This is a genomic window from Aeromonas sp. 2HA2 (genome assembly GCF_029237345.1).
GTDB lineage: Bacteria > Pseudomonadota > Gammaproteobacteria > Enterobacterales > Aeromonadaceae > Aeromonas > Aeromonas salmonicida.
In genome coordinates, this window is record NZ_JAACGB010000019.1 from 1 (window position 1) to 56,768 (window position 56,768).

The 56,768-nt window shown below is 59.2% G+C and carries 51 protein-coding genes, 1 tRNA gene and 1 pseudogene (1 of these 53 running past the window's edge); 28 read left to right on the top strand and 25 right to left on the bottom strand.

Translation table 11 applies throughout. The features are described 5' to 3' along the window. The 6 genes and pseudogenes from GWQ29_RS19310 to gloA all read left to right on the top strand — a co-directional run. Positions 1-524: pseudogene (locus GWQ29_RS19310) on the top strand (electron transport complex subunit RsxC); the annotation flags it as partial. A 3-nt stretch (positions 525-527) separates the two neighbouring features. Then, positions 528-1,580, top strand: coding sequence for an electron transport complex subunit RsxD (rsxD, locus tag GWQ29_RS19315; RefSeq protein WP_265462832.1), 1,053 nt, complete (start codon positions 528-530; stop codon positions 1,578-1,580). Positions 1,581-1,614: 34 nt separating this feature from the next. Then, positions 1,615-2,247, top strand: coding sequence for an electron transport complex subunit RsxG (rsxG, locus tag GWQ29_RS19320; protein WP_275920109.1), 633 nt, complete (start codon positions 1,615-1,617; stop codon positions 2,245-2,247). Positions 2,248-2,320: 73 nt separating this feature from the next. Then, entirely contained in the window at positions 2,321-3,079 is a 759-nt protein-coding gene (locus GWQ29_RS19325) for an electron transport complex subunit E (protein ID WP_275920110.1), read from the top strand. An 18-nt stretch (positions 3,080-3,097) separates the two neighbouring features. Beyond that, complete coding sequence (gene nth / locus GWQ29_RS19330; protein WP_265422275.1) at positions 3,098-3,739, top strand: endonuclease III; 642 nt, start codon at positions 3,098-3,100, stop codon at positions 3,737-3,739. A 102-nt stretch (positions 3,740-3,841) separates the two neighbouring features. After that, the gene (gene gloA, locus GWQ29_RS19335; RefSeq protein WP_005310643.1) at positions 3,842-4,255 is read left to right on the top strand and encodes a lactoylglutathione lyase; all 414 of its coding nucleotides are present in this window, start codon (positions 3,842-3,844) and stop codon (positions 4,253-4,255) included. Between the two features lie 72 nt (positions 4,256-4,327). Here gloA and GWQ29_RS19340 read toward each other — a convergent pair whose 3' ends face one another. Beyond that, a complete protein-coding gene (locus GWQ29_RS19340; RefSeq protein ID WP_011898827.1) occupies positions 4,328-5,203 on the bottom strand; it encodes an OmpA family protein in 876 nt (291 codons plus the stop codon). Between the two features lie 68 nt (positions 5,204-5,271). After that, on the bottom strand, positions 5,272-7,245 hold the full coding sequence (locus GWQ29_RS19345; RefSeq protein ID WP_275920111.1) for a methyl-accepting chemotaxis protein: 1,974 nt from the start codon (positions 7,243-7,245) through the stop codon (positions 5,272-5,274). 148 nt (positions 7,246-7,393) lie between these two features. On the opposite strand from GWQ29_RS19345, the gene rnt reads away from it, so the two are divergent. Together rnt and GWQ29_RS19355 are read left to right on the top strand one after the other, a co-directional pair. Beyond that, entirely contained in the window at positions 7,394-8,065 is a 672-nt protein-coding gene (rnt, locus tag GWQ29_RS19350) for a ribonuclease T (protein WP_265422272.1), read from the top strand. Positions 8,066-8,316: 251 nt separating this feature from the next. Continuing rightward, positions 8,317-9,639: a Na+/H+ antiporter family protein gene (locus GWQ29_RS19355; RefSeq protein ID WP_111588678.1), complete on the top strand. Its 1,323-nt coding sequence runs from the start codon at positions 8,317-8,319 to the stop codon at positions 9,637-9,639. A 123-nt stretch (positions 9,640-9,762) separates the two neighbouring features. On the opposite strand, the gene GWQ29_RS19360 is transcribed toward GWQ29_RS19355, so the two are convergent. From GWQ29_RS19360 to GWQ29_RS19385, 6 genes are all read right to left on the bottom strand, one after another. After that, positions 9,763-11,688, bottom strand: a complete 1,926-nt coding sequence (locus GWQ29_RS19360; RefSeq protein WP_275920112.1) for a bifunctional diguanylate cyclase/phosphodiesterase — start codon at positions 11,686-11,688, stop codon at positions 9,763-9,765. Position 11,689: 1 nt separating this feature from the next. Next, a complete protein-coding gene (locus GWQ29_RS19365; protein WP_236091731.1) occupies positions 11,690-12,118 on the bottom strand; it encodes a molybdopterin-binding oxidoreductase in 429 nt (142 codons plus the stop codon). 388 nt (positions 12,119-12,506) lie between these two features. Then, positions 12,507-14,384, bottom strand: coding sequence for a DEAD/DEAH box helicase (locus GWQ29_RS19370; protein WP_265462827.1), 1,878 nt, complete (start codon positions 14,382-14,384; stop codon positions 12,507-12,509). A 181-nt stretch (positions 14,385-14,565) separates the two neighbouring features. Next, positions 14,566-15,027: a hotdog fold thioesterase gene (locus GWQ29_RS19375; RefSeq protein WP_059112204.1), complete on the bottom strand. Its 462-nt coding sequence runs from the start codon at positions 15,025-15,027 to the stop codon at positions 14,566-14,568. Positions 15,028-15,131: 104 nt separating this feature from the next. After that, the gene (locus GWQ29_RS19380; protein ID WP_096118314.1) at positions 15,132-15,620 is read right to left on the bottom strand and encodes a hypothetical protein; all 489 of its coding nucleotides are present in this window, start codon (positions 15,618-15,620) and stop codon (positions 15,132-15,134) included. Next, the gene (locus GWQ29_RS19385) at positions 15,620-18,697 is read right to left on the bottom strand and encodes an FAD-binding and (Fe-S)-binding domain-containing protein (protein ID WP_275920113.1); all 3,078 of its coding nucleotides are present in this window, start codon (positions 18,695-18,697) and stop codon (positions 15,620-15,622) included. The genes GWQ29_RS19380 and GWQ29_RS19385 overlap by 1 nt, the downstream gene beginning before the upstream one ends. 169 nt (positions 18,698-18,866) lie before the next feature. Here GWQ29_RS19385 and GWQ29_RS19390 point away from each other — a divergent pair, with 169 nt between their 5' ends. The 3 genes from GWQ29_RS19390 (at position 18,867) to GWQ29_RS19400 (ending at position 22,913) form a co-directional block, all read left to right on the top strand. Beyond that, positions 18,867-19,793: a cation diffusion facilitator family transporter gene (locus tag GWQ29_RS19390; protein WP_275920114.1), complete on the top strand. Its 927-nt coding sequence runs from the start codon at positions 18,867-18,869 to the stop codon at positions 19,791-19,793. Positions 19,794-20,079: 286 nt separating this feature from the next. After that, positions 20,080-21,615, top strand: coding sequence for a TerC family protein (locus GWQ29_RS19395; RefSeq protein WP_212539937.1), 1,536 nt, complete (start codon positions 20,080-20,082; stop codon positions 21,613-21,615). A 176-nt stretch (positions 21,616-21,791) separates the two neighbouring features. Beyond that, positions 21,792-22,913 carry an alkene reductase gene (locus GWQ29_RS19400; protein WP_275920115.1) on the top strand — a complete coding sequence of 374 codons (1,122 nt, stop codon included), beginning with the start codon at positions 21,792-21,794 and terminating at the stop codon, positions 22,911-22,913. Positions 22,914-23,014: 101 nt separating this feature from the next. Here the strand turns inward: GWQ29_RS19400 and GWQ29_RS19405 are convergent, their stop codons facing one another. Next, positions 23,015-24,034: an adenosine deaminase gene (locus GWQ29_RS19405; protein WP_275920116.1), complete on the bottom strand. Its 1,020-nt coding sequence runs from the start codon at positions 24,032-24,034 to the stop codon at positions 23,015-23,017. Positions 24,035-24,253: 219 nt separating this feature from the next. Between GWQ29_RS19405 and GWQ29_RS19410 the strand changes: the two genes are divergently transcribed. The 6 genes from GWQ29_RS19410 to GWQ29_RS19435 all read left to right on the top strand — a co-directional run bounded on the left by GWQ29_RS19410 (position 24,254) and on the right by GWQ29_RS19435 (position 30,361). Continuing rightward, positions 24,254-25,003: an HAD-IIA family hydrolase gene (locus tag GWQ29_RS19410; RefSeq protein WP_058395458.1), complete on the top strand. Its 750-nt coding sequence runs from the start codon at positions 24,254-24,256 to the stop codon at positions 25,001-25,003. A gap of 20 nt (positions 25,004-25,023) precedes the next feature. Continuing rightward, entirely contained in the window at positions 25,024-26,643 is a 1,620-nt protein-coding gene (locus GWQ29_RS19415) for a cation:proton antiporter family protein (RefSeq protein WP_275920117.1), read from the top strand. Between the two features lie 89 nt (positions 26,644-26,732). Further along, positions 26,733-27,101 carry a cupin domain-containing protein gene (locus GWQ29_RS19420; protein ID WP_219598793.1) on the top strand — a complete coding sequence of 123 codons (369 nt, stop codon included), beginning with the start codon at positions 26,733-26,735 and terminating at the stop codon, positions 27,099-27,101. A 193-nt stretch (positions 27,102-27,294) separates the two neighbouring features. Beyond that, entirely contained in the window at positions 27,295-28,959 is a 1,665-nt protein-coding gene (gene asnB, locus GWQ29_RS19425) for an asparagine synthase B (protein WP_111587688.1), read from the top strand. Positions 28,960-29,175: 216 nt separating this feature from the next. Beyond that, a complete protein-coding gene (locus tag GWQ29_RS19430; RefSeq protein WP_275920118.1) occupies positions 29,176-29,676 on the top strand; it encodes a thioredoxin family protein in 501 nt (166 codons plus the stop codon). 61 nt (positions 29,677-29,737) lie between these two features. Continuing rightward, the gene (locus GWQ29_RS19435) at positions 29,738-30,361 is read left to right on the top strand and encodes a glutathione S-transferase (RefSeq protein WP_005310593.1); all 624 of its coding nucleotides are present in this window, start codon (positions 29,738-29,740) and stop codon (positions 30,359-30,361) included. Positions 30,362-30,444: 83 nt separating this feature from the next. On the opposite strand, the gene maiA is transcribed toward GWQ29_RS19435, so the two are convergent. From maiA to GWQ29_RS19465, 6 genes are all read right to left on the bottom strand, one after another. Next, positions 30,445-31,083 (bottom strand): maleylacetoacetate isomerase, encoded by a 639-nt coding sequence (maiA, locus tag GWQ29_RS19440; RefSeq protein WP_275920119.1) that lies wholly within the window; start codon positions 31,081-31,083, stop codon positions 30,445-30,447. A 73-nt stretch (positions 31,084-31,156) separates the two neighbouring features. Further along, complete coding sequence (locus GWQ29_RS19445; RefSeq protein WP_275920120.1) at positions 31,157-32,155, bottom strand: fumarylacetoacetate hydrolase family protein; 999 nt, start codon at positions 32,153-32,155, stop codon at positions 31,157-31,159. Between the two features lie 8 nt (positions 32,156-32,163). After that, positions 32,164-33,321, bottom strand: a complete 1,158-nt coding sequence (locus GWQ29_RS19450) for a homogentisate 1,2-dioxygenase (RefSeq protein WP_265432281.1) — start codon at positions 33,319-33,321, stop codon at positions 32,164-32,166. Next, positions 33,314-34,426 carry a 4-hydroxyphenylpyruvate dioxygenase gene (hppD, locus tag GWQ29_RS19455; protein WP_059169667.1) on the bottom strand — a complete coding sequence of 371 codons (1,113 nt, stop codon included), beginning with the start codon at positions 34,424-34,426 and terminating at the stop codon, positions 33,314-33,316. The genes GWQ29_RS19450 and hppD overlap by 8 nt, the downstream gene beginning before the upstream one ends. A gap of 258 nt (positions 34,427-34,684) precedes the next feature. Next, entirely contained in the window at positions 34,685-35,317 is a 633-nt protein-coding gene (locus tag GWQ29_RS19460; RefSeq protein WP_125600527.1) for an HAD family hydrolase, read from the bottom strand. A gap of 17 nt (positions 35,318-35,334) precedes the next feature. Continuing rightward, positions 35,335-35,994 (bottom strand): TIGR01621 family pseudouridine synthase, encoded by a 660-nt coding sequence (locus tag GWQ29_RS19465; protein WP_265432284.1) that lies wholly within the window; start codon positions 35,992-35,994, stop codon positions 35,335-35,337. Positions 35,995-36,084: 90 nt separating this feature from the next. Here GWQ29_RS19465 and GWQ29_RS19470 point away from each other — a divergent pair, with 90 nt between their 5' ends. Beyond that, positions 36,085-37,668, top strand: a complete 1,584-nt coding sequence (locus tag GWQ29_RS19470; RefSeq protein ID WP_219593729.1) for a GGDEF domain-containing protein — start codon at positions 36,085-36,087, stop codon at positions 37,666-37,668. Between the two features lie 134 nt (positions 37,669-37,802). Here the strand turns inward: GWQ29_RS19470 and GWQ29_RS19475 are convergent, their stop codons facing one another. Beyond that, the gene (locus GWQ29_RS19475; protein WP_275920121.1) at positions 37,803-39,365 is read right to left on the bottom strand and encodes a PAS domain-containing methyl-accepting chemotaxis protein; all 1,563 of its coding nucleotides are present in this window, start codon (positions 39,363-39,365) and stop codon (positions 37,803-37,805) included. 77 nt (positions 39,366-39,442) lie between these two features. Between GWQ29_RS19475 and GWQ29_RS19480 the strand changes: the two genes are divergently transcribed. After that, positions 39,443-39,580, top strand: coding sequence for a hypothetical protein (locus tag GWQ29_RS19480; protein WP_265462812.1), 138 nt, complete (start codon positions 39,443-39,445; stop codon positions 39,578-39,580). A 3-nt stretch (positions 39,581-39,583) separates the two neighbouring features. Here the strand turns inward: GWQ29_RS19480 and GWQ29_RS19485 are convergent. Then, positions 39,584-39,671 (bottom strand) — tRNA-Ser (locus GWQ29_RS19485). Positions 39,672-39,856: 185 nt separating this feature from the next. Here GWQ29_RS19485 and GWQ29_RS19490 point away from each other — a divergent pair. The 3 genes from GWQ29_RS19490 to GWQ29_RS19500 all read left to right on the top strand — a co-directional run bounded on the left by GWQ29_RS19490 (position 39,857) and on the right by GWQ29_RS19500 (position 43,199). Then, positions 39,857-40,513, top strand: coding sequence for a Bax inhibitor-1/YccA family protein (locus tag GWQ29_RS19490; RefSeq protein WP_159166169.1), 657 nt, complete (start codon positions 39,857-39,859; stop codon positions 40,511-40,513). A 164-nt stretch (positions 40,514-40,677) separates the two neighbouring features. After that, positions 40,678-42,831, top strand: a complete 2,154-nt coding sequence (yccS, locus tag GWQ29_RS19495) for a YccS family putative transporter (protein WP_275920122.1) — start codon at positions 40,678-40,680, stop codon at positions 42,829-42,831. Positions 42,832-42,857: 26 nt separating this feature from the next. After that, positions 42,858-43,199, top strand: coding sequence for a TusE/DsrC/DsvC family sulfur relay protein (locus GWQ29_RS19500; protein ID WP_005310577.1), 342 nt, complete (start codon positions 42,858-42,860; stop codon positions 43,197-43,199). Between the two features lie 57 nt (positions 43,200-43,256). Here the strand turns inward: GWQ29_RS19500 and dedD are convergent, their stop codons facing one another. The 7 genes from dedD to GWQ29_RS19535 all read right to left on the bottom strand — a co-directional run bounded on the left by dedD (position 43,257) and on the right by GWQ29_RS19535 (position 52,159). After that, positions 43,257-44,009, bottom strand: a complete 753-nt coding sequence (gene dedD / locus GWQ29_RS19505; RefSeq protein WP_275920123.1) for a cell division protein DedD — start codon at positions 44,007-44,009, stop codon at positions 43,257-43,259. Between the two features lie 200 nt (positions 44,010-44,209). Further along, entirely contained in the window at positions 44,210-45,469 is a 1,260-nt protein-coding gene (folC, locus tag GWQ29_RS19510; RefSeq protein ID WP_275920124.1) for a bifunctional tetrahydrofolate synthase/dihydrofolate synthase, read from the bottom strand. A gap of 2 nt (positions 45,470-45,471) precedes the next feature. Next, complete coding sequence (gene accD / locus GWQ29_RS19515; RefSeq protein WP_005310570.1) at positions 45,472-46,335, bottom strand: acetyl-CoA carboxylase, carboxyltransferase subunit beta; 864 nt, start codon at positions 46,333-46,335, stop codon at positions 45,472-45,474. A 119-nt stretch (positions 46,336-46,454) separates the two neighbouring features. Further along, positions 46,455-47,264: a tRNA pseudouridine(38-40) synthase TruA gene (gene truA, locus GWQ29_RS19520; protein ID WP_234577135.1), complete on the bottom strand. Its 810-nt coding sequence runs from the start codon at positions 47,262-47,264 to the stop codon at positions 46,455-46,457. 166 nt (positions 47,265-47,430) lie between these two features. Next, positions 47,431-49,572: a FimV/HubP family polar landmark protein gene (locus GWQ29_RS19525; RefSeq protein WP_275920125.1), complete on the bottom strand. Its 2,142-nt coding sequence runs from the start codon at positions 49,570-49,572 to the stop codon at positions 47,431-47,433. A gap of 278 nt (positions 49,573-49,850) precedes the next feature. Further along, positions 49,851-50,867, bottom strand: a complete 1,017-nt coding sequence (locus tag GWQ29_RS19530; RefSeq protein WP_275908113.1) for an aspartate-semialdehyde dehydrogenase — start codon at positions 50,865-50,867, stop codon at positions 49,851-49,853. A 167-nt stretch (positions 50,868-51,034) separates the two neighbouring features. Further along, positions 51,035-52,159: a 4-phosphoerythronate dehydrogenase gene (locus tag GWQ29_RS19535; protein ID WP_275920126.1), complete on the bottom strand. Its 1,125-nt coding sequence runs from the start codon at positions 52,157-52,159 to the stop codon at positions 51,035-51,037. A gap of 370 nt (positions 52,160-52,529) precedes the next feature. On the opposite strand from GWQ29_RS19535, the gene GWQ29_RS19540 reads away from it, so the two are divergent. Further along, positions 52,530-53,252, top strand: coding sequence for a phosphatase PAP2 family protein (locus GWQ29_RS19540; RefSeq protein WP_111587669.1), 723 nt, complete (start codon positions 52,530-52,532; stop codon positions 53,250-53,252). An 84-nt stretch (positions 53,253-53,336) separates the two neighbouring features. Here GWQ29_RS19540 and GWQ29_RS19545 read toward each other — a convergent pair whose 3' ends face one another. After that, positions 53,337-54,167, bottom strand: coding sequence for a MetQ/NlpA family ABC transporter substrate-binding protein (locus tag GWQ29_RS19545; RefSeq protein WP_275920127.1), 831 nt, complete (start codon positions 54,165-54,167; stop codon positions 53,337-53,339). A gap of 445 nt (positions 54,168-54,612) precedes the next feature. Between GWQ29_RS19545 and GWQ29_RS19550 the strand changes: the two genes are divergently transcribed. The 5 genes from GWQ29_RS19550 to GWQ29_RS19570 form a co-directional block, all read left to right on the top strand. Beyond that, complete coding sequence (locus GWQ29_RS19550) at positions 54,613-54,975, top strand: VOC family protein (RefSeq protein WP_271774708.1); 363 nt, start codon at positions 54,613-54,615, stop codon at positions 54,973-54,975. 75 nt (positions 54,976-55,050) lie between these two features. Further along, positions 55,051-55,374, top strand: coding sequence for a HEPN domain-containing protein (locus tag GWQ29_RS19555; RefSeq protein WP_275920128.1), 324 nt, complete (start codon positions 55,051-55,053; stop codon positions 55,372-55,374). Then, the gene (locus GWQ29_RS19560; protein ID WP_275920129.1) at positions 55,350-55,640 is read left to right on the top strand and encodes a HEPN domain-containing protein; all 291 of its coding nucleotides are present in this window, start codon (positions 55,350-55,352) and stop codon (positions 55,638-55,640) included. The genes GWQ29_RS19555 and GWQ29_RS19560 overlap by 25 nt, the downstream gene beginning before the upstream one ends. 487 nt (positions 55,641-56,127) lie before the next feature. Beyond that, positions 56,128-56,496 (top strand): hypothetical protein, encoded by a 369-nt coding sequence (locus GWQ29_RS19565; protein WP_275920130.1) that lies wholly within the window; start codon positions 56,128-56,130, stop codon positions 56,494-56,496. A 19-nt stretch (positions 56,497-56,515) separates the two neighbouring features. Further along, positions 56,516-56,768, top strand: partial view of a hydrolase gene (locus GWQ29_RS19570; protein WP_275920131.1) — the beginning only. It continues 287 nt past the right edge of the window; only the first 253 of its 540 coding nucleotides appear in the window; it begins with the start codon at positions 56,516-56,518; its stop codon lies beyond the right edge, outside the window.

The window sequence follows — 56,768 nt, forward strand, 5'->3', positions numbered from 1 at the left end:
CGCAAGCGGCGGATGAAAACGTCGCCCAGCCTGAGGCTATGGCTAACGAGGCCCAGCCGGTAAACGAACCCACACAGGCGACTGCCGAGGTCGACCCCAAGAAGGCAGCCATTGCCGCCGCCATCGCTCGGGCCAAGGCAAAAAAAGCCGCGCAAGCGGCGGATGAAAACATCGCCAAACCCGAGGCAACGGCTACCGAGGCCCAGCCGGTCGGTGAACCCGCACCGGCGACTGCCGAGGTCGACCCCAAGAAAGCAGCCATTGCCGCCGCCATCGCTCGGGCCAAGGCAAAAAAAGCCGCGCAAGCGGCGGATGAAAACGTCGCCCAGCCTGAGGCTATGGCTAACGAGGCCCAGCCGGTAAACGAACCCACACAGGCGACTGCCGAGGTCGACCCCAAGAAGGCAGCCATTGCCGCCGCCATCGCACGGGCCAAAGCCAAGAAGCTGGCAGCAGAGGCTGCCGCACAAGGCCTGCCCCCCCAAGCACAGTCACCTTCTCCATCGCCAGACAAGAGCCACTGATCCATGTTCAATATCGCGAGTGCGCCGTTTGCCCATAACCGCAAACAGACCCAAACCCTGATGTTGCTGGTGATCCTGGCTTGTCTGCCCGGCCTGCTGGCCCAGACCTGGTTCTTTGGCTGGGGTTCCTTCATCCAGATCCTGCTGGCGCTGGTGACGGCGCTGGGGGCCGAGGCGCTGGTGCTTCGCTTGCGCCGCCGCCCCATCAAGCCCGCCCTGATGGATGGCAGTGCCGCCCTGACCGCCGTGCTGATTGGCCTCTCTTTGCCCCCCCTGCTGCCCTGGTGGATGCTGGTACTGGGTACCGCCTTTGCCATCATCATCGCCAAGCACCTCTATGGCGGCCTGGGCCAAAACCTGTTCAACCCGGCCATGGTGGCCTATGTGTTGCTGTTGGTCTCCTTCCCCGTGCAAATGACCAGCTGGTTGCCGCCAGACACCATTCGCGCCTATGACATCGGCTTTGGCGATGCAGCGTCCGTCATCTTTACCGGCTTCAGCCTGGATGGCTACAGCATGGCGCAGCTCAAGCAGGGGGTGGATGGCCTCACCATGGCTACCCCACTCGATACCCTGAAGACAGGGCTGAATCAGGGGCTCACCACGGGTGAAGTGATGAGTCACGCCGTATTCGAGGGCTGGGGCGGCATCGGCTGGAGCTGGGTTAACCTGGGTTACCTGCTGGGCGGCCTGTTCCTGCTGCAGCAAAAAGTGATCAACTGGCGTATTCCGGGTGCCATCCTGGGCTCCTTGTTGCTGGCCGCAACCCTGGGTTATCTGATGACGCCGGATGCCACCGCCACCCCCATGTTCCATCTGTTCAGCGGGGCCACCATGCTGGGGGCCTTCTTCATCGCTACCGATCCGGTCAGCGCCAGCACCACGCCCCGCGGCCGGCTGGTATATGGCGTACTGATCGGCGTGCTGGTCTACCTTATCCGTCGCTTTGGCGGTTACCCTGATGCCTTCGCCTTCGCCGTGCTGCTGGCCAACTTGTGTGTGCCGCTGATTGACAGCCTGACACGTCCCAAGGTCTATGGAGACCGTCGCAAATGACTCCGGCGCAAACCTCACTCTCAGGAAGTATCCAATGTTAAAGAGCATGCGCAAAAACGGCGTCACGCTAGCACTGTTTGCCCTGGCCTGCACCGCCGTTGTGGTGCTGACCAACGAGCTGACCCGCGACAGGATCGCCCATCAGCAGCAGCTGGAAAAGCTGCGTACCCTCTCCGCCCTGTTGCCAGAGGGAAGCTATGACAACGACCTGGTGGCCAGTTGCAAGCTGGTACAGAGCAAAACCTATCTGGGCAGCGATCAGGCCATGCCGCTCTACACTGCAACCCTGAAAGGCGAGACCACGGGTTATGCGCTGGAAACCGTGGCACCCGACGGCTACAGTGGGGCCATTCGCCTCATCGTCGGTACCGATGCCAAGGGCAGCGTCAGTGCTGTGCGGGTGCTGGCCCACAACGAGACGCCGGGCCTGGGTGACAAGATAGAGCTGAAGAAATCGAGCTGGATAGACAGTTTTGTCGGCAAGTTCCTCAGCCGCGACAACGAGGCAAGTTGGGCAGTGAAAAAAGATGGCGGCGGATTCGATGCTTTCACCGGCGCCACCATCACCCCCCGCGCCGTGGTCAAGGCAGTGAAAAACCTGCTGCTGCTGGAGCAAACGCACCCTGAGTTGCTGCGTGATGCCCCTCCGTGCGACCCCACGCCATAAGCCTGGGCCCACACATATGAAACAGACTGATGTGCTATGCATATCCATGTGCCATCTCAGCCGGAGCCGATAAATGGAACACTCTCATACACTGGATGACCAGACCCCGATCAGTGAGGGCAAGGGCCGTCGTGAAGAGCTCAAGGAGCTGATGCTGCAAGGGCTGTGGAAGAACAACCCCTCTCTGGTGCAGGTGCTGGGGCTCTGCCCTACCCTGGCAGTTTCCTCCACCTTTACCAATGCGCTCGGACTGGGATTGGCCACCATGGCGGTGCTGGTGAGCTCCAACCTTGCCATCTCTCTGGTGCGCAACCTAGTGCCCAAGGACATTCGCATTCCCATCTACGTGATGATCATCGCCGCCCTGGTCACCAGCGTGCAGCTGCTGATGAATGCCTATACCTATGGCCTCTATCAGGCGCTCGGTATCTTCATCGCCCTGATCGTCACCAACTGCGTCATCATAGGCCGGGCCGAAGCCTATGCCTCCAAGAATCCGCCCCTGCTGGCGGCATTGGATGGTTTCATGATGGGGCTGGGCTTTACCCTGGTGCTGCTGGTGCTGGGTGGCCTGCGGGAGATCATCGGCATGGGGACCTTGTTTGACAGCGCCGAATTGCTGCTGGGTGACTGGGCCAAGTCCTTGCGCATCGAGCTGTTTCATGCCGATGCCAGCCTGCTGCTGGCGATCCTGCCACCGGGGGGCTTTATCGGGCTAGGCCTGATGATCGCCGGCAAGAATGCCATCAATGACTGGCGTGATCGCAAGCAAACCGCCCCCCTTGCCGATAGCAGTGTGTCTGTGGCGGGTGTGCGCGCCACCCAGCTCTGATCTGAGACGTGAGAAACCATGAACAACCAGAAACGCAGGCAGATCCTGGAGCGACTGCGGGACAACAATCCCCATCCCACCACAGAGCTCAACTTCACCTCGCCCTTCGAGCTCTTGATTGCCGTGTTGCTGTCAGCCCAGGCCACCGACGTAAGCGTCAACAAGGCCACCGACAAGCTCTATCCGGTGGCCAATACCCCGGCCGCCATACTGGCGCTCGGGGTGGATGGGCTGAAACAGTACATCAAGACCATAGGCCTGTTTAACACCAAGGCCGAAAACGTCATCAAGACGTGCGCCATCTTGCTGGAACGCCATGGCGGCGAGGTGCCGGAGAACCGCGAAGCGCTGGAAGCGCTGCCCGGTGTGGGTCGCAAAACCGCCAACGTGGTGCTCAATACCGCCTTTGGCTGGCCCACCATCGCCGTCGATACCCACATCTTTCGGGTGTCGAATCGCACCGGCTTCGCGGTGGGCAAAAACGTTGATCAGGTGGAAGAGAAACTGCTGAAAGTGGTGCCTGCCGAGTTCAAGCTGGATGTACACCACTGGTTGATCCTGCACGGCCGTTACACCTGTCTGGCTCGCAAACCGCGCTGTGGCTCCTGTATCATCGAAGACTTGTGTGAATACAAAGAAAAAGTCTATCCACAGGAATAAGGCAGCACGCAGGCTGTACGCTACAGCCCGCAAACTTCTGCTGCGATTCCTGTATCATCCAAGACTTGTGTGAGTACAAATATCTACCCGGAGAACTGAGCAATGAGAATTCTGCATACCATGCTGCGTGTTGGCGATCTGCAACGCTCCATCGACTTCTACACCCGAGTGCTGGGTATGAAACTCTTGCGCAAGAGCGAAAACAGCGAATACAAATACACCCTGGCCTTCGTTGGCTACGGTGACGAGAAAGACGAAGCCGTCATCGAGCTCACCTACAACTGGGGTGTCAGCGAGTACGAACTGGGCTCGGCCTACGGCCATATTGCGCTGGAAGCGGACGACATCTATGCCACTTGCGACGCCCTGCGTGCCGCCGGTGCCAAGATCACCCGCGAGCCAGGTCCAGTGAAGGGCGGTACCACTGTCATCGCCTTCGTGGAAGATCCAGACGGTTACAAGATTGAACTTATCGCCAAGAAAGATGCCGGCAGCGGCCTGGGTGACAGCTTCTGAGGCAATGCCTCAGGCTACGCCCAATAAAAAAGAGCGCTGCGGCGCTCTTTTTTCATGTCAGTGTGCAGGTTATCAGATGGTGCCATTGCGGCCCATATTGATCACCACCCGCCGGTTCTTGGCGCGACCATCCTCGGTTTCGTTGGAGGTGGCATGGCGCTTCTCGCCGTGCCCTTCCACCGAGATCTTGCCCGGATCGATCCCCAGATCCACAAACACCTTCTTGATGGCATCGGCCCGCTTCTCGGAGAGTTTCTGGTTAGGCCAACGGCCGCCATAACTGTCGCTGTAGGCGTTGATCACCACCACATCTATGCTCTTGTCGACCTTCACATACTCGCCGATCATCGCCAGTCGCCGCCGGGAGGCCAGTGACAGCTGATCGCTGTTCTTGTCATAGGAGAGCACGCTGAAGGCGATGTCATTGAAGCTATAGGGCAACAATCCACTCAGGCAATCCACAAAGGCCTGGTACTTGACCCGAAAGTTGACAGATGAGAGGGAGACCCGCACCGGCCGGTTCTGACGGTACCAGTCACGATACTGGAAGGTTGGCATGCGGCCACCCTCCAGCTCATCGAGCATGGTCCAGGCAGTCTGCCCCTCCACCAAGCCATCAAACTGCTGGTAAAAGCGCAACTGGCTCACTTCCCGCCCGGCAACACCGGGACGCCAGAGTGGCGGCATAATCCCCAGACTGACCGTCTGGGTCTGGGCTTGCTGTCGCAGCCCCTTGAGTTCGAAATCCAGATTGATCTTGCGACCGGCTCGGCTGACGAAAGCCCCCGTCCCCCAGTTGGGAATAGGGTGTTCTAGGCGGCACTCCACTTGCGTATCCGAAGTCAAACGCCAGACGGATTGATCCAGGCCGGCACCAAACTCGGTAACCCCCGCCTGTAATTGCATACTCACTGATATGCTGACCAACCCGACTATCCAAGCGTTCAAGTGCCTGCCCTCCACACGATCTCACGTTAGGTATCGGCAGGGGCAGGGCAAGCTTTAGGGCAAAGCACTCAGTGGGGGGCAGGACGATCCATCAGCTTGAAGCTGGCAATGCGACCCGCCAGCTCGCGAGCCAGCAGATCCAGCTCGGCGCTGTTTTGCTGCAAGGTTTCAGAGTGCAGGCGATGAGCTTCGTACACCTCGCGTATGGTCATCACATTGTGCTGGATATCGTCAGTGACGTAGCGCTGCTCCTCCGTCGCGGTGGCCACCTGGGCAGTCATGTCGCTCACCTTGCGCACCTCGCTCACTATGTCGCTCAGCTCGCTCCCCGCCCGCTTGGCCTCGGTCACGCTCAAACCCGCCTGCTCAGTGCCCAGATGCATGGCCGTGACCGCCTGATCCGCCCCCTGACGCAATCGGGACAACATCCGCTCTATGTCCTCTGCAGCCTGCTGGGTGCGAGAGGCCAGTGCCCTTACCTCTTCCGCCACCACGGCAAAACCACGACCAGATTCACCGGCCCGGGCCGCCTCTATGGCTGCATTGAGGGCAAGCAGGTTGGTGCGATCCGAGATCTGCTTGATGAGATTTAGCGCCTCACCGACCGACTCTGTATCCTGATACAGGCTATCCACCAGTTGCTGGGTGTTGGCCAGAGTGCCCGCCACCAGCTGGATGGCGTCTATGGTCTGATCCACCTCCTTGTCGCCCTGACGGGCACGTCCGATAGCCTGCTGGGTCGCCAGCGACGTCTGGGTTGCATTGCGCGCAATCTCGGCCACCGTCGAGGCCATCTCGGTGGCTGCCGTCGCCACCAGATCCACCTGACCGAAACCTTTGACGACGCCAGCATTCACCTCGGCGATCACGTCTGCCGAGGTGGCGGCGCTGCGGGCCAGCACCTCGCAGGAACGGCGTACCGCCAGCAACAGCCCCTCAAGGTGCGCGAGAAAATGGTTCAGATCCTGCGCCAGGGCACCCAGTTCGTCACCGGACCGCCAGTTGACCCGCACCGTCAGATCATTTTCCTGTACCAGCCGTTTGAAGGTCTGGTGCAACGCCATAAAACCCAGGTGCAGATCTCGCACCACCCGCCAGCAGACGAAGGTGGTCAACGCAACGCACAACAGCACGCCGAGCGCCGCCCACCAGAAGTCGCTGGCACTCTTTGCTCGCATCTGCTCGACCCGCTCGAACAACTGCTGATAAAGGCGATCTTCGCTCTCCTTGAGCAGACCTATCTTGTCGGTACTCAAGGCAAACCAGGCTTCGGCATCGACCCCGAAGCCGCCTGAGGTGGCTTTGTCCAGCGCCAGTTGCTCCATGGCGGCGACCTTGGCTACCACGGGAGAGGTCAGACTGTCGGCCAGCAGTTGACGTTGTGACGGGCTCGCCACCGCCTGGAAACGCTCGAGATAGGTATTCTGGGCCGCCAGCAGGGAGATGAATTGCTGCAACAACGCGGGGGTAAAGTGGTCACGGCCGAACACATTGCTCAGGGTTGCCCGCTCCAGCCCCATTCGTTCCTTGCTCTGCAAGAAGGCGGCGTAGGCATTGGTCTGCAGCGCTATGGTGGCATCCTGACTGTTGAGACTGACCTGGTCCACCACGGCCAGCAGCTGGCTGATAAGACGGCTGTAAAAGCCAACCTGCTCGGCCACTTCAACCCCCAGCGCGCCGACCCGCTCACGCATGGCGGTGAGCCCGGTCAGCGCCTGTTGCACCTCTCCCAACGCCAGCAAGGCGGGATCCTCGTGAAAACGGACCAGCAGGGTATCGACCAGCTTGCGCTGGGCAGGCAGGGCGTCGCGAAACTTGTTGCCACCAGAGCCAAGGAAACCTGCCGACATGCCGCGCTCCTTTTGCAGCTCGTGGGCCAGTTGCGCCGCCTCCCGCACGACATAGAGTGCCGCTTGTGCCTGGCCAATCTCCTGCTCGACCTGATAACGCTCATACACGTATCGGCCAGAAAAAAACAGCAAGGCCAGCAGTGGCAGGCAGACCACCAGCAACATCTTGTGTGCCAATCCCAGCTTGTTCATCCCCTCTCCCCATTCCATTGTTGAAGTGGTCAATTATAAGTACGAGTGCCGAGAATAGAATCAGACGCCCGTCTCATGGCTGCTGATGAGGGACAAAGGCTGGCTTTTTTGCCATAATGCCGCCTCATTTCACGCCGACCGAGATACCATGACCGACGCTGTACACACTCTCAAGGGCCGTTTTCGTGGCTTTTACCCCGTCGTCATCGATGTTGAAACCGCCGGGTTCAATGCCAGGACAGACGCCTTGCTGGAGATCGCCGCCTATACCCTCAAGATGGATGAAGATGGCTGGCTCGCTCCCGATCAGGTCTTTCATTTTCACGTCGAGCCGTTCGAAGGCGCCAACCTGGAAAAGGCGGCGCTGGAGTTCACCGGCATAGACCCCTTCAATCCGCTGCGCGGCGCCGTCAGCGAGAAAGAGGCGCTGACCGAGATTTTCAAGGGCATTCGCAAAGGGATGAAGGAGAGCGACTGCAACCGCGCCATCATAGTGGCCCACAACGCCACCTTCGATCATGGCTTCGTCATGGCCGCCGCCGAGCGGGCCGGCCTCAAGCGCAATCCGTTCCATCCGTTTGCCACCTTCGACACTGCCGCCCTCTCCGGCCTGGCCCTTGGTCAGACAGTGCTGGCCAAGGCGTGCCAGAGCGCTCGCATCCCGTTTGACAATAAAGAGGCGCACTCGGCCCTCTATGACACCGAACGCACCACTGAGCTGTTCTGTCATATCGTCAACCGCTGGAAGAGCCTGGGTGGCTGGCCGCCAGCCCACCTGGATGATGCCCCCGTCGATGACGCGAACGAACACGCGGGATAAGCAACGAGCAAGAAGGCTGCCATGGCAGCCTTCTTCTATTGGGATACGGCATCAACGTGGTTTGACCAGAATGGCAGGCAGACCCGGACAGCACAGTTTTCAACCGCTCTGCTCCCCTCGCTCACCCCAACCCTGCGGGGATGCGTCTCACAGGCCAATTGCCTGATTTTTTACTCGACATTTGTCGTGATTTTCGCAAACTAACTGCCTTTCAAAAGACAGACAACCAATAACCATTAAAAGGAAGTCACATGAACCCTGTTGTTGTCGCGGTCTCGCTGATGCTGGTGCTCAGCCTGCTGCGGATCAATGTGGTGGTCTCGCTCTCCATCAGTGCCATCGTAGGTGGCCTGCTGGGTGGCCTGTCCCTGGCCGACACCCTCAGCACCTTCAGTGGTGGCCTGGGCGGTGGCGCAGAGATCGCTCTCTCCTATGCCATGCTGGGGGCTTTTGCGGTCGCCATCTCCCGCTCAGGGATCACCGACCTGCTGGCCCGCAAGGTGATCAACCAGCTGGGGCAAGATGCCAGCAGCTCGCGCATCCTCTGGGTCAAGACACTGCTGCTCGGCGCCGTCCTTTGCGTATCCGTCGCCTCCCAAAACCTGATCCCGGTCCACATCGCCTTTATTCCGATCCTGATCCCGCCGCTACTGCATGTAATGGCCAAGATGAAAGTCGACCGCCGCCAGGTGGCCTGTGTCATCACCTTCGGCCTGACCGCGACCTATATGCTGTTGCCGGTGGGCTTTGGTGGCATCTTCCTCAACAACATACTGGCCAAGAACCTGATCGACAACGGGGTACCGGTCAAGCTTGGCCAGCTGCCGATGGCCATGGCAATCCCTGTGCTGGGGATGTTCCTTGGTCTGCTGGTCGCCGTGTTCATCACCTACCGCAAGCCACGCCAGTATGACATGGACAAGATCCTGGCCGCCGAGCCCGAATCCACCGAGCTCAATCTCAACCATATCTGGGTTGCCCTGCTGGCCATCGCCGTCGCCCTCGGGCTGCAGCTGATGACCAACAGCATAGTGCTGGGTGCATTGGCGGGCTTTGTCATCTTCACCTGTGGCGGTGTCATCAAGTTTCGCGAGAGCCAGGACGCTTTCACCCAGGGCGTGCGCATGATGTCCCTCATCGGCTTCATCATGATCTCAGCCGCCGGCTTCGCCGCCGTGATGAAGGCGACCCAGGGGGTGGAGAGCCTGGTGCAATCCGTCTCTGCGGTGATCGGGGATCAAAAAGGCCTCGCCGCCTTCCTGATGCTGCTGGTTGGTCTCTTGATCACCATGGGGATAGGCTCTTCCTTCTCCACTGTGCCCATCATAGCCACCATTTATGTGCCGCTCTGTATCCACCTCGGCTTCTCCCCCATGGCGACCATGGCCCTGGTCGGCGCCGCCGGTGCACTGGGGGATGCAGGTTCACCCGCCTCGGATTCGACCCTGGGCCCCACGTCGGGTCTCAATGTCGATGGTCAGCACGACCATATCTGGGACAGCGTGGTGCCCACTTTTATTCACTACAATATCCCGCTCATCCTCTTTGGCTGGGTGGCAGCCATGGTGCTCTAGCGCTCGAACAAGCAGCAGACACGCAAAAGGCGACCTCGGGGTCGCCTTTTCATTGATAAAGGAGTGGTATCAACATGGTACGGAGCAACAGTGACATTGTGGGGAAAGCGGTAATAGCGCTAGCTAGCCCAACACCACCTCCTGCATAATGGCCCGATTGATAAAATAGCGATGACAGAACAGTAAAAAATCCTGTAAAGGAAGAGGCTTAGAGTAAAAATACCCTTGAATTTCGTCTACCCCGATGTTCAATACTGCATTGAGTTCATTACTATTTTCCACTCCTTCTGCCACCACCCGCACCCCGAGTTGATGCGAGAGCGTGGTAATGGCTTCTACAAACAGCGCCTGACGCGTATCACTGTCGATGGCAGTGATGAAGGATCTATCGATCTTAAGTTTGTCGAAGTAAAGCTCGCGCAAATATGAGAAAGATGACCAACCGGTCCCGAAGTCATCGAGAGCCACCCGCACCCCGATCTGGCGCAAGGAGTGGATTATCTGCTTGCTCAGCTCGATATCGTCCAGCGCAATGGTTTCGGTCAGTTCTACGATCAACTGCTGTAACCCCAGCGGTCCCTCGCTTGTCTTCGCTTCTACATTTGCAGCCAGTCCCATGTTGAACATAGAGCTGGAAAGGTTGACCGATATTTCAAGCGGTTCTATCAGATCGCTCGGGAAAATAGCCAGATCGTGTTGCAAACGCATGAAAATCCACACACCTAGATCCTCACCCAATCCGTTTTCTTCAGCTAGTGAGATGATGTCAAGTGGAGGGATAAAGCCATATTCCGGATGACGCCAGCGGATCAACGCCTCCGCACCGAGCCTTACAGCGCCTTGCCCGCGGACAATCGGCTGATAGTAGAGACTGAGCTGCTGACAATCGATACAACAGATGAGCGCACGAAGCTCGGCCGACAATCTACGGTTACGCAGATAGTGTTGATACATGCTGCTGGAGAAAACGACATACCGATGCAAGCGCCGCCGTTTGGCGCTGTCGAGCGCGATATCGGCAAATAGCAGCATCTCCTCCGGTGTATTGACAGGCCTGGCATATTGACTGACGCCCATGAACACTCGCACCCTATGCGCAGGATCTGCCGCAAATGCCAGCTCAGCAAGCTCACTACGCAACTGTTCCAGAAACGGGAAACGCAGGTAAGTAGGCATAACACCAGAAATAACGATGGCAAACTCGTCGCTACCGGTTCGAGCAACAAAGATCCCGGCGGTCAACGTATTACGGATCCGCTCGGCCAGCTGCTTGAGCAAGGCATCGCCGATCTCATAACCCAGACTGTCATTTACCTCCCTAAAGTGCCCCAGATCCACCACGCAAACAGTGATACTGCGTCCCCCACCTCGATGGGCTGCACGCTGCTTGAGATGTTTAAGGTGTTTGATAAGCGCAGCCCGGTTTGGCAGACCCGTCATTGTGTCATTCCAAGCCAGAAAGTGCTGATGACGCACCTCGCGAAACAGCACCAGCAGCATCACCATGGTCGCCAGCATCAAAAAAGCGAGGATGACAAAATTCTGAGTTCTTGAATCATTGAGTAACTCTCGCTGGGCAATGGCCGAGGGGCCGGTGAAATTTTTCACCATGACATTACGGATAGCCACCAAATCTCGGTTCAATTCATCAGAGAAATGGGCGAGTGGACTCGAGTCATGTCCTCCACTTATTACATCCTGCTCATACTGCTCGAACAAGGCCATGATCTTGCCAGCCGCCTTGCCAGCCCCGAAGCGTTCCCTGACAGACCTGGCCTCCTCCCCATGCAGAAACACGTCGAGCCGGTTCCAGGCAATATCAAAACGCTTGTTCATCTCCTCCTGGCTGACGGCACCGGCACGATAGAGCAACAGTGCTTCGTCAAACGCGTGGATCTCCAGCTCCAGTTGCGCCAAGGCCCAAGCTGAAAGTTGTGTGTAGCGAGTCACTGCATTAAAAGCGCGGTCATAGTTCCAGACTGACCAGATAGCGACGCCCAAAAATGTCGTCACCATGAGGATCAGGCTAAGAAACTTGCCGCGCAGCATGTTATTTGCTCTCGAGTGCCGTCAGTTGCCACACCATGCGGCTGTGATAGACCTCTTTGTTGAGCTCGGGGTACTCAGAGAGGGGATAAATAATCCAGAGCGGCCCCTTGTTGCGCAAGGTCAACACCTTGCCATCCTGTTTCTCGGCCAGCAGCACCGGGTACAGTTGCCCATCTTCTAGAGGTACCGATGCCCAGTAATCATTGATGGCAACAGCCTTGACCTCCAGGCTCTTGAGACCGTATATCCTGACAAGATCTCGCAGCAGCACTCCCCGATAGGTATGGTGACCCTCGGTCCAGGGGGTATGTGTTTTGACCTCTGTCTGCGGCAAGGCCTCAAATTCGGCACGGGTCAGCACCACCTCCCCTTTGCCATCACAACAGCCATCCCCCTTAATCTTCAGGAACGCGTCATCTGCCAGAGCCATTGCTGACACAAGATACCCGCATAGCAGAAGCCCCCGACCAAACCATCCACCCATAATGAACCTCCATGTAATACTGTTCGTTTTATTAATCTCACTCTGCCCATTTACATACAAACAATAGGGTATGAATTCAGACCAAAGTCGTAGCTATCTGGGTTCACTCAAGAAATCACTTGCTCCAAGTAGCTTCCGAATGACTCCAGAAGCATGGCATCGACGCTCCCCATGCAGCAACCGCATCGATAAATTTAAATGCTCTTGTGACTCTCATCTCTTTTCTGTGACGCCGATGAATAGCGACTGAGGATAGGCCGCGATGCCCGACCCCAAATGGCAGGCACAAAAAAGGCCGCTCGATGAGCGGCCTTTTTATCAATGCAATCAGGACTTAGCTGTCGCGGCGCTTGTTGCCACCGAACTTGCGATCCTTGTTGAAGCCACCTTCACGGCGCTCCCCGCTCTTGTTGAACGGACGGTCACCGCTGGGGCGGCGATCCTTGTTGAAAGGACGATCGCTGCGGGGCGGACGGGGAGCAGTATTGCTGCCAGCCGGCACCTCTGTGTAGCGACTGATCATCAGCGGACGCTGGCAAACACGAGCTTTCTTGATCACTTCCAGTACATCGGCGGTCATGCCCTTGGGCAGGTCGACGGTGGAGAAGTCATCAGCGATATCGATGTTGCCGATGAAACGGCTCTCGATGTTCGCTTCGTTGGCGATAGCGCCCACGATCTGGCCCGGCTTGACACCGTGATGGGCACCCACGTCTACGCGGTAGCGCTCCATCTCGACATCCGGGTTGTCTTTCAACGGACGCGGCTCGAGGGACGGCATGCGACGGGCAGGACGATCACCACGGTCAGCAAAATCACTGCCACCGTCACGGCGTTCGAAATCACGACCACCACGATCATTGCTGCTGAACTGCGGCTCAGGGATGGAGTCATCCAGCAGCAGCGGTTGATCACCTTGTACCAGCTTGGCCAGGGCGGCAGCCAGTTCCAGCGGATCGGCAGAATCTTCTTCGATCAGCTCGTTCACCAGGTTCAGATAGAGCTCAAGCTCTTCGCCCATCATGGTTTCCCGGATGCGCTCTTTGAACTTGGTCATACGGTGCTGGTTGATGTCCTCGGTGCTCGGCATCTTCATCGGCTCGATGGCCTGACGAGTGGCGTGCTCGATGGCGCGCAGCATACGACGCTCGCGGGGAGCAACAAACAGGATGGCCTCACCCTTGCGACCAGCACGACCGGTACGGCCGATACGGTGAACGTAGGATTCGGTATCGTAAGGAATGTCGTAGTTCACCACGTGGGTGATACGCTCGACGTCCAGACCACGGGCGACAACGTCGGTGGCGATCAGGATGTCCAGCTGGCCTTGACGCAGCTTGTCAACGGTACGCTCACGCAGCTTCTGCGGGATGTCACCGTGCAGCGCTTCACAAGCATGGCCACGAGCGGCCAGTTTGCCAGCCAGCTCTTCGGCAGCGTTCTTGGTACGCACAAAGACCAGTACGGCTTCGTACGGCTCGACTTCCAGCAGACGGGTCATGGCGTCCAGCTTGTGCAGACCGGTTACCTGCCAGTAGCGTTGACGGATGGTCGGTGCAGTGGAGGTCTTGGAGACGATCTTGATCTCTTTGGGCTGCTTCAGGTGCTTCTGGGCAACACGACGGATCTGGTCCGGCATGGTGGCAGAGAAGAGAGCAACCTGACGGGTGCTCGGGCACTGTTCCATGATCCAGTCCACGTCATCGATGAAGCCCATGCGCAGCATTTCATCAGCTTCGTCCAGCACCAGGGCTTTCAGACCGGAAAGATCCAGGTTCTTGCGACGGATCAGGTCCATCACACGGCCAGGAGTACCCACGACAACCTGGGCACCGCGACGCAGGGCGCGGGTCTGGGTTTCGTAAGAGGAGCCACCGTAGATGGGCAGGACGTGGAAGTCAGGCATGTGCTTGGCGTAACGTTGGCACGCCTCGGCAACTTGCAGGGCCAGTTCACGGGTCGGAGCCAGCACCAAAACCTGGGTGTTGCGGTTACCAGCTTCCAGACGAGACAACAGAGGCAAGGCAAAAGCAGCGGTCTTCCCTGTACCGGTTTGCGCCTGCCCCAGCAGATCGTGTCCCGCCATGAGGTGGGGAATTGCTGCGGCCTGGATCGGTGACGGGCGCTCATAGCCCACGTCTTGCAGCGCTTTCAATACAGGCGCGGCCAGTCCAAGCTCACTAAAAAGGGGCAGTTGTTCGGTATCAGACATAGATTCTTCCAGATTAAGGCAGGCGGCTAAGCACCGCGGAATAGCAAAAAGGCGGCGATTATAGCGCCACTTTGTTCTGCTGTCTTGAAAAATGTGATAGGCCTCTCAAGACGTTGGCAATTATAGAGGGATCTCGCGACTATGGCTTGCTTATTTTGCACTACTGGTGCGTTATTGCTGGTCACTCCCCGCTGGAGTCCTTGTCCCGCTTGTGTTTGAGCACCGCCATGGTCAACCGACTGGTGCACAACAAACGCCCACGTTCATCCCGAATTTCAATCTGCCACACCTGGGTCCTTGCCCCCAGATGCAGGGGCGAGCAACGTCCTGTGACCACCCCTTCCCGCTTGGCGCGCAGATGGTTGGCGTTCACCTCCAGTCCCACACAGTAGCTATCCGGCCCGACCGCCATATTGGCAGCCAGCGACCCGAGCGTCTCCGCCAGCACTACAGAGGCGCCGCCGTGCAACATGCCAAGGGGCTGATGGGTTCTATGGTCCACCGGCATGGTGGCTTCGAGCCAGTCGGGGCCAACATCCGTGTAGATGATATCGAGGTGGGCCATCAGGGTGTTGTGCGACGAGGCATTGAGCCCTTCCAGACTCATGGGCTTGCGCCAGATAGGGGCAGTATCGTGACTCATGGGGGTAGTGACTCCTCTGAGGTGAGAAACAGGTTGAAACAATCGGCAGGAAGCAAAGATGGGGCCCGGCAGCACAGCGGCAAGGCCCCATGGAAATAATCGCATTACCAGGGATAGGTGACGCCAGGCCACTCACTCCAAGGCGTATCACGCCCGGGCAGGCGCGGTGCAGACCAGCGCCATGCCTTGCCAAGCCAGGCACGCAGCTCGGTTTCCAGCTCGGCATCGGTCAGCGGCGCGTCGGCCACCTTCCAGAAGAAGAGCTCCACTTCCACCTCCGGCAATACCGAGGGGTAGAGATAGACGCCTCCCCAGAACTGCAACTCCCGATCCGGGCTCCACAGGCCATAGGAAAAGGAGCGCTTGGCCAGAAACTCGGCCTGCTGCCACTCCAGATCCCCCTCATGCTGGCTCAGGCTGAACTGGTCAGAGGGCCAGACATCCTGGGGGCGAAACAGTTGATGAAGCTGCTCCCGTTCACGCTGCATGGCCACAAACTCCACCACGGCCTGAGCCGGGGTGGCTGGCAACAGCAGGAAGTGCGGGTGCCGGTAGGCTTGCGGCACCCGAAAGCGCTTGGGAAAAGTCAGCATCAGAGCAGTTCCAGCAACGCCTGCAGCGGATGCTTGAGTTTCTCCCCCTCCATCCGCTTGACCTGACTGCGACACGAATAACCGGTAGCCAGACAGCGATCTTTGGGCAACCTCGACAGGGGCTCTGCCCAGCTGAGACCATAGATCCCCTTGGAATTCTCCACCTGTTTTGCATCGTGGCCATAGGTACCGGCCATGCCGCAGCAACCCACAGAGACAGGCTGCAAACGAGCACCGAAGCGGCTGAACAGGGTGCCCCAGTCACCGTGAGTCGAGGGCTTGGCCGTCTTCTCGGTGCAGTGGGCAAACAAATACCAGGGCTCAGCCTCTCCTTTTTCATCGACATCCGCGGTGGGCTTGGCAAGGGGCAGGGTGTCGGCCGGAAGAGAAAGCAGCCACTCCTGGGGCAACAACACCTGAAAATCGCCACGGGCCGCGCCGAGGGCCTTGGCATATTCGTCGCGATAGCAGAGCACCAGAGAAGGGTCCACTCCCACCATGGGAATACCCAGCGCCGCTATCTTGTTGAGGAACTGGGCGCTGTTGGCCGCGGTGCGCGCGAAGGCACGCAGGAACCCCTTAACGTGCTGGGGCTTGCCGTTGGGCTTGAATGGCAGCAGATAGGGTTGCAGCCCGAGCTTGCTGGCAAGTTTCACCAAGTCCCGCACCACGGGGGCGTCGTAATAACTGGTGAACGGATCCTGCACGATCAGCACCACTCTGGCACGCTGCTCGGCATTCATGGCCTCAAGGCCCGGCAAGTCGAAATAGCGCGCCTTGTTGTCGTGCAGGGATTCGGCCAGGGTCGGTACCGAGAGCAAGGGCACATCCACCATGCCGATGCTCTTCTCGGTCGCCTTCTGGGCCCACTCTTTTTCCAGGAAAAAGTTGACCAGTTTCGGCGCCTTGGCCAGCAGCGGCGCATAGCTCTCCACTGTGCCAACGAAGTAATCCTTGGGGCCCCGCAGATAGCGACTGTGGTAGAGCTGCATGAAACGGGCACGGAAAGTGGGCACATCCACCTTGATGGGGCACTGGCTGGTACAGGCTTTACACGCCAGACACCCCTCCATCGCCTCCATCACCTCGTGGGAGAAGTCATACTGGCCACGGGCACGGGCCAGGGTGTTGCGAAACTTGTCGACGATCGCCTTGAAGCGCAGGCCACCCGATTGCAGCGCAACTTCTTCGGCCAGGGGATCAAAGCCCTGCTCCGCCAGCTGGCGCAGCCATTCGCGCATCAAGCCGGCACGCCCCTTGGGAGAGTGACGTCTGTCTTTGCTGATCTTGACCGAAGGACACATGGGGGAGTCGGTTTCGAAGGTGAAACAGAGGCCATTGCCGTTGCAATCCATGGCACGGGTATAGCTTTCCCGCACTGCGATGGGGATCTGGCGGTCGAACTTGCCGCGCTTGGGCCCATCCACTGACACAAGCGGAGCTCCGCTGCCATAAGGCATGCAGATCTTGCCCGGGTTGATGCGGTTGTCGGGGTCAAAGGCGCCCTTGACCCGCTGCAACTCCTCCCACAGCTCGCCGAAGAAGGCGGGGCTGTATTCGGAGCGAAAACCCTTGCCGTGCTCCCCCCACATCAAGCCGCCATATTTGGCGGTGAGCGCCACCACCTGATCCGAGATGCGGCGCAGCAGCACCTCCTGCTCGGGGTCGCACAAGTCCAGCGCGGGACGCACGTGCAATACCCCCGCATCGACGTGGCCGAACATGCCGTAGTCGAGGCCGTGGCCGTCGAGCAGGGCGCGAAACTCCATGATGAAATCGGCGAGCGACTCAGGGGGAACGGCCGTGTCTTCGGTGAAGGCCACCGGTTTTTTACGCCCTTCGGCGTTGCCAAGCAGCCCCACCGACTTCTTGCGCATGGCGTAGATGGTCTCGATGCTCGGCAGGTGACTGCACACCTGATAGCCGATAACTCCCGCCTCCCCTTGCGCCAGCAGCTCATCGATGCGCCGGCACAATTCAGCCACCTTGGCCTGATGCTCTTGCTCGTCGGTATCGGCAAACTCGACGATATTGAGCCCTTGCAGATCCTTGCCGGGCACGTCCTCAATGAACGCCTTGACCGAGTGCCAGATGATGTCGGCACGGGCCAGTCCCAGCACGCGGGAATCCACCGTCTCCACCGACAGGGCCTGCGCCTGCACCATAAAGGGGGCATTGCGCAGGGCCGAGGGGAAGCTGTCGTACTTGACGTTGACCAGGGTCCGGTAACGGGGGATGGGTGTGATATTGAGCCTGGCTTCGGTGATGAACCCCAGGGAGCCTTCCGAGCCGCACAGTACCCGGCTCACATCCAGGGTGTCGGTGTCGGGGGCATAGAGGTGCTTGAGATCGTAACCGGTCAGAAAACGGTTGAGCTTGGGGAAAGTGGCTTCGATGTCGGCGCGTCGCTCGCGGCCGATGCGATACAGGGTGCGGTAGATCTCCCCTTCCCGACTCTCGAGGGCCAGCTTGTCTTCAAGACGGGAGCCATTGACCGGCTCTGTGACCATGATGTCACCGTTTTCCAGCACGGCTTTCAAGCCCAGCACGTGATCCGAGGTTTTGCCGTAGACGAGCGACCCCTGCCCGGAGGCATCGGTGTTGACCATGCCGCCCAGAGTGGCGCGATTGGAAGTGGAGAGATCCGGCGAGAAAAAATAACCATGGGGTTTCAAGTAGGCGTTGAGCTGATCCTTGACCACCCCGGCCTGAGCGCGCACCCAGCCCTCTTCCAGATTAATTTCCATGACCTGGTTCATATAGCGGGAGAGATCGACGATAATGCCGCCGCCCAGGGATTGGCCATTGGTGCCGGTACCGCCGCCGCGAGGGAAGAAACTCAAGGCTGCGTACTCGGGCCCCCGTGCCAACTTGAGCATCACTGCAATGTCATCCGCACTGCGCGGATAGAGCACCGCCTGAGGTACAACCTGATAGACGCTGTTATCCGTCGCCATCGCCAACCGGCTTGCATAAGACTTTTCGATATCACCACGAAATGCTGATCGCGCCAGCAACTCAAGAAACTGCAGGGTTGTAGGTGACAAACTGTCCTGGTAATCGAGTCTCGGGATCATGAATCCTTGTTCCCATCCTTTGCTTGATGCCGGCACTCCGGCGACAAAGACTGCCCTGGCTGCCTCTTTGCGGGTATCAGGGCCAGTCTGCTCACATGTGAGCGGGCAGTATATCAGCTAGAAAACCGCTTACGCTTGGCAATATTCACCATTTGAAAGGAGGATTGTTATGGCTCACCACAGCCATGTTATCAGTACGTTTATTACCACAGAGAAACAGGCCTTGACCCTGTCACTGTTCGGCAGCATCGCCTTTGCCCTCTTCGGGATTGGCTATGGTCTGCTGGTTGGCTCCCACGCCATCATGCTCGATGGCATCTTCAGCCTGTTCAGCATGGGCATGACAGGCCTTGGGCTGGTTACCGCCTATCTGGTTACCCGCCCCTCAGATGACCGCTTTCAGTATGGCTACGCTCACTTCGAGCCCATTGCCAACGTCATCAACGGGATCATCATTTTGCTGCTCTGTCTCGGCGCCCTCTACAGCGGCATCACGTCACTGCTGGCCGGTGGTCGCGAGATAGATCTCGGTCACGCCCTCATCTGCGCCGCCATCTCCACCTTCTTGTGTGCACTTATCTATGTTGTCGAGGCGCGAATGGCCAAGCGGTTCAACTCGGAGCTGGTGCGCGTCGATTCCGAAGAGTGGCTGGTCGACACCATTTTAAGCGCCACCCTGCTGGTGGGCTTTCTGGTCGCCATGGGCCTCGATGCCATGGGCCATGGTCAATACAACCGTTACATAGACCCCATGCTGGTCTCTCTGCTGGCCCTGTGCGCCACCCTCATTCCCATCAAGGTGCTGAGCCGCAATCTGCGAGAAGTGTTGAAGATTGCCCCCAAGGGAGATGTATCCCAGCGGGTCGCAAGCGAAATTGAAGCTCTGCGCCAGCGCCATGGCATCGAGTGCTACAGCCATCTGGCCAAGAGCGGTCGTCGCTTCGATCTGGAGTTGAACATACTGGTGGCACCGGGGCAGGAGTGGCCTGTCGAGCGCCAGGATGCCCTGCGCCAGGAGCTCTGGTCACGCCTCGGAGATACCCTGGGGGATGCCTGGCTCTCGGTCTGCTTCACCCGCGAAAAACGCTGGTTGTAACGACCCACAGGGGGAGTGCAGCCAGGCTGCCTCCCCTGCGTCATCACATCTTCATCGCCCTGCTCTTGCCAAAGCGCCGATTCTCGCTATCATCAGGGCTCATTTTTAACCTGAGGTTTTATTGCCCATCATGGACAACCCCCGAAGTTACCTTTCGTTTCTTCCTGTCAAACTCTGTCTTTACCTGCTTCATCAGCGCCTCTGAATAACGCCATTGCCTTGCACTGCCGCGGCCACCGTTGCCGTGACTGATACCCGCTCTGTCTGTATTTATTGAGGTCATTACATGGAATTGCTGCTGGATCCCCACATCTGGGTTGGTCTGTTTACCCTGATCATTCTGGAAATCGTGCTCGGGATAGACAACCTGGTCTTCATCGCCATCCTGGTGAAAAAACTGCCCCCCGCCCAGCGGGATCGTGCCCGTATCATAGGCCTGTCACTGGCGCTGCTGATGCGCCTGGCCCTGCTCAGCGTGATGTCATGGCTGGTCACCTTGACCACCCCCATCCTTCACCTCGGTGATTTTGCCTTCTCCGGTCGGGATCTCATCCTGATGGGCGGTGGCCTGTTCCTGCTGTTCAAGGCCACCACCGAGCTCCATGAGCGGCTGGAATCCAAACAGCCAGAAGATGGCCCGGTCGGCGTCTATGCCAGCTTTGGCGTGGTGATCACCCAGATCCTGGTGCTGGATGCCATCTTCTCGCTGGACTCCATCATCACGGCAGTGGGCATGGTGGAACATCTCTGGGTCATGATGGCGGCCGTCACCATCGCCATGGTGGTGATGGTGCTCGCGTCAAAGCCGCTGACCCGCTTCGTCAACGCCCACCCCACAGTGGTGGTGCTCTGCCTGAGCTTCCTGCTGATGATAGGCTTCAGCCTGGTGGCGGAAGGGTTCGGTTTCCATATTCCCAAGGGCTACCTCTACGCGGCCATCGGTTTCTCCGTGCTTATCGAGTTCTTCAACCAGTTGTCCCAGCGCAGCGCAGAGCGTCATGAGGCCAAGTTGCCCCTGCGCGAGCGCACCACTGCCGCCATCTTCAAACTGATGGGCAGCAAGGCGTATCAGGACAGGCCGGATGATGATCTGGATGCACCGACACCCGAGCCGCTGAGCTTCGGGGAAGAGGAGCGCTACATGGTGACCGGGGTACTGTCCCTTGCCGATCGATCCATCCGCACCATCATGACCCCTCGCTCCGACATGGCGTGGATCGATGTCAATGACTCGGTCGAAGAGATCCGTGCCGTGTTGCAACGGGAACCCCACAGCCTGTTCCCGGTTTGTGACGGCGATCTGGACGAGGTCATAGGCGTGCTCAAGGCGCGGGATCTGCTGTTTGCCCTCAACGAGGGGCAGTCCCTGACAGAGCTGGCCAAACAGAATGACCCCATTATCGTGCCCCAGACCATCAACGTGATCCGCTTGCTGGCAGAGCTGCGCAAGGCCAAAGGCAGCCTCATTCTGGTCGCCGACGAGTTTGGCGTCATCCAGGGCCTGGTGACCACCCACGATCTGCTGGAAGCCATCGTCGGCGAGCTGCCTGATGAAGACGAAACCCCGGACATGGTGCCTGATGGCGAGAGCTGGCTCATCAATGGCAGTACCAACATCCACCATGTGGAGCAGGTGCTGGAATACGAGGGGCTGGTGAGTGACAGCGATGAATACGTGACGCTCGCGGGCATGCTGCTCTCCCACTTCGGCACACTGCCGACTCCGGGCCAGCAGCTGCAATTGCAGCAGCTGCATTTCGAGGTGATCGAAGTCAGCGAGCGTCGCATCGAACGGGTGCGGGTCACACCGTTGACTCCCTGATCACACGAACCGCACCACCAACCAAAAAAGAGGGCCAAGCGGCCCTCTTTTTTATGGCTGTTTGCCGCTTGACGCTTGATTGCTGCATCAAGTGCAATTCTTTTCTGCAATTACCCCTCTTTTTCACAAATAAAAGCAGGGCTAGAGTGGCCTCAATCCACCATGAGGAACACAAAATGAGCCACGACAACCTGTTCTGCCCGCTGCGTCTGGGCCAGTTGCACCTTAACAACCGCATCGTCATGCCCCCCATGACCCGCTCCCGTGCCAGCCAGCCCGGTGACGTGGCCAACGCCATCATGGCAACCTATTACGCCCAGCGCGCCGAGGCCGGCCTCATCATCAGCGAAGGCACCCAGATAGACCCGCTGGGCAAGGGCTACGCCTGGACCCCCGGGATCCACAGCGCCGAGCAGGTAGCGGGCTGGAAGGGGGTGACCGATGCAGTCCACGCCAAGGGGGGCACCATCTTTGCCCAGCTCTGGCACGTGGGGCGCGTCACGCATACTGACAATATTGGCGGGGCCAAGCCCATCTCTTCGTCTGCCATCAGAGCAGAAGGGGTGCGGGTATTTGTCGATAACGGCAGCGATGCTCCCGGTTTTGTCGAGACCACAACCCCGCGCGCCATGACCCAGAGCGACATAGATGCGGTAGTGGGCCAGTTCCGCCAGGCGGCTCGCAATGCCCTGAACGCCGGCTTTGACGGCATAGAGCTGCACGCTGCCAACGGTTACCTCATCAACCAGTTCCTCGACTCCGAGTCCAATACCCGCACCGACAACTACGGTGGCTCGCTGGAAAATCGCCTGCGTTTCCTCAAAGAGGTGACACAAGCGGTCAGTGCCGAAATCGGGGCGGACAGGGTCGGAGTGCGGCTCGCACCGCTCACCACCCTCAACGGCACCGTTGATGCCAACCCGCAAGAGACCTATCTGGCCGCCGCTCGCTTGCTGGGTGAACTGGACGTCACCTATCTGCATATCGCCGAAGCAGACTGGGACGATGCGCCCCTGATGGCGGAAAACTTCAAGCAGGGATTGCGAGATGCCTTCCCCAACACCCTCATCTATGCGGGCAAGTATGACGGTGAGCGGGCGCGTGCCGCCCTCAAGGCGGGCTGGGCCGACATGATTGGCTTTGGTCGTCCCTTCGTGGCCAACCCGGATCTGCCGAACCGGTTGCGCCACGGCTACCCCCTCGCCCCCCACGATCCGGCGACCCTTTTTGGCGGTGGTGAGAAGGGACTGACCGACTACCCGACCTATCAGGCGCTAGCCGAGACGCAGTCAGCCTGAGACGGAAAAGCCGCCCACCTCGGTCACAAAGCCGCACAGTAAAACGCGCCCGCTATTGATGCGGGCGCGTTTTTTGGGGTGTGGCGTCAGCGAGCCAGACGTCAGTAGAGAGCAACGCCATAACAGGCGGCGTAGCTTCTTATTTCCCGGGTCAGCCGCGCCTTGTCCGCCAGGCTGAGCCAGCTCGCCTCGACGGCATTGAGCGACAAGCGGCAAAGCTGGTTCATGCTGGCGCCAAGATCATGGGCCAGGGCGTGGAAGTTGGCTGCCATGTAGCCGCCAAAATAGGCGGGATCGTCGGAGTTGATGGTGACGCACAGCCCCTGCTCCAGCAGGGTCAGCACATTGTGATGGGCCATTCGCTCAAACACTCTCAGACGGGTATTGGAAAGGGGACAGACGGTGAGCGGCAACCGGGTATCGGCCAGATAACGCAGCAGGTCGGGATCATCGACGCAGCGCACCCCGTGATCGATGCGGCGTACCTGCAGCTCATGAATGGCCTGCCAGATATACTCGGCCGGCCCTTCTTCACCTGCGTGGGCCACCACAGGCAGCCCCAGCTCGCGACAACGGGCAAAGACCCGGGCAAACTTGGCGGGGGGATTGCCCTTCTCCCCCGAATCGAGACCAATGCCGTGAATGCGGGCGAGAAAAGGCATGGCATCGTCCAGGGTGGCGAACGCCGCCTCTTCACTCAGATGACGCAGAAAACTCATGATAAGCCGCCAGCTGATACCCAGCTCCCGCTCCCCCGCCTGCAGCGCCCGCTCTATGCCCCCCAGCACGGTGGCAAAGGGGATACCTCGGGCGGTGTGGGTTTGCGGGTCGAAGAAGATCTCCACATGTACCACCTTGTCGACGGCGCAGCGCTTGAGATAGGCCCAGGTGAGATCGAAAAAATCCTGCTCTGTGATGAGTACGCTGGCGCCAAGGTAGTAGAGATCGAGGAAGGATTGCAGACAGTCAAAGTCATAGGCGGCGCGCACGCTCCCCACGTCGGACCAGGGCAGCACCACCCCGTTGCGGGCGGCCAGCATAAACATCAGCTCCGGCTCGAGTGACCCCTCTATATGCAGGTGCAACTCCAGCTTGGGCAAACCGGCAATAAAGTTATCCATGATGACGGCTCCATCAGCACACAGACAGCGAGACCTGCCACTTGCAGAGCGGATCCCTTCCCTCTCCCTTTTCATTGTGTACCTATCTCGCCTGGTAGGGGGAGACTTGTCATCAAACCGACTTATAATGGCGTCACAAAAACAACATAACTGATTGAAGATATTAAGAGTTGGCGTCCGCCCCGCGTTCACTCTTGTGCCCTATACAAAGGAGTTCCCATGAAAAAAAGCGTCATCTGTGACATCGACGGCGTCATTCTGCACAACAACGATCTCATCCCCGGTGCCGACCGCTTCGTCCATCGCCTGCTGGAACAGGGCACCAAGCTGTTGTTCCTCACCAACTACCCGGCCCAGACCCAGAAAGATCTGCAAAACCGCTTCCGCTCCGCCGGGATCGAAGTGCCGGAGGAGTGCTTCTACACCTCCGCCATGGGCACAGCCGATTTTCTCAAACGCCAGGATGGCAAGAAGGCCTATGTGATTGGCGAAGGGGCCCTGACCCACGAGCTCTACAAGGCCGGTTTCACCATCACCGACATAGACCCCGACTTCGTGGTCGTGGGCGAGACCCGCAACTACAACTGGACCATGATGCAGCTGGGGGCCAAGTTCGTGGATCAGGGGGCCCGCTTCATCGCCACCAACCCCGATACCCATGGCCCCATGATGCATCCAGCCTGCGGCGCCCTCTGCGCCCCCATAGAGCGGATGACGGGCAAGAAGCCGTTTTATGTGGGCAAGCCGAGCGCCTGGATCATTCGCGCGGCATTGAACCGGATGGAGGCCCACTCCGACGACACCATCATCATCGGCGACAACCTGCGCACCGATATTCTGGCGGGCTTCCAGGCCGGTCTTGAAACCGTGCTGGTGCTGTCAGGGGTGAGCAAGGTCGCGGATATCGATCGCATGCCGTTTCGCCCGAACCACATCTTCGACTCAGTCGTGGATATCGATATCGTCTGATGTGATCACAGGAGTCATCCATGGAACCGCTCTTCATTGCCGTCGCCTTCGCCTGCGGCATGCTGGTCAACCTGGTGGGGCTGCCGCCCCTGATCGGCTTTCTCGCCGCCGGTTTTGTGCTCAACGGCCTCGGCTATCAAAGCTCCGAAGTACTGACCACGGTGGCCGAGCTGGGGGTGACCCTGATGCTGTTCACCATAGGCCTCAAGCTCAACATCAAGACCTTGCTGCGCCGGGACGTGTGGGGCACTGCCACCGTCCATATCCTGCTCTCCAGCGGCCTGTTCTGGGTGATCCTGCTCGCCTGCAAGGGGGTCGGCATGACCTTGATGCTGGATCTGGAGTGGCCCCACGCCATCATGCTGGGGTTTGCCCTCTCTTTTTCCAGTACCGTCTTTGCGGTCAAGGTGCTGGAAGATCGCAGCGACATGAATGCCCTCTATGCCAAGCTGGCCATAGGGGTGCTGATCATGCAGGACATCTTCGCGGTAGGTTTTCTGACCGCCTCCACCGGCAAATTGCCCAGTATCTGGGCGCTCTGGATACTGGCGCTGCCCTTCCTGCGGCCCCTGCTGTTCAAGCTGCTGGAGCGGGCCGGTCACGGTGAATTGCAGATGCTGATGGGGATCACCCTGGCCCTGGTGCTGGGGGCCGCCGCCTTTGAGGCTGTCGGCTTGAAGCCGGACCTGGGGGCCCTGGTGATCGGCATGTTGCTGGCTTCCCACCCGGCGGCAGCGGGGATGGCAAAATCCCTGTTCAGCCTCAAGGATCTGTTCCTCATCTGCTTTTTCCTCTCCATCGGCCTCAACGGCATGCCGACCCAGGAAACCATGTGGATGGCACTGGTGCTGATGCTGGCACTGCCGCTCAAAAGCGCCCTCTACTATCTGGTCTACAGCGGTGCCCGGCTGCGGGTGCGAACCGCGTTACTCTCGACGCTGGCACTCACCAACTACTCGGAGTTCGGCCTGATCGTGGCCGCCATCGCCGCCAAAGCGGGCTGGCTCTCACACGAATGGCTGGTCGCCCTATCGCTGGCACTGGCGGGCAGCTTCATGCTGTCGGCCCCGCTCAATAGCTACAGCGAGTGGATCTATCAGCACATAGGCCCCTGGTTGCGCCGCCTGCAATCGGACACCCTGCACCTGGATGACAGGCCCATCGAACTGGGGGATGCAGAGGTGATCATCCTCGGCATGGGGCGCATCGGACAGGGCGCCTATCATGAGCTGGAGCGCAAATACGGCAACGTCATACTGGGGGTCGAAAACAACGGGGACAAGGCACCCCTGCTGCGCGAACAGGGGATGAACGTGCTGGAAGGGGATGCCACCGATACCGACTTCTGGGACAAGGTGATCCTCTCCCATCAGGTTCAGCTGGTGATCCTCGCCATGCCCCACCACTCGGGCAACCTCTACGCCATCGACAAGCTGCGCAGCCACGGTTTTCACGGCAAGATAGCGGCCATAGTCCGCTTCGAGGATGACATCGCCTCCCTGCGTGAACAGGGCGTCGATGCGGTGTTCAACGTCTACGACGAGGCAGGCAGCGGCTTCGCTCGCCACGTCATCAGGCAGTTGCAGCCACTCGACACCGAGGCAACCCTTGTCAACGGGGGGCCTCCTCGTTTAACTTAACGTCAACATTGTTAAACAAACTAAACGAGTGCGGGGCCAGGATGGCCCCGCACCCTCAATCTCTCACTCACCATTGGCAAGGATGCACCATGAAAACCCTCAACGACTGGGTATTGCTCCACCAGCACGCCGTCTCCCCCACCCCGCTCACGCCCCCAGCCGAGCGTATCAAGGCCGGCAGCCCTGAACAAACCCTCTGGAACCACTACTCGGATCCCAGCCAGCAGTTTCATGTGGGCTTCTGGGCCTGCGAGCCGGGGCGCTGGGCCATCCACTACACGGAGCACGAATATTGCCAGCTGCTGGAAGGGGATGTGGTGATCCACGACAGCCTGGGGGGTCAACTTGCCCTCAAACCGGGGGATCAGTTCGTTATTCCGGCCGGCTTTGTCGGGGAGTGGGAGACACTCACCCCCTGTCGCAAGGTCTATGTGATCTTCGAGCCCGCCACCGCTTGACGTTGGCGTCAACTCGCCCTGTTTTTCCGCTCAACCCATCTGCCCGTCTGCTTGACGTTTACGGCATGATTTTCTGCGGTTTTCCCGCTTGCAAAAGGTTTTTGCGCTAGGCATTGTGATTGACGAGGAATGTAAATGGAATTTCGAGCCCGTATGTGGGGGGCTCCTATAAAAATCAAGAGGATTACCGCCAATGTGTTCTATTTTCGGCATTCTGGACATCAAATCCGATGCAGCAGCCTTGCGCAAATCGGCCCTGGAGATGTCCAAGCGATTGCGTCACCGCGGTCCTGACTGGTCCGGCATCTACAGCTCAGACAAAGCCATACTGGTGCACGAGCGCCTGGCCATCGTCGATCCGGGCAATGGCGCCCAGCCGCTCTACAACCCGGAGCGCACTCACGTATTGGCCGTCAACGGCGAGATCTACAACCACAAGGAACTCGAGAAGAACCTCAAGGTCGACTTCCAGTTCCAGACCCACTCCGACTGCGAGGTGCTGCTGGCACTCTACAAGGAGAAGGGCCCCGCCTTTTTGGACGATCTCAACGGCATCTTCGCCTTCATCCTCTATGACGCCGAGCAGGATGCCTACCTGATTGGTCGTGACCACATGGGGATCATCCCCCTCTATACCGGTCGCGACGAGCACGGCAACTTCTATGTCGCCTCCGAGATGAAAGCCCTGGTGCCGGTTTGCAAGAGCGTCGAAACCTTCCCGCCCGGACATTACCTCTGGAGCAAGGATGGCGAGCTCAAACAGTGGTACAAGCGCGACTGGATGGAGTACGGCGCGGTCGAGCACAAGGTCAGCGACAGAGCGGAACTGAAAGCCGCGCTGGAAGCGGCCGTCAAGCGTCAGCTGATGTGCGACGTGCCCTATGGTGTGCTGCTCTCCGGCGGGCTGGATTCGTCCGTCATCTCCGCCATTGCCAAGATCTACGCCGCCCGCCGGGTGGAGGACGATGGCAACAGTGCCGCCTGGTGGCCGCAGCTGCACTCCTTTGCCGTGGGGCTGGAAGGCTCGCCGGATCTCGCCGCCGCCCGCAAGGTGGCCGACCATCTGGGCACGGTTCACCATCAGATCCACTTCTCGGTACAAGAGGGGTTGGATGCCCTGCGGGACGTCATCTATCACCTCGAGACCTATGACGTCACCACCATCCGCGCTTCTACCCCCATGTACCTGATGGCCCGTTATATCAAGGCGATGGGCATCAAGATGGTGCTCTCCGGTGAAGGTTCCGACGAGCTGTTCGGTGGTTACCTCTACTTCCACAAGGCGCCCAACGCCAAAGAGTTCCACGAAGAGAACGTGCGCAAGCTCGCTTCCCTGCACCTGTATGACTGCCTGCGGGCCAACAAGTCCATGGCCGCCTGGGGTGTGGAAGGCCGCGTGCCCTTCCTCGACAAGGAGTTCATGGACGTGGCGATGCGCCTCAATCCTGCCGACAAGATGTGTGGCAACGGCAAGATCGAGAAGCACATACTGCGTGAAGCCTTCGAGGAGCTGTTGCCCCACGAAGTGGCCTGGCGCCAGAAGGAGCAGTTCTCCGACGGCGTGGGTTACTCCTGGATTGACAGCCTCAAGGCCATGGTCGAGGTCGAAGTGACGGACCAGATGTTCGAGGCGGCGGCATTCCGATTCCCCGTCAACACACCGCTCACCAAGGAGGCCTATTTTTATCGCGCCATCTTCGACGAGCACTTCCCGCTGGAGTCCGCTGCCCGTACCGTGCCCTACGGCAAGTCGGTCGCCTGCTCCACTCCGACCGCCTTGGAGTGGGATGCCAAGTTCAAGGAGATGGCCGACCCGTCAGGCCGCGCAGTGATGGACGTCCACCAGCAGAGTTACTGACAGGCTGACGGGTATGCGCAGATAAGCAAATACCCGCGACCAAGCCAGTCCATCACTGCCAAGCCCCTCACTCAGCTGAGGGGCTTTTGTTTTTCCGCGTCTATCCATTTCCATTTTTCGCATATTCCCTGCCACGCTTGCCGCTTGGCGAAGGGGTTCACTCGTGTCACATTGTTGCGGCTTGGAAGCAACGAATGACAACACAAGGAGAAAAGGATGAAACGACTGCTATTGCCGCTGGTGCTTGGCACGGCCCTGTTCCATGGCGAGGCGTACAGCACCGGCCATCTCTGGGCCAAGGCGCTGCCCGATTACAGTCAGGGATATGACGAGCAGCGGGATCCGGCGCAGGATCTGGCCTCCGCCACCGCCAAGGCACAGAGGGAGGGCAAGAAGGTGTTGCTGCTGGTAGGCGGAGAATGGTGCAGCTGGTGCCAGGAGATGAACCACTTCCTGGACCGGGAGCCAACCCTTGCCAGTCAGTTCAACCAGACCTTCGTGGTGGTCAAGGTGAACGTCAGCAAGGCGAACAAGAACGAGCCCTTCCTGAAACGCTACCCCGAGTACCTGGGGGTGCCCCACTTCTACGTGCTGGATGCCAAGGGCAAGCTGCTGGAATCGGTCAATACCGGGCTGCTGGAGAAGGGAAAGAGCTACGACGAGGCAAAATTCGGCAAGTTTATCGCCTTCTTCCAACCCAAGACGGCCCGCAGCTGACCCGCCAATTGATGCAACCCTGTCATGGATAAGCCCAGACTCACCACACAAGGACAAAGAGATGATACGGATACTGGGCAAGGCCTCGTCAATCAATGTGCGCAAGGTGCTGTGGACCTGCGCCGAGACGGGTCTCCCTTTCGAGCTGGAGGAGTGGGGAGCGGGCTTCAAGCCGACGGATACCCCCGAATTCCTGGCAATGAACCCGAACGCCATGGTGCCTGTCATTCAGGATGGCGACTTCACACTGTGGGAATCAAATACCATCATCCGCTACCTGGCTGCCCGCTACGGCCAAGCCACTCTCTATCCAGCCGAGGCACGCGCGAGGGCCATGGTCGATCAATGGATCGACTGGCAAGCATCGGATTTGAACGCCGCCTGGCGCTACGCATTCCTGTCGCTGGTCAGGCATTCGTCCTTGCATCAGGACAGCCGGGCACTCAGCGCTGGATGTGCGGATTGGTCCAGATACATGCAGATCCTGGATCGGCATCTCCAGGCAACCGGTGCTTATGTGGCTGGGCGCCGCTTCTCGCTCGCGGATATTCCCATCGGCCTGTCGGTCAACCGCTGGCTGGAAACGCCGTTTGAACGTCCATCACTGCCGGCCGTGAGTGACTACTACCAGCGATTGAGTGAGCGGCCCGGCTTTCGCCTGTATGGATGCAACGGGACGCCATGAGGTGAATCGAGCGGGAGGGGGACAACAGCGTTGAGCAGTGCGGGTTGGGCCGGTGTCATGCAGCCCAACCCGCATGCACAATGTCAGACCTGCGCATCCGGCTGATTAGCGGGTGCGGCCTTGATAAAGGCCTGCAGCTGCTCGCAGTTGGCGACGATGCGCGCAATGGTGGGGTACTCATCCAGCGTCATGTCGTAGCGGCGGGCGTTGTAGACCTGAGGCACCAGCATGCAATCGGCCAGGGTCACCTCGTTGCCGACGCAATAAACACCGGCCGTGGTCATCAGCAAGGGTTCGAGCACCCTGAAGGTTTCGTCAATCCAGTGGCGATACCAGGCATCACGCTGCGCCTTGCCCAGCCCCAGATCCTGCTCCAGATAGGTGAGCACCCGCAGGTTGTCGAGGGGGTGCGTGTCGCAGGCGATCATGTTGACTATCTGGCGCACCCTGGCCCGCGCCTGGGCGGCCGAGGGCATCAGCGGATAGGCGGGATAGGTTTCGTCGAGGTACTCAATAATGGCAACCGACTGACCGAACTGCACATCCCCGTCGATAAGAAAGGGCACCAGCCCCTGGGGATTGACACGATGATAAGCCTTCTCGCGCTGCTCGCCCTGCCGCAGGTTGACCGGGTGATACTCATAATCGAGCCCCTTGAGCTGCATGACTATCCGTACCCGATAACTTGCCGATGAACGCCAATATCCAAACAACTGCAACATAATCTGTCCCTGTGTTGGCAGGTGCACGGGCACCTGCCGTTCACCAGTCGGCCCTGTGTCCGCGCTGGCTTATTCACTTCGTCTGGCTGGCATCCTGTTGCGTGACTTTTTGCAAAATGGTGCCGAACAGACTCATCCCGTTGCGATCCTGCATCGCGATGGACACTGTATCACCAAAGCACAGAAAGGGTGTAGTGGCTTGACCTGACTCGATAATTTCCAACATCCGCCGTTCAGCGAGGCAGGAGGAACCGGCGCTGCGGTCATAGTTGGAGACAGTCCCCGAGCCGATAATGCAGCCCGCCCCGAGCGGCCGGGTTTTGGCGGCATGGGCAATCAGCTCGAAGAAGTTGAAGGTCATGTCCACCCCGGCGTTGGGCGCGCCAAACAGCGCGCCGTTGAGATAAGTTTCCAGCGGCAGATGCACCTTGCCCTCCTGCCAGTCACTGCCCAACTCGTCCGGCGTGATGGCCACCGGCGAGAAGGCGCTCGACGGTTTGGACTGGAAGAAGCCAAAGCCCTTGGCAAGCTCGCCCGGGATGAGGTTGCGCAGGCTCACGTCGTTCACCAGCATCAGCAGCTTGACGTGGGCGGCGGCCGCCTGCGGGCTCGTCCCCATGGGTACGTCATCCGTAATGATGGCCACTTCCGACTCGAAATCGATACCCCACTCCTCCGAGCCCATCACTATGGGGCCACGGGGCGCCAGGAAGCAATCCGAGCCGCCCTGGTAGATCAGGGGATCGTGCCAGAAGCTTTCCGGCATTTCGGCGCCGCGGGCCTTGCGCACCAGCTCCACATGGTTGACGTAAGCGCTGCCGTCGGCCCATTGGTAGGCACGGGGCAAGGGCGAGAGACACTCACTCTCATCAAACGGGAAGGCATCGGCACAGGTGCCATCGTTGAGGGTCTGATAGATGGAGGCCAGCTTGGGCTCGTTCTCAGCCCACTCATCGAGGGCCGACTGCAGGGTGGGGGCGATGGATGGCACCCGCACCGCACGGCTCAAGTCGCGGCTGACCACCACCAGGGCACCATCGCGCTTGCCATTGTTCAAGGTTGCAAGTTTCATAAAAATCCTTATTTGCCAGTGGCAGTCGAAAGTTCGGGACGCTGCCAGCTGCTGACATAGCGCGGGTTTTCTATCCCCTCACACAGGCCGCCAACATTGAGCGCATCGCGGGTATCCAGCATCACGGCCACCTCGTCGGTGAACTTCTTGGCATAGGCCTGCCCCGCCGCAAACGCCTTGGGATGGGGGCCGTGGGTAAATCCGGCGGGGTGGAAGGTGACCATGCCCCGCTCGATATTGTCGCGACTGAAGAAGTCCCCTGCGTGATAGAAGAGCACCTCATCGTAGTCGTCGTTGCTGTGGTAGAAGGGCACCTTGAGGGCGCCGGGGTCACTCTCTATGGGGCGCGGCACGAATGTACAGATGACGAACCGGCTCGCCACGAAGGTGGAGTGGGCCGAGGGCGGCAAGTGGTAGCGGTGGCTCATCAGCGGGCGAATGTCGCGCCAGTTGAGGCGCACCACGCACAAGTCCCCGTGCCAGCCCTGGGCATCCAGCGGATTGAAGGGCCAGGTGATGACCGACACCTGGTTGTGGCGCTTGACCTGCAGCGACCAGGGATTTTCATCCTGCTGGGCCAGAAAGCGTTCATTGATGGCGGGCACATCCAGCGCCGCCGGGTCAAAGATGGCGTGATTGCCCACCAGTCCCTTGTCCGGCAGCTGATAGCTGTCGTTGGTCGCCTCTATCATCAGGATGAACATGGGCGCCGTGGGCTCGATGCGCCACATGGTGCCACGGGGGATCACCACATAGTCGCCGTCCCGCAAGGTCAGGTGGCCGTAGTCGCAGTAGAAATCGCCACTGCCCTCATGGATAAACAGCAGCTCGTCACCGTCGGCATTGCGCACCAGAAACGGCATAGGCTCGTGCAAACGCCACATCCGGTAGCGGCAATGAGCATTGTGCAGAATATCCGGCATCACCCAGGGTGAGAGGGAACTCACCTCCTCCTGCAAGCCGTTCAAGTCAAACGCCCTCGGCCGCAGCGGCCCTTCCCAGTTGGTCCAGTCGGTAGGGGCATGCTTGTGGTGCATGTGGGTGGCGGGGCCGAAGAAACCGGCCCGCCCCAGTTCGCGCTCATAGATGGCCTGCTCTGGCAGGTCGGCATGCGCCTGACGGGAGTGAGTTCCCTCCCGATGGGGAAAGCTTATCCAGTTACGCATCGCTGGGTTCTCCATGCAGTACACCACGGCGGATCTGGTCCAGTTCAATGGATTCGAACAGTGCCTGGAAATTGCCCTCGCCAAACCCTTCATTGCCCTTGCGCTGAATGATCTCGAAGAACACAGGGCCTATGACGGTGTCGGTGAAGATCTGCAGCAGTATGCCGTCCTTGGTGGGAGAGCCATCGATGAGGATCTGCAGATCCTTGAGGGAGGCCAGATCTTCCTGATGGCCCTCGACCCGGCTGTTGACCTTCTCGTAGTAGGTGTCCGGGGTCGGCATAAAGCCGGTACCACGGCCACGCAGGGTGCGGATGGTCTGGTAGATGTCGCTGGAAGCGAGCGCTATGTGCTGGATCCCCTCCCCCTTGTACTGGCGCAGGTACTCCTCAATCTGGGATTTGTCATCGGAGGATTCGTTGATAGGGATGCGGATTTTGCCGCAGGGGGCCGTCATGGCACGAGAGTGCAGGCCGGTCAGCTTGCCCTCTATGTCGAAGTAGCGAATTTCCCGGAAATTGCCGATCCGCTCATAAAAGTTCGACCAGACATCCATGTTGCCACGCTGGACGTTGTGGGTCAGGTGATCGATCTCGTAGAGACCCGCATCCACCTCGGCCATGCGCGCCTGCCAGTCGGGGTAAAACACAAAATCCACGTCATAGATGGAGCCGTTGTCGCCGTAGCGGTCGACAAACGACAGTGTGCTCTCGCCTATGCCATAGATGGCGGGAATGTTGAGCTCCATGGGCCCTATCTTGCCGACGAAGGGCTTGGCCCCCTTGGTGATGGCGTATTGCTGGGCCTTGCCCGCATCCGCCACCCGAAATGCCATGCCGCACACACTTGGCCCGTGCAGGCTGGCGAACTGCTCCGCCTGGGAGTGGGGCTCGGCGTTGACCACGAAGTTGATGTCACCCTGACGATAGAGCCAGCACTGCTTGTGCTTGTGCTTTGCCACTTCGGCAAAACCCAGTGAAACGAACAGCGCCTTGAGGGCGGCAATGCCCTTGGCATCCGGCGCCGTGTACTCGACGAATTCGAAGCCATCCGAGCCGAGGGGATTGATGGTGTGGGAACGGGAAGAGGAGGAAGTGGTCGTCATGATGCGCTCCTTGCAATGTGCTGATGACTGAAAGTGGTTAAAGCGGATTGACCTGGGGCGACGGCCTGACCGCCGATCCCGTCAAACAGGCATTGTTAACAACTTGTTTCATTAGATGCAGGTACGCGGCAGAAGAGAAGAGGCGGGTTTCAGATAGTTTCTCGGGGTTCTCCACCAAAAGATGTAAATAGATTGTGACATTCAAGCCGCAGCCTTGCAGATCGCCCCATGGCGACCCGCAGGGCTGTCAGCTTTGCCTTACAGTCGCCAGCATTTAGTCATGATGTGGGGCAAACAGGCCTGCGCCTTTTGCAGACGAAGGGGGGTGGGATTGATGAGCCAGGCCTCTGCACCCTGCGCCAGCAGCGGCAGATCGTGCAGGCTGTCACTCAGGGCCAGCGTCACAGTGAGGGCACGGATCTCGGGCAGTATCTTGTGCTGACCGTGGCAGTAAAAGCGCGGCATCAAGCCGCCCAAGCGGTAGTGCATCCGCGAGCCCAAGGTGCGATGGGGCAGCTTGCCAGGCAACTGTTGATGGAGTTGCCCGCGCACTAGAGCGCGAGGGCTGGCGGAGATCACCCAGCAGCGATCACCGTCTTTCATCAGCAAGGCGCGCGCCTCGCGAAACAGCCCAGGCCGGGTGCGGCAATAGGCCCGCACCAGTTTGCGCCAGCCCAGTGGCGAAAGCCCCAGTGTGATGGCCCACCAGATCAGCGAAATCCCCTGCCTGCGCCGGCTTGGCACTAGGTAAACCAGGCCACCCAGCGCGATCACCGGCAGCAGCAAGAGTGGCCAGAGGCGACGGCGCAGCATATAGCGCAGCAAGCCGGCGTGGCTGTCGCCCGGGGCCAGGGTGTCGTCAAAGTCAGCCAGGATCCAGTCTGTACGCATAGTGTCTTGTCCTCCCCTCACTCGCTCAATCCGGCGATGGCGACATGGAGCTCGGGGGTGAGAAACATCTCACCCTCATCGGGAGGACAGATAAAATCAAACGCTTCGTCTGCCAGGGTGAAACTCAGGCGCCAGGCGTGCAGATAGCCGCGATCGGCCGCCGTGCCGCCGTAGCGCTCATCCCCCAGAATGGGTGCCCCTATGCTTTTGAGGGCAACCCGGATCTGGTGGGTCTTGCCGGTCTGGGGTTTGATGCGGTAGAGCCGCAAGCCCTCGCGTACCGGCACAGAGTCGAACCAGCTGATGGCGGGGTTGTCCAGGCTGCGCGCCAGCATCCAGCTGCCACCCCGCCCTTTCTGCATGTCCCCCTTGACCCAGCCCTGCTTCTTCTTGGGCTTGCGATCGGAGAGGGCCAGATACTGCTTGCTCACCTGCCGATCCGCAAACGCCATGCTGAGCGCCCGGTTCGCCGTCGTGGTGCGTGCCAGCAACACCAGCCCGGAGGTCATTTTGTCGAGCCGATGGACGGGATAGAGGGCAAACCCTGTGTCGGCCTTGACGCGACTGACCAGTCCCGGATTGACCAGACCCGACTCACCGGCTTCGTCATGCATGCCAAGGCCCGGCCCTTTGTTGATCAACATAAAATCTTTGTGCTGCGCTAGTATCCGGTACATCTATAACCTTTTAGAATGTGTTTCATTACAAGAATATGACTCCATCAAGGGGTCGCCCCCCCATGAATACTCAGAACAAGAATCGCACGGATGAAGAGATACTTGCTTTGGTTGCTGCTGATTGGCGCCAGTTATATCGGGCCCCTCCTGGCCAATGAATCCTCCCTTGAAGCCCCGGAGCGGGTGGTGCTCCAGTTGCGCTGGCTGCACCAGCCCCAGTTTGTGGGCTATCACATGGCCAAGGCCAAGGGCTTCTATGCCAAAGCCGGACTGGACGTGGAGATAAGGCCCGGTGGCAAGGGAATAAGCCCGGTGGACGAGGTGCAAAGCGGTCGTGCCGACTTTGGCGTCGGCAACACAGAGGTGCTGACCGCCTATGCCAATGGCAAGCCACTGCTGGCACTCGCCTGCGTCTTTCAGCACTCGCCGTCCATCTTCCTGGCCCGTCGTGACAGCGGCATTCTCACTGTTGATGGCATGCGTGGCAAACGGATCATGATGTTTTCCGCCCATCAGGATGCCGAGTTGCTGGCGACACTTTTCTATCAAGGTCTCAATGAAAGCCAACTTACCCCGATCCAGACCTCGGTCAATATCGATGATCTCATCGAGGGCAAGGTCGATATCTTCAACGCCTATCTCAGCAACGAGCCTTTCTATCTGGAAGAGCGCGGCATTCCCGTCTCCGTCATCAACCCGCGCAATTACGGCATCGACTTTTACAGCGACATACTCTTCACCACTCAGGCGCAGGAGCAGGCCCATCCGGGCAGGGTAGAGCGGTTTCGGACCGCCAGCCTTGAAGGGTGGCGCTATGCCCTCGCCCATCCCCAGGAGGCCATCGCCCTGCTGCGCAGTGAATACGGCGTCAACCGCAGTCAGGCCCACATGGAGTACGAGCTGCAGGTAAGCAAGGAGATGATACAACCGCTCTATGTGGAGATCGGGTATATGAACCCGGATCGCGTCACCCACATCATGGAGCAACTGGCCGAAATCGGGCTCATCAAACGACCCGTGCCGCTGACTGACTTTCTCTATCAGGCCCCCTCCGAGCAGTGGGTATTCTGGCGCCCCTGGTTTTTGCTGAGTCTGGCTGCCTGCGTGCTCATATTGCTGCTGGCGGTCTACCTGCTGGTGTGCAACAAACGGCTCAATAGCGAGATTGCCCTGCGCCAGCAGCGGGAAGAGGAGATATTGCAGCTGGCAAGGCAAGACCCGCTCACCGGCCTGCCCAACCGTCTGAGCCTGATGGAGCGGCTGGAGGCGCAGATAAGCAGCCCCAACCCCGGCTGCCTGCTGTTTTGCGATCTCAACAACTTCAAACAGGTCAACGACGGCTTTGGCCACAGCCATGGCGATGCCATCCTCTGCCAGCTGGCGGAGCGGATCACCCGCAGCCTCAACCACCAGCGCTTCTTCGCCAGACTGGCCGGTGACGAGTTCGTTCTGCTGCTCCCCGATCACGACCTGCTCGATGCCGAGGCCATTGCCGAGGTGATAAGAATGGCCATGGCCCAGCCTTTTCAGGTCAAGGACCATCAACTCGAGGTTGGCATCAGCGTCGGGGTCAGCCAATACCAGCCGGGCTGGCGTGCCGAGCAGTGGCTTATCCACGCCGATCGCGCCATGTACAACGACAAGGGGATCGAGCTGGCGGCAGCGCCCCCCTAAGCCCTTCATCCGGACCCGGTCAGCCTGGCTGCACCTCACAGCATCAAGCGGGCAGCGCCAAGACGCAGGACAGTACAAGCAACAAGGCCACCGCTATGGGTGGCCTTGTTGCTTTTGGTGGGAGCGCGGGAGCATCAGCCGAAGGTCTGCCCCAAGGATTTGAGCTGTCTGGCCTTGGTCAACAGTATCTCGCTCGACTCATCCACATCCTGCATCTTGTTGCTGTTGGCGTGGGAGTGCTGGGAGATGAGGTTGACGTTCTGGCTGATGTTTTCGACTACCGCCTGTTGCTGCTCCGCCGCCGCCGAGATCTGGGCAGAGAAATCCATCACCAGCTCAATCTCGGCCAGTACCTGATGCAGGCTGCCGGAACCCTGCCGGGTCATCTCCACGCAGGACTGCGTCTGTTGCAGGTTGTTTTGCATCATCCCCTTCCAGCCGTTCAGGGTGCGCTGGATCTGCCCTATGCTGCTCTGGATCTGCTCGGTCGCCTTGTGGGTCCGGGTCGACAGGGTACGTACCTCGTCCGCCACCACAGCAAACCCCCGCCCCTGCTCTCCCGCTCTGGCCGCTTCGATGGCGGCGTTGAGCGCCAGCAGGTTGGTCTGATCGGCGATGCCCTGAATTTCGCCCATCAAGACCCCGATACGATCCGATTCACTGGCCAGCGCTACCGCGGAAGCAAACGCATGCTCCGCCTGCGTCGCGAGCTCGGTTATCTTGCGCTCCGTGTCGAGCAACTGCTTGTCCGTGTGCTGGCAGTGAGCCTTGGCCTGAGCAACCTGGCTGTTGGTGTCCTGAATGTTGCGGGCAATCTCCTGCGCCGTGCTCGCCATCTCGGTAATGGCCGCCGCCATCTGCTGGGTCTGGGCATCCTGCTCGGCAATGTCCGAGCTGACCTCACTGGAGGCGCTCTTCAGGTGTACGGCCAGATCCTGCAGGGCGTGGGTGGCATCGTCCACCCGCCCCAGCACGGTCCGGATGCGGGCCTGCAGCAACTTGATGTGAAAATCGGCGATGGCGCTGGGCTCCTGACCCGAGTAGATAAGCCGGGTCAGGCTGTCATATTCATCGGCCAGCTGCCGCAAATAGCGCGGAGTCGTGATGAGCTCGTGGCGGTAGAGACCTCCCAGCAGCAGGAGTGGCAAAGCCATATAGAGCGGAGCCCAGGCTCCCAGCTGCACGGCACCCAACCAGGCCAGCGCCAGCAATCCTGCACCGGCAACCAGATGGCGCAGCCGTGACAGGGAAATGCGGGGCTTGCGCCCTCCCTGCTCGGCGGCGCGCAGGCGGGCATAAGTCCTGGCGGCAATCTCCTTCATCTGCGGATCGGCACGGCAACGCACCGACTGATAGCCACTTATCTTGCCCTGCTCGAAGATGGGGGTGACATAGGCATCGACCCAGTAGTAGCGACCATCCTGGCAACGGTTTTTCACCATGCCGCGCCATGGCTGCCCCTGCTTGAGCTTGCCCCACAGATCGGCAAAGGCGGCCTTGGGCATGTCGGGATGGCGCACCATGTTGTGGTGCTGGCCTATCAGTTCGGCACGGCTGTAACCGGCAACCCGGCAGAAATGATCATTGGCATAAGTGATGACGCCACGCAGATCCGTGGTGGATACCAGCTGTTCATCGGCAGGGAAATCAACTTCCTGATCAAAGAGTTGAACCATTTGTGCACGTTGTTCACGCATGTCTCGCTCCATTCTGAGCCATTACTCAACAGAGTGTTGGTAAGCGCCCAAACCCTGTAAAGGAGGACATGGAGAGAATGTCAAAAATGATAGCTGAACACGGTTTTGCAATCGGTGGGGTGACTCAAGCCAGCCGCAGCAGCCTGGATCCGGATATGAGCTCGTATCGCAAAAAGCAAAAAGCCCAGACAACAAGGTTGTCTGGGCTTTTTTGAAGATGGCGGAGGAGGTGGGATTTGAACCCACGGATGGTCGCCCATCGCCGGTTTTCAAGACCGGTGCATTCAGCCGCTCTGCCACCCCTCCGAACGGCGTGCATACTACGTCAAGCCCATGTTCATATGCAATACATATTTGTTCTGGGATAGTAGGGGGGAACAGGCTGGGGTGGCGCTTGAAATCAGCGCTCGTCATCCCAACATTGAGTGCATACAATGCGATAACGAAGCGGAATGTACCGCCTCAACCCGGAAATCAAGAGGACACCCAAGATGGATACCCGTTCTATCTATACCGGCACCCAGAGTGCCGCGCGTGATACCAACAAGGTGCTGCGCAACACCTATATGCTGCTCTCCCTCACTCTTGGCTTCTCTGCCGTTGTGGCCGGGGTCGCCACCGTGATGAACATGCCGCCCCTGCACTGGGCCGTGTTCCTCATCGGTGTGTATGGCCTGATGTTCCTGACCCAGAAGAACCAGGACAATGGCATGGGCCTGGTGTTCACCTTCGCCCTGACCGGCCTGCTCGGCTACAGCCTGGGCCCCATCATCAACATGTACATGAACAATGGTGGTGGCGAGATAGTGATGACGGCGCTCGGCGGCACAGCCTTGACCTTCTTCGGTCTGTCCGCTTATGCCCTGACCACCAAGCGTGACCTCTCCTTTATCGGTGGCATGCTGTTCGTCGGTTTCTGGGTGCTGCTGGTGGCCATGGTCGCCAACATCTTCCTGCAGATGAGCGCCCTGAGCCTGGCCCTGTCCGCCATGTTCATGCTGTTCTCCTCCGGCGCCATATTGCTGACCACCCAGCAGATCATCCGTGGCGGCGAGACCAACTACATCTCTGCCACCGTGACCCTGTATGTCTCCATCTACAACATCTTCCTGAGCCTGCTGAGCCTGCTCGGCGGCAACCGCAACTGATGAAAGACCCCGCTTCGGCGGGGTTTTTATTGGAGCCTGTTTCTGTCAGGATAAGTTGTAAATCAAGGATATGAAGCTAAGCGGCCCTGATCCAAATCAGGGCCGCTTAGCGCTTGGCGGGTTAGTATCCCGTTCTCGTTTCATTCAAGGGTTGCTCTTGTCTCATGCCGATGGATTTCTCTGGCCTGCTGCGCCGACTGCTGACTGACAGTCACATCTACTTCGCCCTCAAGGTCTTGCTGGCCATGGTGGGGCTGCTCGCCTTCACCCTGGCGACCGGCGATATCCAGCTCACAGTGCTGCTCTCCCTCGGGGTGGTGGCCGGTGCCATCGCCGAAACCGACGACAGCCTGTGGGGCCGGGTCAAGAACCTCGCCATGACGCTGCTCTGCTTCCTGTTTGCCTCCCTGTGTGTGCAGTACCTCTTCCCGACCCCCTGGCTGTTTGCCATCGGGCTGGCGGGGTCGACCTTCCTCTTCGTGATGGTGGGGGCACTCGGTCAGCGCTACGCCACCATCAGCTTCGGCTCCCTGCTTATCGCCATCTACACCATGCTGGGGGCTGCCAAGGCGCCGGATCTCCTCTACCAGCCGCTCGCATTGTGCGCCGGTGCGCTCTGGTATGGCCTGGTCTCCCTCATCTGGCTCTGGCTGCTGCCCTACAAGACACTGCATGAGCAGCTTGCCCAGAGTTACTTTGCCCTCGGCCGCTATCTGCTGGAGAAATCTCGCTTCTTTCCAGCCGACGAGCATGGCGCCCAGGCCATTCGCCACAATCTGGCCCAACTCAACATCAATCTGGTCAATGCGCTGACCCTGACCAAATCGGCGCTCAACGCCCGCCTCAGCACCCGCCATCAGGCGGCGCCCGAGCTTGCCAGTCTGCTGCGCCTCTATCTGCTGGCACTGGAAATCCAGGAACGTGCCACCTCCAGCCACTATCCCTACAGCAGGCTGGAAGCCGAGCTCAAGCAGGGTATCGTCCTTGACGGGTTTCAGGAGGTGTTTTTGCAGCTCTCCGAAGCGTGCCAGCGGCTCGGTTACGCCATCCTGGTGCACAAGCCCTACGCCCACAACAAGCGCATCCACTGGACCCTGGAGGCTCTCGGCGATCAGCTGGAGTTCACCCACCTCAAGCAGCACTACCCCAAGACATTGCTGACGCCGATGAAGTTCCTGCGCCGCAATCTGGCCAGCATCAACCAGTTGCTGGGCAGCGCCGAGGAGCTACAAAATCCGACGCAGGCCCCACAGAGCTTGCCGCCTCTGGCGCGTCCTGTCCGCCTGCCATTGCTGGCTCAGCTCAAGCAGCACCTCAGCCCGGACTCCATGGTGTTTCGCCATGCCCTGCGCCTGTCGCTCGGATTGGTGGTGGGCTACGGCATACTGCAGGCCTTCAATCTGGACAAGGGTTACTGGATCCTGCTGACGGTGCTGTTTGTCTGCCAACCCAGCTACAGCGCCACCCGCCGCCGGCTGGTACAGCGGATGCTCGGTACCTTCGCCGGCCTGCTGGTGGGCGTCCCCGTACTCTGGCTGTTCCCCGAATTGCATGTTCAACTGGTGGTAATGGGGCTCGCCGCATTCCTGTTCTTCACCCAGGTACGCAGCAACTACAGCGCCGCCGTCTGCTTCATCACCCTCTATGTACTGATGGCCTTCAACCTGCTGGACGGCATCGGCTTTGCCATTCTGGGGCCGCGCCTGCTCGACACCTTCCTCGGCTGCCTGCTCTCCTACGCCCTGGTGGCCTGGCTCTGGCCGGACTGGCAGTACAAACGGCTGCCGACGCTTATCGCCAACTCCCTGTCAGCCAACGCCCGCTACCTGGCGGCCGTGCTCGCCAGCCTGCAACAGCAAAGGGATGAATCAATCGACTACCGGGTAGCCCGCAAGAGCGCCCATCTGGCCGACAGCGAGCTGGCCATGGCCTGGCAGAGCATGCTGGTGGAGCCGCAAAAGCGCCGCCGCTTCCTCGATCTCTGCTTCACCCTCACCTGGCGCAACCACGCCCTGCTCTCCTACATCTCGGCGCTGGGTGCCCATCGCGACAAGCTGGAGGCCATCGGCGAACTCGACGAGATCAGCCGCCACCTGAGCCACACCCTGGAGCGGGCCGCAGGCCATCTGGCGGGCGAGATACCTGCTCAGATCGAAGGACAGTGCCCCGTCATCACGCCGGACAGCAGCGAGGAGCAGCTGATGCTGACCCAACAGCTCACCCTGATCAGCCAGCTGGCGGACGAGTTGCTCACCCTGGCCAACGAGAGCCGGTTGCTCACCGGGGGCCAAGGCGCTACCATGCCCGACCAATCCTGATAGCCCTATTTGCGAGGAGCCCTCTTATGGCTGAGCATCAGCTGGAATTCAACGGCCAAACCATCGAAACCGATGCCAAGGGCTATCTGCTGAACAGCAGTGACTGGAGCGAGGAGCTGGCACAGGTGCTGGCCGAGCAGGAAGGCATAGTGATGGAAGAGCCTCACTGGGAAGTGGTGCGTTTCGTGCGAGCTTTCTATCTGGAGTTCAACACCTCCCCTGCCATCCGCGCTCTGGTCAAGGCGATGGAAAAACAGTACGGCCCGGAAAAAGGCAACAGCCGCTACCTCTACAAGCTGTTTCCTGAGGGGCCAGCCAAACAGGCCACCAAGATAGGCGGCCTGCCAAAACCGGTGAAATGCATCTAAAAAAATACCGCGCCCATCTGTGAAATGAAGCGCGGTATTTTTTATCTCATTGAACTATCAAGGTTTGTAGGCCACAACGGATCCACTGAGTCCTGTCATCTGACCAATCCGGCCCTGCATTCCCTGCAGTTTGGCCCTGGAAACATCCGGCCCGATGAAGACCCGGTTGAGCTGGCCCTGCACCGGTGTACGCGGCGAAGTCTGGGCCGAATAGCCCGCCGCCCGCAACTTGCTCACCAGCGCATTGACGCTGTCCACGTTTTTGAAGGCACCAAGCTGCAAGATCCAGCTGCCCTGCGACGAGACGGCAGGCGCCTGTGTCTGCGGCGCCATCTTGCTCGCGATGAGATCATCCATCGACTTGATCTGGCCGACCTGTGGCTTGGTTTCCACCGGTTTAGGTGGTACCGGCTTGGGCTTGGGTGGCTCCACCGGCTTCTTGGCGATCACCTCGGGCTTGGGCTTGACCACTGGCTGAGCAACGGGCTTGGTAGCTGGCTGCTGTGCCTGCGCCGCCGATGGGTTCTTGTTGGTGGCGAGCGTCACGGGATCCGAGACCTCTTCGACCTGCCACTGCTCGGCGGCAGAGGCCTGCTGCTGGCTGGCCAGGTGTTCCGCCGGCAAGGTACTGGCGGCCGAGACCTGCAATGCCGGTTTAGCAGGTTCAAGCTCGGGGCGCAGCGGGATCTTGGCAAACGCCTCGTCCTTTTGCTCCAGCTTGTTGCCATCCATCAGATCCGGCAGAAAAATGACAACCAGGGCCACCAGGATGACGGTGCCTACCAATCTGTTTTGAAACTTCGAAGCCAAGTTAATCCCCACCCATGTTACTTAGAATTAATTGCAATTTTGCGGACATCAATGATGGACGGTCCCTTCAAGCCACTCTGTGTTGAGACTTCGAAGCCAAGTCAACGCCTACCCATGTTGCTTGGCTGATGGCGCGCCGAAGAAGGTTTGACCCGGCATAATCAACCCTAAGTCGTGCCGTTCAACCGGCCCTGTGCCGATCAGGACGCAGCGCCAGCCAGAATGTCGGCGACAGTGTAAAACGAACCAAACACAATGACCATATCATCAGGACTCGATGCGGCCAACGCAGCCTGATAGGCGGCACTGACATCATCAAAGCGCAGAGCCTGTCCCTTGCCCTCCCCCAAGGCAGCGGCGAGCTGCTCGGCGGTAGCGGCGCGCGGACCGGTGAGACTGGCCAGAAACCATGCGTCGATCAGACCTTCAAGCTCGGCGAGCGAACCCGCCATGTCCTTGTCTTTGAGCATGCCGACCACGGCGCGGCGCTTGCCCTTGCCGGGAATTTGGCGCAGCTGGCTGGCAAGGTAGGCCGCCGAATGGGGATTGTGGGCCACATCGACGATGACCAGGGGCTCGCTTTGCAGCCGCTGCATCCGTCCCGCCAGCCGGGCATTGGCCAGCCCGTCACGGATAGCGGACTCAGGCAGCGGCAAGTCGAGGGATTCCAGCGCCGCCAGCACTGTCACGGCGTTCATCAGCGGCAAGGCGGGTTTGGGCAGATCCCGCCACTGGTGCAGGCCCTGGTAATCCCAGCTGGTCTCATGCTCTTTGCCAGAGAAATCGACACCGACCTGACGCAGGCAGGCACCTATACGCTGCGCCTCGCTGGCGATGGTGGCAGGAGGCTTGGGTTCACCGCTGATGGCAGGTTTGCTGGCGCGGTAGACACCCGCCTTCTCCACTGCCACCGCTTCGCGGGTATCCCCCAGCCAGTCGCAGTGATCAAGCGCAATGGAGGTGATCATGGCCACATCGGACTCCACCACATTGGTGGCGTCGAGCCGACCACCCAGCCCCACTTCCAGCAGCAGCACATCCGGCGCGGCGCGGCGAAAGAGCCAGAGGCCCGCCAGGGTAGCGAACTCGAAGAAGGTGAGCGCTATCTCGCCACGAGCAGCTTCCACCTCGGCAAAGGCAGCGCGATGATCGTCGTCGGCCAGCTCTTGTCCATTGATGCGTACCCGCTCGGTAAAGCGCAGCAGATGGGGAGAGGAGTAGACACCGACCTTGTAGCCCGCCGCCATCAGAATGCTGGCCGCCATGGCGCAGCTGGAACCCTTGCCATTGGTGCCAGCGACCGTGATCACCTTGAACGGCAACTGGGTGAGGCCCATGCGACGGGCAACGGCACCGACCCGATCCAGCCCCATGTCAATGTTGACGGGGTGGATCTGCTCCAAATAAGAAAGCCAGTCGACCAGCGACCGGCTTTGGGATTGTTGCATGTTTGAACTCATCTTCACTCTTCGATGACGTGAGTATTCAGCATTTTGGCGAGCAGGCTGGCCAAACGGTTACGCATCTCGCGGCGATCTATGATGAGATCGATGGCGCCCTTCTCCAGCAGAAACTCGGAGCGCTGGAAGCCTTCTGGCAGCTTCTCGCGCACTGTCTGCTCGATGACGCGCGGGCCGGCAAAGCCGATCAGCGCCTTGGGCTCGCCCACATTGATATCACCCAGCATGGCCAGACTGGCAGAGACACCACCCATGGTGGGGTCGGTCAGCACAGAGATATAGGGCAGGCCCGCCTTGGTGAGTCGGTCCAGCGCAGCACTGGTCTTGGCCATCTGCATCAGGGAGAAAAGCGCTTCCTGCATGCGAGCACCGCCTGACGCGGAGAAGCAGACCAGACCGCGACCTTCCTTGATGCACTCCTCGACGGCGCGTACGAAACGGGCACCGACCACGGAGGACATGGAGCCACCGATGAAGGAGAACTCGAATGAACAGGCGACGACCGGTACCCCCTTGAGGGTCCCCTTCATCACCACCAGCGCATCTTTCTCTCCCGTCGCTTTCTGAGCGGCGGACAAACGATCCTTGTAGCGCTTGGAATCCTTGAATTTCAAGATATCCTGCGGCTCCAGCTCGGCACCGACTTCGGTGCGGCCCTGCTCATCGAGAAAACTCTCGAGACGGGCACGGGCGCTGATGCGCATATGATGATCACACTTGGGGCACACTTCGAGGTTGCGCTCCAACTCTGCCCGGTAGAGCACCTGTTCGCAAGCACTGCACTTGGTCCACACCCCTTCCGGAATGTTGTGACGACGAGGTGTAGTTATCTTGCTCTTGGGAAGGATCTTCTCAAGCCAGCTCATGGAATTCCTTAATGCTTTTGTGCCTGACAAAACGCATCGAGCCTAGATTGTTCAATGACTTAATAGCTCGATGGCAATAAATGACGGATCATTAAACCACAAATTTTCGGGGCCAGTTACTAAAAACTGGTCGTACCCGGTGCCGAGTCCGGCAGCCAGAGCGGGCCGAGCGGCAGCTGTGGCAACGCCAGTTCCGCCGGGTAATCCACGTCGACCAGATAGAGTCCACCGGCCTTGGCGGTCGGCCCGGCCTGGTTGCGATCCTTGGCGGCCAGCAGCTCGGCAATCCACTCCACCGGCTTTAACCCCTGCCCCACCAGCAGCAGGGAGCCTGTGATGTTGCGCACCATATGGTGCAAGAAGGCGTTGGCACGGATATCCAGCACTATATAAGGCCCCTGACGGCTGACGCACAGGTGCGTCACATTGCGCCACGGTGTCTTGGACTGACACCCTATGGCCCGAAACGAGGTGAAGTCCTGCTCCCCCAGCAGGCATTGACCCGCCTGGTGCATCAACCCTGCATCTATGGTCTCGTGATAATGACTGACACCGCTGCCGAGGATGGCAGGGCGGTAGTTGTGGTTGTAGATGACATAACGGTAGCGACGGGCGGTGGCGCTGAAACGGGCGTGGAACGTCTCGTCCACCTCCTTGACCCAACGCACGGCGATATCCGGCGGCAGGTTGGAGTTGAGCCCCAGGGTCCAGGCCGATTCGCTGCGGATGGCGTGGGTATCGAAATGGATCACCTGACCGGTGGCATGCACACCTGCATCGGTGCGACCTGCGCACTGAATGGAAACCGGGTGGTTGGCGATCCGGCTGAGGGCTTTCTCCAGCTCAGCCTGCACGCTGATCACTTCTCGCTGACGCTGCCAGCCGAAATACCGGCTGCCGTCATATTCAATACCTAGGGCGATTCGCATGGGTAACACTTGTCTTATGGTGAAAAGAGGCGATGAAAGAAACGGGGCGGATTATACGCGCTCGGGGTGAAAAGTCCCAAAAACCGCAAGCCCGCCCGCACAGTCACCAATTGAGAAGGGCAGCCCGCAGGCTGCCCTTCTCAAGGTCCTAACACCAGAGAGGTGTTTATCCCAGGCGCTTGAGCAACTTCTCCGCCTCGGCACGCTGGTGATCGCTTCCCTGCTCTGCCGCCTCTTGCAGCAGTTCGCGAGCACTGTCTTTGTCGTCGATCTCGAGGTAGGCCCGGGCCAGATCCAGCTTGGCACCCACACCGCCGTCGTCGGCATCCACGTCAAAGCCGGTGGACTCCGGCAGCACCTCGGGGAAACCGTCCAATCCCACATCCAGCGAGAAGCCCTGATAGGGTTCCTGCTCCGTGGTGGTGGCATCGGCTTCGGCGAGCAGCTTGTCTATCTCGACATAACCACTCTCGTTGGCCTGTTCACGGGGCTCAACATCGCCCTCATGGGATTCCACCTCGGCGAAAGCATCCTCAAAATCGGAGAGTGCCAGCTCGTTGGGATCCAACGCAAGATCCGGTTCCACCGCCTCGGTCGGCGCCAGGCCCAGCTCCGCCAGCATCTCGTCGGCGCTGGTATCGGCGGCGCTCTGTTTCGCACTTTCCTGGTCAGCTTCAGCCTCGGCAAAGGCGCTCTCAAAGTCGCTCAAATCAAAAGCGGCAAGTTCTTCGTCACTGATGGGGGCGTCGGTATCCGGCTGGCCATCATCGTTGGCATCCAGATCCAGATCGGCGGTCAGGTCGGCATCCAGCTCGGCAAACAGCGCCGCCTGCAGTTCCTCTTCACTCATGACCTCATTGCCAGCCTTGGCGGGCGGGTTGAACTCGTTGGCGAGATCAAGATCCGGCTCAACATCGAGTGCAATGGCTTCATCGTCGGCCAGATCCAGGTCTGGCACCAGATCCGGATCACGACCGGCCGCTTTGGGCGCAGGTTCCGCCTCAAAACCGGCCAGCTCCATCTCGCCGTCATCGCTGAACACTATGTCAGCAGGGGCCGCCGGCTCTTCCACCGCCATGTAACCATCCGGGGTGTTGAGATCCGGCATGGGGCGAACCGGCTCATCATCGGTGATATCGGCGCTGAACAGATCATCAAACTCGCTGTGTTCCTGATCCATCACCATGGAGGTCGATTCGGAGAGGCTCTTCTCCTGCTCTTCCAGCTCGCGGCGGGCACGGGCACGCAGCCAGAGCGTCACCAGCGCCAACACCAGCAACACAGGCAGCAGTATGATCATGGCGAGGTTGAGCGGTGAGGAGAGCAAATCCATCAGCCAGTGCTGCTTGGGTTCAGGCGTCGCCGCGACCGGCGGAACAGGTTTGGTCTTGAGCTCGGCAATTTCTTTTTGCAGCGCTGTCTGCTCCAGCAACTGGGCCTTGAGGGTTTCCACCTCTTCGGTCAGGGATTGCAACCGCAGCTTGAGCCTGTGGTTCATCTCAGTGACCTGACCGAGCTGGGCATTGGCATCTTCCAGCGCCAGTGCCATTTCGGTAGAGGGCTGGCCGACCGGCTTGCCAAGATCAGCCGGCAGCGGTGCAGGGGCGCTGGTAGCGGGTGCCTGGCTTGGTACCGGCTCGGCAACCTTGGCAATCTCTTTCACTTCGGTTGCAGGTTGAGGCGCAGCCACCTTGGGGGCCGGCGCAGGAATGGGCACCGCTTTGGGTACGGGTGCCTTGGCGGGCGTGGCAGCAACCTTGGGCGCGGCCGGTTTGGCTGGCTGAGTTTGCTTGCTGGCCAGATATTTCGGGCTCAGCCCTTTCCAGCTGGCGTTGTCGCTATTGAAACGCTGGCGGGCCTGGGCATCGGTGATGACACTCGCTTCCGCGGCGGTAGGCAGCAGAATGCGGGATCCCACCAGTATGTGGTTGATGTTGCCATCGGCGAAGCTGCGGGGGTTTTTCTCGTAAATCGCCACCATGGTCTGGTAGACGCTGACGCGATTGGAGGGGCGATGTTTGCTCGCCAGGCTCCAGAGGGTATCAGTAGGACGGACAGGGCCATAACTGCCGGCATTGCTTGCGACCTGCCGCACAATCGGCTGGGCAGTGGGACGGCTGGGCTGGGACGTGGCGCGGGGAGCGGCGACAGGTTGTGCCAGCGGCTGGGAATTGACGGCAGGCGGAGCCGGTTCATCCGGGCCTTTGAGCTCAACAAAAAAAGGCTCCCGCGCCGGGTCTTCAGCCTGAGCGGTGCCCAGCAGACCCAATGCGAGTAGCATTGCCAATGTTATGCGGGAATGTCCCATATTCGTTCCTTCGTATGACGGCCCTATCACATTGAAAAATCTGGATAGTTACCCCAAAACAGTCGGTTCAATATAAATCAGGCTCAGGTTGCAAGCCAGCAGTCCGACACATTTAGCACCCAACTTGTTCCTGAGTGTAGGAAAAAACTTAATCAGTTGATATCACGAAAAATTCTCGGGGCCATAGAGTGCGGCCCCGGTCACATCCACACCGCACGCGGGTGGCAAGGGACAGGCCCGATGGAACTTGTCCTCCACCGGGCCGGCAGCTCCGCAGATCAGAGGTAATCGCGCACCAGCAGTTCGGCAATCTGCACACTGTTGGTCGCGGCGCCCTTACGAACGTTATCGGCCACGATCCACATATTGATACCGCTGGGGTGAGAAATATCCTGACGGACACGGCCAACCAGCACCTCATCCTTGCCGGTGGCGTCACGCACCGGGGTCGGATAGTCCGTTTCGTCATCAAACAGGGTAACGCCCGGGGCGTTGCGCAGCAGCTCCTTGACCTGATCCGCATCGAGCGGTTGATGCAGCTCGACGTGCACCGCTTCGGCATGACCATAGAAGACGGGCACCCGCACGCAGGTGGGGTTCACGGCTATGCTGGCATCCCCCAGGATCTTCTGGGTTTCCCACACCATCTTCATCTCTTCACGGGTGTAGCCGTTGTCGGTGAAGCTGTCGATCTGCGGAATGAGATTGAAGGCGATCTGCTGCGGGTAGAGGGTCGGCTCCACCGGACGACCGTTGAGCAGCTGCGCGGTCTGGCCGGCCAGCTCGCTTACCCCTTCCTTGCCAGAGCCGGAGACGGACTGGTAGGTCGCCACGTTGATGCGGGCGATCCCGACCTCGTCGTGCAAGGGCTTGAGCGCAACCAGCATCTGGATGGTGGAGCAGTTCGGGTTGGCGATGATGTTGCGATTGCGAAAATCCGCCAACGCGCCCGGATTGACTTCCGGGATCACCAAGGGGATATCTTCGTCGTAACGGAAGCAGGAGGTGTTGTCGATGACGATGCAGCCGTGCTCGGCGGCGATCGGCGCCCATTTGGCAGAAACCTCGGCACCGGCGGAGAAGAGCGCAATCTGCACCTGACTCCAGTCAAACTCTTCCACATCCTTGATTTCAAGATTCTTGCCACAAAAGCGCACCGTATCACCGGCGCTGCGGCTGGATGCCAGCGGATAGAGGGTACCGACCGGGAAGGCGCGCTCCTCCAGAATTTCAATCATGGCCTGACCCACGGCGCCGCTGGCGCCCAATACCGCTACGTTGAATTGCTGACTCACTGATGTTCTCTCCTGTGGTATTGCAAATAGTGCCGGCAACGCACGCTGGCATCACCGTTGGCAGGCGAACCTGCCTGATAGAGGGCTCGGCATGACACCAAGCCAGAGACGGGCGAGGCTGGCGTCGAAGCCGCTTACCCCAGCCGTTTGGATCTGTTGAATCTGGTTTAGCCGGGTTGGACGGTGAAACCGAGCCGGGCCAGGGTATCGCTGGCGAAGGGGCCATTGACGTGCAAAGAGGATAGCTCGCGCCGCTCCGGATAGTGCTTGCGCTGTTCATCGAAACTGCCGGGCAGCTCAATCCGGTTGCGAAAACGGGCATCGTCGCGGCGCACATCATAAATAAGGTGCACCAGCTGTTTGATAAGTGCCTGATCCGCCGGTTGACCCGGAGTCAGTGCGCGCACCTCGGGGGCTGGCAGCAAGGATTGCAGATCCTGGCGCGCCGCACGGCCCGACTGCTGACAAAGCGCCTGATAGAGCATCCAGGTGCCGCGCGCCTTGCCCTCCAGGCTGTAGCCTGCGATGTGAGGGGTCGCTATCTCGGTATGGGGCACCAGGGCACGCAGGGGCTCTGGCTCCCCTTCCCACACATCCATCACCAGCCGCAGGGGCTCAAGCCCTTGCTGGCGAGCGAGCAGCGCCTGGTTGTCCCACACCTCGCCACGGGAGGCGTTGACGAGGATCTGCCCGGCAGGGCGCGCGGCGATCACCTGCTCATCCAGCAGGTGGAAAGTAGCATCCGGCCCCTCGCGGGTGATGGGCACGTGGAAACTGACGATGTCGGCACCGAGTGCCGTCTGGTAGTCGACAAACGCCCCCGCCTGCGCGGCGGCCCGGGCGCGCGGCGGATCGCAGCGCAGCACCCGCATGCCGAGGGCCTCGGCCTTGATCGCCACGCATTCACCGGTATTGCCCGCCCCTATGACAGCGAGGCTCATCTCGCGCAAGTTGAGCTCATGACGCTCGGCCAGCACCAGCAGGGCAGAGAGCACATAATCGCCGACCGAATACTTGTTGCAGCCGGGCGCGCTGAAGAAGGGGATGTTGCGCGCCGCCAGCAGCGCCTTGTCTACGTGGTCCGTGCCTATGGTGGCGGTGCCGACGAACCCGAGCCGCGGGCTGGTGGCGAGGAGCGCGGCATCGACCCGGGTCACGGAGCGCACCAGCAGCACGTCGGCATCTTGCAGATCCGCCGCCTGCATCTGCCGTCCTGGCAAGGGGATCACCTCGCCAAATTCGGCAAACAGCTCAAGGGCGTGGGGCATATTTTCATCAACGACGATCTTCATCGGGCTCTCTCACTTCGCAACCGGCCACAGGCGCGCCATTCTAGCCCAAACCAGCAGAACTTTCAGATGCTTATTCGCCCATGACCTTTCACCACAATCACTCCGTCCGGCCTGCCCAAACCGACCAGATGTTCAGATGCCTGTTCGCCGACCCCCTTTCACCACCATCGCACCACAGTGCCTGGGCAAACCGCCAAGATGTGCAGATGCTGATGACCCCACGCCCATATTGCCATGTCGGCCCGGGTCACACTCATTTGTAAGCCCATGTTACAGCCAGACCAGCGCGACTTGACCGACCCGCCGAGGCTGGCACAATGACGCCTCTTTTTTCCTGCCCGTTTAACGCGCACCTGTTACGAGCCTTGTTATGCCGACTCATGCCTCTTCGTTGCCGCGCCGTCAGGTGCTTGGTTTCAGCGCCGCCCTGATCCTGCCGCTGCTGTTGCTGGCCTGCCTGCCCTGGCAACCCTTTATGAGCAACGCCCTGCAATCGGGCTGGTTGTGGTGGCCCTACGCCCTCACCCGCATGGTGGATGTGCCCGGCATTGCCATCAGCATTGCCGCCCTCTTGCTGCTGACCCGACACAAGCTGACACTGAGCCTGCCCGCCATGCTGGCACTGGTCTGCGCCCTGTTTGCCATGCTCGCTGGCGACTGGGCCATCAAAAGCATCATCAAGCACCTGACCCAGGAGCCGCGCCCTTATTTGCTCTGGCTGGAGGGCCAGAGTCTGATCCCCGCCATCCAGCAGTTCTACTCAGGCAGTGTCGAGGTACGCAGCGAACAGGTGCATGCGGCGAGCCTCTTGCTGGCCCTGCCCGAATGGCTCACGGACCACTGGCAGGCAGAAGTGAACTACGCCTTTCCCTCCGGCCACAGTATCGCCGCAATGAGTCTCGCCCAGTTCTTCGGCCTGATCTGGCTGGCCCGCGCCCCTTCAGGGGTCTGGCTGCTGCCACTGTGGGCACTGGGCATAGGCCTGTCGCGCATGCTGATCGGCATGCACTGGCCGCTGGACGTGCTGGCGAGCGCCCTGCTCGGCAGCCTGACCGCCCTGTTTGCCGCCCGCTGGTGGCTGCGCCGCTACTGACGTCTGTGACCATGCCAACAAAAACGGGCACCTTCTGGTGCCCGTTTTTTTTGGTGCGATAACGTCACATACCGATAGCCATGCTCAGTTGCTGGCACTCTGCCCCTGCCAACCCTCGGGATACTTGTAACCCACGAAGCGCTTGGCGGCATAGGCCTTGAACTCGGGGGAGTTGTAAGCAGCCGCCACATCCTTGGAGAATGGCTGATCGGCATCGGCACTTTTCACTACCACCCAGTTGATGAAGTTGTAGCTGCGCTCGAGGAACAGACCCTCGCTGAACGCAATGCCGCTGGAGGCGGCGAAGTTGCCGTTGATGACGGAGAAGTCCACGTCCTCCCGCGAACGCGGCAGTTGCGCAGCTTCCAGCTGGATCAGCTTGATATTGTGCGGATTTTTCGCCACATCAAACTCGCTTGCCTTGAGCGGGTTGATCCCCTCCTTGAGGGTGAGCCAACCCAGATCCTGCAGCATCAGCAGAGCACGCGCCTGATTGGTCGGGTCGTTGGGGATGGCGACCGTGCTCCCCTCTTTCAACGCCTTCAGCTCGCCCAGCTTGCCGGCGTAGAGACCCATGGGGCCGGTCGGCACCTGGGTGATGGGAGCCAGTGACAGGCCCCTGTCTTTTGAAAAACTCTCCAGATAGGGTTTGTGCTGGAAGCAGTTCACATCGAGCGAGCCATCGGCCAGCGCAATATTGGGGGTCACGTAATCGGTGAACTCCACCAGTTTGACCTTGTAGCCCTTGGCCTCCAGCTGCGGCTTGATGGAGTCGGTCACCATGTCGGCAAAGTCCCCCACTGTCGTGCCAATCACTATCTCTTTTTTGACCGGATCGGCGGCAAGAACGGAAAACGGCAGGCTGCTGGCCAGCAGTGCCAGCGCTGAGAGGGTAAAAAAGGAACGACGCTGCATAAGGGACTCCCTGTCAAAATAATCATCAAAAGGTGGCAGGATGACGGCGACGACCACAATGGGCTTCTCGCCATAACCATCTAGCCATCCAAACGGCTAATGCATGCAACCATAACAGAGCGTCTTCCCGTCGCCAAGCAACAAAACAGGGCAAGCTTAACCAGGCAACAGCCAAGCCCACACTTCATGCCTTGCTAGCCTTGATGCAGAAAATCTTTGACAAACCACACAGTATTGCTTTTGCCCCCTCCCCGAACCGGCCTCAACTGGCTTATTGTGATCATCAGTCGGGTCTGGGTGGCCAGAGCCCTTTGTCAGGCTCACCTTGCTGAAGAAGGCGCTCACTGGCAGCGTCATTCAGGGGCGGTAGCGTCTATCTTGGCAACAGAGCCCTGATAGCTCGCATAGCAGGAGATAGTCTTATTCAATCAGTCGAGGAGTGGCCGTGATCGATCACGTTGAAATCAAGACAGTGCATTTTGACGACTGCAAGCGCTTCTACCAAACCGTACTCCATCCACTGCATGTGGAACTCAAGTGGGCAGATGACGCTGCTGCCGGTTTTGGCCTGTTCGGCCGTGACAAGGTGAGCTTTTTGATCGAAAGGGGCGAGCGACATACACACTGCCATCTTGCCTTCAGCGCCACGACTCAGGCACAAGTCGATGCTTTTCACCTGGCGGGTATCCAAGCAGGCTTTCGCTGCAACGGACAACCCGGCCTTCGTGCTCACTATGCTCCTGATTATTACGCCGCATTCTTGCTTGATCCTGATGGGAACAATGTAGAGGCAGTGGCATATATTTAATGATGATACATGTCGATGTTGAGCAGTCCTAAATGCCTGAACAAGAAACTAACGTTACAAACAGGGACAAGGAATATGTCAAAAGCGATTCAAGGATTCGAATATTCAATTAAAGATGCTGAAGAGCTGCTAGCTCATTTTGATAGTATTAACGCCAACCCACCACCACCCAGCAGTGAAGTTTTAAAAAGAGCCGGACTGGTAATGGCGCTCACCGCTTGGGAAACTTATGTGGAAGATAGATTGGTTGAGGAAATGCATAAAAAACTAGCCATAGTGCAGGGTAGTTACCTGGGGGACTTCATCCTGAAGAAATTGCATACAGATTTAAAATCCTTTCATAATCCAAGCTCAGATAAAACGAAAAAATATTCATGGATTATCTTGGCTTTGATGTGACCGAGGGGTGGCGCTGGCCGAACTACGAACCAGAGAAAGCCCGCTCAACACTCAATCAATGGATTAAAAAACGCGGTGATGCAGCACATCGTTCAAAGCCAATCAGCACTGGCGTACCGGCTCCTCATCTTATAAAGCGTGATGAACTAGAAAAAGTGATCAGATTTATCAGAGATCTGGTCAAGTCTACCGACTGTTATATCAATGAAAAGATTGATCTGCACCACACAACTGTTTTTGAACGTCATAACCAGCTTTCAACTTGATTGAGGAATATACGAATGGAATGGTTGGTTGCAATAATTATTTTTGCCATGATAGGTATTTTTTTTTGGAAAGCCATCATCTTGCAGTATGTGTGGACAGTCTATAAAGAAGACATATTATAAATGGACAATCGATGGAAAGAAGCAAACGCTTTGTCCAAAATGCAACTCTCAGATGGAGAGAAAAGTTAGCAAGGAGGCATTTAACCGTCGCTTTGGTTGATGTAACACGCTGATTATTCTCTGGCTAACAGGTCGAGATTGAGTACTTCAACCGGCGTTCTAGAATTTTTCTGGCTGCTACTGAATTTACAATTTGAATTACTTTATTTTTGACTGATGCTGGCATTGCCGGTAGTTTTATAAACCTCATCGACAGGGGGCCGTGACTCATATTTTATACGCCACCATGTCAATAGCGAACAACATGGAAGGAACGCTAAATCACGAGCAGGGAGCAAGACCACACCCTATTCAAGGAGTATTCATGAGCCCCAAACAACAGCTGATCGCCAAAGGTATCTTTATCGCTTCGACACTTTTTTCTTTGGCCCTGGTAGCGTTTGTTGCATGGTCGGTCGTCACGGTCAGCCCGCTGCACCCGGCCGGATCAGCCCCGTCACAGGGGGTCAGCATCGGCCTCGCACTGGCCATTGGGTTGTTTGTCATGGCATTCAACTATGTAGCTTATCGCGGGCTCACAGAGCCGGTGAAGGGCTTCAAGGTTGTCTTCTGGTGCTTTATTGCGCTGCATCTGTTCGCCTTGCCGATCGGTACCGCCATCGCGTTGACCCTCATCTATCTGTGGAACCAGTCCCGTTCAACAGTTATCCGTCCACTGGGCGCCATACACTGATCTGACCCAAGGAGCCATCATGCTGACCGCCTCTACCACAGGCCTGCTGGTCGTCGATATTCAGGGCAAGCTGGCACGGCTCGTCGAGGAGAGCCCCGCCCTGATTGCCAATAGCGCACGGCTGGTACAAGGGGCCCAGGCGCTGGGCTTGCCGGTTGTCTGGCTGGAACAGAATCCGGACAAGCTGGGGCCAACGGTGCCCGAGTTGCTGCCGCTGCAGAGCGGTGCCCCCGTGCTGACCAAATTCAGCTTCGGCGCGCTGGGGGAGCCGG

Excerpts from the sequence above, each read along its gene's own strand:
- rsxD (WP_265462832.1), top strand. The coding sequence starts at position 528 with ATGTTCAATATCGCGAGTGCGCCGTTTGCCCATAACCGCAAACAGACC.
- rsxG (WP_275920109.1), top strand. The coding sequence starts at position 1,615 with ATGTTAAAGAGCATGCGCAAAAACGGCGTCACGCTAGCACTGTTTGCC.
- GWQ29_RS19325 (WP_275920110.1), top strand. The coding sequence starts at position 2,321 with ATGGAACACTCTCATACACTGGATGACCAGACCCCGATCAGTGAGGGC.
- nth (WP_265422275.1), top strand. The coding sequence starts at position 3,098 with ATGAACAACCAGAAACGCAGGCAGATCCTGGAGCGACTGCGGGACAAC.
- gloA (WP_005310643.1), top strand. The coding sequence starts at position 3,842 with ATGAGAATTCTGCATACCATGCTGCGTGTTGGCGATCTGCAACGCTCC.
- GWQ29_RS19345 (WP_275920111.1), bottom strand. The coding sequence starts at position 7,245 with ATGAACAAGCTGGGATTGGCACACAAGATGTTGCTGGTGGTCTGCCTG.
- rnt (WP_265422272.1), top strand. The coding sequence starts at position 7,394 with ATGACCGACGCTGTACACACTCTCAAGGGCCGTTTTCGTGGCTTTTAC.
- GWQ29_RS19355 (WP_111588678.1), top strand. The coding sequence starts at position 8,317 with ATGAACCCTGTTGTTGTCGCGGTCTCGCTGATGCTGGTGCTCAGCCTG.
- GWQ29_RS19360 (WP_275920112.1), bottom strand. The coding sequence starts at position 11,688 with ATGCTGCGCGGCAAGTTTCTTAGCCTGATCCTCATGGTGACGACATTT.
- GWQ29_RS19365 (WP_236091731.1), bottom strand. The coding sequence starts at position 12,118 with ATGGCTCTGGCAGATGACGCGTTCCTGAAGATTAAGGGGGATGGCTGT.
- GWQ29_RS19370 (WP_265462827.1), bottom strand. The coding sequence starts at position 14,384 with ATGTCTGATACCGAACAACTGCCCCTTTTTAGTGAGCTTGGACTGGCC.
- GWQ29_RS19375 (WP_059112204.1), bottom strand. The coding sequence starts at position 15,027 with ATGAGTCACGATACTGCCCCTATCTGGCGCAAGCCCATGAGTCTGGAA.
- GWQ29_RS19380 (WP_096118314.1), bottom strand. The coding sequence starts at position 15,620 with ATGCTGACTTTTCCCAAGCGCTTTCGGGTGCCGCAAGCCTACCGGCAC.
- GWQ29_RS19385 (WP_275920113.1), bottom strand. The coding sequence starts at position 18,697 with ATGATCCCGAGACTCGATTACCAGGACAGTTTGTCACCTACAACCCTG.
- GWQ29_RS19390 (WP_275920114.1), top strand. The coding sequence starts at position 18,867 with ATGGCTCACCACAGCCATGTTATCAGTACGTTTATTACCACAGAGAAA.
- GWQ29_RS19395 (WP_212539937.1), top strand. The coding sequence starts at position 20,080 with ATGGAATTGCTGCTGGATCCCCACATCTGGGTTGGTCTGTTTACCCTG.
- GWQ29_RS19400 (WP_275920115.1), top strand. The coding sequence starts at position 21,792 with ATGAGCCACGACAACCTGTTCTGCCCGCTGCGTCTGGGCCAGTTGCAC.
- GWQ29_RS19405 (WP_275920116.1), bottom strand. The coding sequence starts at position 24,034 with ATGGATAACTTTATTGCCGGTTTGCCCAAGCTGGAGTTGCACCTGCAT.
- GWQ29_RS19410 (WP_058395458.1), top strand. The coding sequence starts at position 24,254 with ATGAAAAAAAGCGTCATCTGTGACATCGACGGCGTCATTCTGCACAAC.
- GWQ29_RS19415 (WP_275920117.1), top strand. The coding sequence starts at position 25,024 with ATGGAACCGCTCTTCATTGCCGTCGCCTTCGCCTGCGGCATGCTGGTC.
- GWQ29_RS19420 (WP_219598793.1), top strand. The coding sequence starts at position 26,733 with ATGAAAACCCTCAACGACTGGGTATTGCTCCACCAGCACGCCGTCTCC.
- asnB (WP_111587688.1), top strand. The coding sequence starts at position 27,295 with ATGTGTTCTATTTTCGGCATTCTGGACATCAAATCCGATGCAGCAGCC.
- GWQ29_RS19430 (WP_275920118.1), top strand. The coding sequence starts at position 29,176 with ATGAAACGACTGCTATTGCCGCTGGTGCTTGGCACGGCCCTGTTCCAT.
- GWQ29_RS19435 (WP_005310593.1), top strand. The coding sequence starts at position 29,738 with ATGATACGGATACTGGGCAAGGCCTCGTCAATCAATGTGCGCAAGGTG.
- maiA (WP_275920119.1), bottom strand. The coding sequence starts at position 31,083 with ATGTTGCAGTTGTTTGGATATTGGCGTTCATCGGCAAGTTATCGGGTA.
- GWQ29_RS19445 (WP_275920120.1), bottom strand. The coding sequence starts at position 32,155 with ATGAAACTTGCAACCTTGAACAATGGCAAGCGCGATGGTGCCCTGGTG.
- GWQ29_RS19450 (WP_265432281.1), bottom strand. The coding sequence starts at position 33,321 with ATGCGTAACTGGATAAGCTTTCCCCATCGGGAGGGAACTCACTCCCGT.
- hppD (WP_059169667.1), bottom strand. The coding sequence starts at position 34,426 with ATGACGACCACTTCCTCCTCTTCCCGTTCCCACACCATCAATCCCCTC.
- GWQ29_RS19460 (WP_125600527.1), bottom strand. The coding sequence starts at position 35,317 with ATGCGTACAGACTGGATCCTGGCTGACTTTGACGACACCCTGGCCCCG.
- GWQ29_RS19465 (WP_265432284.1), bottom strand. The coding sequence starts at position 35,994 with ATGTACCGGATACTAGCGCAGCACAAAGATTTTATGTTGATCAACAAA.
- GWQ29_RS19470 (WP_219593729.1), top strand. The coding sequence starts at position 36,085 with ATGAAGAGATACTTGCTTTGGTTGCTGCTGATTGGCGCCAGTTATATC.
- GWQ29_RS19475 (WP_275920121.1), bottom strand. The coding sequence starts at position 39,365 with ATGCGTGAACAACGTGCACAAATGGTTCAACTCTTTGATCAGGAAGTT.
- GWQ29_RS19480 (WP_265462812.1), top strand. The coding sequence starts at position 39,443 with ATGTCAAAAATGATAGCTGAACACGGTTTTGCAATCGGTGGGGTGACT.
- GWQ29_RS19490 (WP_159166169.1), top strand. The coding sequence starts at position 39,857 with ATGGATACCCGTTCTATCTATACCGGCACCCAGAGTGCCGCGCGTGAT.
- yccS (WP_275920122.1), top strand. The coding sequence starts at position 40,678 with ATGCCGATGGATTTCTCTGGCCTGCTGCGCCGACTGCTGACTGACAGT.
- GWQ29_RS19500 (WP_005310577.1), top strand. The coding sequence starts at position 42,858 with ATGGCTGAGCATCAGCTGGAATTCAACGGCCAAACCATCGAAACCGAT.
- folC (WP_275920124.1), bottom strand. The coding sequence starts at position 45,469 with ATGAGTTCAAACATGCAACAATCCCAAAGCCGGTCGCTGGTCGACTGG.
- accD (WP_005310570.1), bottom strand. The coding sequence starts at position 46,335 with ATGAGCTGGCTTGAGAAGATCCTTCCCAAGAGCAAGATAACTACACCT.
- truA (WP_234577135.1), bottom strand. The coding sequence starts at position 47,264 with ATGCGAATCGCCCTAGGTATTGAATATGACGGCAGCCGGTATTTCGGC.
- GWQ29_RS19525 (WP_275920125.1), bottom strand. The coding sequence starts at position 49,572 with ATGGGACATTCCCGCATAACATTGGCAATGCTACTCGCATTGGGTCTG.
- GWQ29_RS19535 (WP_275920126.1), bottom strand. The coding sequence starts at position 52,159 with ATGAAGATCGTCGTTGATGAAAATATGCCCCACGCCCTTGAGCTGTTT.
- GWQ29_RS19540 (WP_111587669.1), top strand. The coding sequence starts at position 52,530 with ATGCCGACTCATGCCTCTTCGTTGCCGCGCCGTCAGGTGCTTGGTTTC.
- GWQ29_RS19545 (WP_275920127.1), bottom strand. The coding sequence starts at position 54,167 with ATGCAGCGTCGTTCCTTTTTTACCCTCTCAGCGCTGGCACTGCTGGCC.
- GWQ29_RS19555 (WP_275920128.1), top strand. The coding sequence starts at position 55,051 with ATGTCAAAAGCGATTCAAGGATTCGAATATTCAATTAAAGATGCTGAA.
- GWQ29_RS19560 (WP_275920129.1), top strand. The coding sequence starts at position 55,350 with ATGGATTATCTTGGCTTTGATGTGACCGAGGGGTGGCGCTGGCCGAAC.
- GWQ29_RS19565 (WP_275920130.1), top strand. The coding sequence starts at position 56,128 with ATGAGCCCCAAACAACAGCTGATCGCCAAAGGTATCTTTATCGCTTCG.